Genomic DNA, 46,680 nt, shown 5'->3' on the forward strand with positions numbered 1-46,680 from the left:
ACCCCGTCGTCCTCGCCCTCCTGCCTGGCCTCGGCGAGCCGCCGCTCGACGTCCGCGATGTACTCGGCGCACTCGGCGCTGACCGGCTTCTCGTCCACCCCGGACCGCTGGTCCGGCGTCGAGGAGGCGTTCAGCGCGGCGGTGGCGGCGAGACCCGCGGCGCACAGCACCACCCACGCCGCGATCCACCTGCGGCGGCTCATCGGTATCCGTGTCGGCTCGGGCACCCGGGCATCCTACGATGTCGTTTTCTCCACAAGGGAGTTGGCGCCCGCGGCGACGGGGTGGGCGGACGCCACCCACGGTGACGGTCGGTCCATCGCGCTCCGGCGCGTGCCGGGAAGCGTGCGGCACCGGCCCCCAGTAGCCGAGCACCAGCCGAGCCCCCGACCGGAAGGCAACCCGCATGGACTCCCACCTCGATCCCGGCATGGACACCAGCCCTCGTCCGCACACGACGAAGTACCCGATGGTGGTCCAGCGCAAGCAGCGCGCCCTTGACCTCGTGAAACCCACCGCACTGGCCGACGGTGCAGGCGACGAAGAGCCGATCTTCTCAGAACGGTGGCTCGCCTGAAGAACTGGTCGGTACGGTGACCCGGTGTGCTTCTACGCCATGACCTACTACAAGCTGCACTACGTGTGTGTTTCGTGCCGTGTCAGCTTCAAGCGGCATACCAGTCCGCAGCGGGAGCACCTGTGCCCGAACTGTTCTCAGCCCCTCACTTGCGCTGGTCATGACTTCGCGCCGCCACCCAGGCGTGATGTCCACGCGTGGTCTGTGGTGGCTGCGGTGCTGGGCGAAGGATTGCGCTACGAGGGGCGATCGGTCTGCGGGTGCGGCAAGGAGCCCAAGTACCGCCCACGGACACGAGCCGAACTGCGGGTGCGTCGAATTGTTGCCGCAAGGGGCAGGCTGCCGCTGTCCGAGACGTTGTCCCGACGGGACCCTCTGACCCCGACGACGGACTGACCTCGCACCTCAGCATGCCAGGCGGCGAAGTCCGATGAAGGCTGCTGACTTCACCCAGAACAACAACGCCGGCGTTGATCCGAGCGCATTCATCCGGCTCGCTGGCTACCTCGGACAGGTGAGCGCGACACTCGGTCTGGACGATTCTGAGCGAATCGAGTTGGAGCAGACAGCACAGGAACTGCATGCCGCAGCCACGTCCACCTCCCCCGAGGCAGGCGACTGCAGGTGCTAACGAGCCGCATCGTCGACGGACTGACCAACGCTGCGGGCACGATCGCCGGACAGATCGCTCTCCAAATGGGGCAAGACGCTCTGGGCTCGTTGGGCTGATGGTCGATGCCCGGCGGGACTCGGCGTACTGAGTCAGTTCGTGCGGTAGCACACGGCCACCAGCAGCACCTGCTCGGCCAGCGGCAGCCGCCACGGACGGCCCCAGCCACAGCCCTCACCGGCGCGTTCCCGGACCGCTCTCAGCAACCGACCGAATTGATCGACCCGCAGTCGCGTGCACGTCTCCACCCACACCCGCCCGGCGCCCTCAACATCCCAGCCGTACAACGGAGATGCCCAGTTCACGGCCTTCTGCAACACCCTTCAGGTGTCGTCCCGGTGCTCGTCCAGGAGTCCCGCGTCGTACGCCAGCAGCGCGATCTGCACCCGGTTGCCGAGGTCGAGCTTGGCCAGGATGCGGGAGACGTGGGTCTTGACGGTGGCGACGCTCATGTAGAGCTCCGCCGCGACGGCGGCGTTGGCCAGGCCCCGCCCTACGGCGACGGCGACCTCCCGTTCGCGGTCGTTCAGCACGGCGATGCGGGCAAGGGCGCGGGTGCGCCTGGTGTCGGCGGCGGCGCCGGCCGCGTGCTCCATCAGGCGCCGGGTCACGGCGGGCGACAGGACCGGGTCGCCGGCAGCGACCTTGCGCACCGCGTCGAGGATCTGCGCGGGCGGGGTGTCCTTGAGGACGAACCCGGCGGCGCCCGCGCGCAGGGCCCGCAGCACCTGCTCGTCGGCGTGGAACGTGGTGAGCACCACGACCTGCGGGGCGTCCGCGCGGCCCCGCAGCCGTTCGGTGGCCGTCAGACCGTCCACCCCCGGCATCCGGATGTCCATGAGGACGACGTCCGGGCGGGTGCGGTCGACGAGCGCCTCCACCTCGTCGCCGTCGGCGGCCTCGCCGACGATCTCGACGTCGTCGGCGCCGCCCAGCATGAAGGACAGCCCGGCCCGCACCAGCGGGTCGTCGTCGACGAGGAGCAGTCTGATCGCAGTCATGGCCTCACGTAATCACGGTTGCCGGCGAGTTCACACACGGACGACGGCCCTGGCGCCGGTCCGGCGGTGACGCCGTGTCAGGTGGCGGTCGGGTGTCCCGCGCTCACCCCCAGGGCAGCCGCGCCCGTACCCGGAAGCCGCCGTCGGCCGTGGGGCCGTGCTCCAGCGTGCCGCCCGCCAGCGTCGCACGCTCGGCCAGCCCGATCAGGCCCTGCCCGGAGCCGGGGACGACGGGCACCTCGCCCTCGGGCGGGGCGTTGCGCACGGACACGGCGAGACCGTCGCCCGGCGCCCCGGTGACGGAGAGCTCGACCTCGGTGCCGGGGGCGTGTTTGCGGGCGTTGGTGAGGGCCTCCTGGACGACGCGGTAGGCGGTACGGCCCACCGAGGCGGGGACCGCGGCGGGGTCGGTGACGTCGCGGACGAAGGCCACCTCCATGCCGGCCTGCCGGGACTCGGCGACCAGGGCGTCCAGCGCCGCGAGCGTCGGCTGCGGCCGGCCCCCGTCGTCGGAGTCACCGGCCCGCAGTACGCCGATGATCTCCCGCAGGTCCTGCAGCGCCTCGTGCGCACTCTCCCGGACGACACCGGCCGCCCGTGCCACCTCCTCGCGGGACGCGTCGGGCCGGAACTCCAGGGCGCCCGCGTGCACGCTCAGCAGCGTCAGCCGGTGGGCGAGGACGTCGTGCATCTCCCGCGCGATCGCCTCCCGGGCCAGCCGCTGCGCCTGCTCGGCCCGCAGCCGCGCCTCCGTCTCCGCGCGTGCGGCCCGGTCGCGCAGGCTGAGCAGCAGCTGCCGCTTGGACCGGGCGAGCATGCCCCAGCCTGCCGCCGTCACCGCCAGCAGGACGCCGAGGAGGTTCGCGACGAGATAGGGCAGCTGGGGGTCGGGGCGCAGCCAGTAGAAGACCGGCTGCAGCAGCACGTTGGCGCCGGTCAGCCAAGCCGTGTACCGGAAGGGGCGGTGCACGGCCACGGTGAACAGGGCGACGAGGGCGGCGCCGCCCGAGGTGACCGAGAGGAGTCCGACGGGCACCATCGTCACCGCCAGCCCGACCGGCCACCGGCGTCTGAGCCACACGGCGGCGCATGCCAGGGCGCCGATCAGCTGGTCGGCGACTTCCCAGCCCTGCGCGAGGTGGGGCTCCTGGTCCAGCGAGTCCACGCTCAGCAGGCCGATCAGGACGGCCAGCCCGAAGCAGGCGAAGTCCACGAGCCAGTCGCGCGCGGTACGCCGGGAGCGCCACCCGGTCCCCTCGGCGTCCGGGTCGAGCTGGTCGATCAGCGCCGACGGCAGCAGCCAGCGCCGTCCGGGCAACGCCGGGGTGGTCCGCACCGTCCTCACCGTCTCGTCTTCGCTCACGTCCGACGAATCTACGCAGCGTCGGCCAGCGCCGTGGTGGTGCGGGGCGCGTCTCCGACCGAAGTCCCGGCGATATGGACTTTCGGTGTACCGGGCGGCGGACGGCGCAGACTTCGGTCGGAGATGTCTCGCCCCGCGGCCGATGTGGGTGGGGGGTCCGCGGGGCGAGGGTCGGGGGCATGAAGAAGGTGCTGGAGATCGTCGGATTCCTCGCCCTGGTGCAGGGCGTCGCGGGCCTGGTGCACGAATTCACCGACTGGGACTGGGGGTTCGTGCAGCGGCTCGGCTTTCTCGACGGCTACGAGATCTACGCGAGCGTCGCCCTGGTCGTGCTGGCGTTCGCCCTGTTCGCCGCCGCCGAGGGCCGCGGCGGGGGCTGAGCACGGCCCGGGGCGGGGCGCCTTCCGGGGGCGCCCGGTGCTCAGCAGCCGTGGTCGACGAGGTCGAACGTCGTGTAGTGGTCGGCCGTGTAGTAGTCCTCCTGATCCCCTTCGCCGGTGACGATGCGGCGCGCTCCACGGGTGTCGGAGCCCGGGGTGATCACCGTGTACTCGTGGTAGTAACCGGTGGACCGGCTGGGCAGGACACCCTCCCGGTTCTGGAAGACGGTCCCGTCCTGGTCGTACGGGTAGGGGCCGCCCTGCTCGATGAGGTCGAGCGTGTCGTGCGCCTGGGAGGGCAGGTCGCTGTAGCAGATGTCGCCGACCGCGGCGGTGGCGGCGCCGGCGGTGGTCGCGGAGACGGAGCCGCCCACGAGGAGGGCGGACAGGACTGCGGCTGCGGCGCCGATCCGGGCGGCGCGTGGGGGGAATCGCATGACCTCATGATGACGCGCGTAGACGATGGCATGTCAATGACAAGACCGTGGAGTTTCCCGGGACGTCGTATGTGTTTTCCGCGGGTTCGCGTCTCCGCCGGTGCCGCCGGCACGCGGGTCAGGTCGACGTCCGATCGCCGCCGGTGCGGACGCGCGGGGCCCGCTGGAATGGACCCATGAACACGAACACGAACGCACTCGCCCCCACCGCTCCGACCGGCCGGACGGCCCTCGTGACCGGCGGCAGCCGCGGCATCGGCGCCGCCACCGTGCTGCGCCTGGCGCGGGAGGGCGCGGACGTCGCCCTCACCTACGTGAACGGCAAGGACGCGGCGGAAGACGTCGTACGGGCCGTCCGGGCGCTGGGGCGCCGGGCGGTGGCCCTCAGGGCGGACTCCGCCGACGCGCAGGAGGCGGCGGGCGCGGTCGAGCGGGCGGAACAGGCGCTCGGGGGCGGCATCGACGTACTGGTCAACAACGTGGGCCTGGGGCTGCTGGGCCCGATGGAGAGCATGTCCCTCGCCGACGTGGACCGGCTGCTGGCCGTGAACGTCCGCGGTGTCTTCCTGACCTCGCAGGCCGCCGCGTCGCGCATGACCGAGGGCGGACGGATCATCACCATCGGCACCTGCATGACGCAGCGGGTGCCGGGTCCCGGCGGCACGCTGTACGCGATGAGCAAGTCGGCGCTCGTCGGGCTGACCAAGGCCCTGGCGAGGGAGCTGGGCCCGCGCGGGATCACGGCGAACATCGTCCACCCGGGTCCGATCGACACGGACATGAACCCGGCCGACGGGCCCTACGCCGAGGGGCAGGCGGCCATGACGGCACTGGGCCGTTTCGGTACGGCGGACGAGGTGGCGTCGACGGTGGCGTACCTGGTGGCCGCGTCCTACGTCACCGGCGCGGAGTTCGCGGTGGACGGCGGCCACGCGGCGTAGCGGTACGGCCCGCGGGCGATGCGCGGCCCTGGTGCCGGGCACACCCGGGCCGGGCCCGCCCGCCGCCGGACAGCCGCGCGGGGCGCACCGGTGCTGTCCTGCCGGTGCGCCCCGCGGGTACTCGGGGACCGGCCGTCGCCCGTCGCCGGGGCCGGCCGGTCCGTGCGTCAGGCGCCCAGTTCCTGGTGGCGGGCGGCCAGGTGGGCCGCGCCGTCCTCGGTCAGGGAGCCGAACAGGCGCAGGCGGGAGATGCCGCCGTCGGGGAAGATGTCCACGCGTGCGTGGGTGCCGACGGCCGGCTCGGGAAGGACGAAGCGGTGGTTGGTGTCGGGCTGCATCCGGGTCCGGGGCAGCACCTCGCGCCACTCGCCGTTCTCGCCGTCCTTCACCGACACCGACGCCCAGCCCGCCGAGTTGCCCTTCAGGTAGGCCGTGTCGATCTCGATCGCGCGGATCTGGGAGCGGTCCACGAGCCGGTAGCTGATCCAGTCGTTGCCCTGGTCGCGGCGGCGGCGGGTCTCCCAGCCGTCGTCCATCTTGCGCGAGCGGCCCGGCTGGATGGTGTTGGTGGCCGGCGAGTAGAAGAGGTTGGAGGCGTCCTCGACCTGACCGCCGTTCTCCAGCGCGACCACGTCGAAGGTGCCGAGCGCCGCGAGCCACGCCGGGTCCGGGAGGACCTCGCCGTGCACGCGCAGGCGGGCGATGCCGCCGTCGGGGTGCTGCTTCAGGCGCAGGTGGGTGAAGCACTGCTCGGCGGAGACGGCGAAGCCGTTGGCGGCGTGGCCGCCGACCGCCGTGCGCGGCACGAGGGTCGTCCACTTCACGTCGTCCGCGAGCAGTTCCTCGGGCGACGGGGAGCCCGGGACCGAGGCGCCCTCGACGGAGACCGCCTGCGGGTAGTTGCCGCGGAAGTGGGCCGTGTCGACGACGATGCCGCGGATGACGCCGGGGGCGCCGAGGCGGATCAGCGCCCAGTCGTGGTCGTCCTCGGTGGGCCAGGGGTGCTCGGCCGAGGCACCGCGGCGGCGGCGGGTCTCCCAGCCGTCCATGACCTTGCCCTTGTGCCCGAAGTGCTCGGGGTCGAACTCGGCGCGCTCGGGCACCAGCAGGTTCTCGCGCTGGGCGAAGAACTCGTCGTTGGCGGCGACGACACCCGCGCCGAGCTGCCGGTCGGCGAGGTTGGCGTACTGGGTGAAGGGGAGGTCGGCGCTGCGGTAGTCCGCGTACGGGTCACCGCCTCCGTAGGGGTTCGCATCGCCGGTGAAGCTGGCCAACGAGGTGTTCTGCTGGGCCGTCACGGTGATCAGGTGTTCCTTTCGGGTTCGTTCGGGGTGTGTGTCGGGGCAGGTCCGGACGGGTCAGGAAGTCCGGGAGAGGAGCTGTCCCTTCGGGTCGGTGAACGCGCCGTCCGTCACGATGCGCTCTCCGCGCAGCCAGGTGGACTTCACGACGCCGTACAGGGTCTTGCCCGCGTACGCGGTGACGCGGTTGCGGTGCTGGAGGCCGGCCGGGTCGACGGTGAAGGTCTCGTCGGGGGCGAGGACGGCGAAGTCGGCGTCGTGGCCCGGCGCGATGGCGCCCTTGCGGGCGTCCAGTCCGACCAGGCGGGACGTGTTCGCCGACATCCAGCGGACGATGTCCTCCAGGCCGTGGCCGCGCTCGCGGGCCGCGGTCCACATGGCCGCGAGGCTGAGCTGGAGACCGGCGATGCCGCCCCAGGCGGTGGCGAAGTCGTCGGTCTTCAGGTCGGCGGTGGACGGCGAGTGGTCGGTGACCACGCAGTCGATGGTGCCGTCCGCCAGTGCCTGCCACAGCAGGTCCTGGTTGGCGGCCTCCCGGATGGGCGGGCAGCACTTGAACTCGCTGGCTCCGTCCGGGACCTCCTCGGCCGTGAGCGTGAGGTAGTGCGGGCAGGTCTCCACGGTGAGGCGGACGCCTTCGGCGCGGGCCTCGGCGATCAGCGGCAGGGCGTCGCTGGAGGACAGGTGGAGCACGTGGACCCGCGCGTCGAACCGCTTCGCCTGCGCGATGAGCGTGGCGATGGCGGTGTCCTCGGCGTCGCGCGGACGGCTGGCGAGGAAGTCGGCGTACTTGGGGCCGCCCTGCTGCGGCGCCGCCTCGAGGTGGTGCGGGTCCTCGGCGTGCACGATCAGCAGGCCGTCGAAGGCGGCGATCTCGGCGAGGGACCGGGTGAGCTGCTCCTGGTCGAGGTGCGGGAACTCGTCCACGCCCGACGGCGACAGGAACGCCTTGAAGCCGAAGACGCCGGCCTCGTGCAGCGGGCGCAGGTCCTTGACGTTGTCGGGCAGGGCGCCGCCCCAGAAGCCGACGTCGATGTGCGCCTTGTCGGCGGCGACCTGCTGCTTGACACGCAGGTGGTCGACCGTGGTGGTCGGCGGGAGGGAGTTGAGCGGCATGTCGACGAGGGTGGTGATGCCACCGGCCGCGGCGGCGCGGGTGGCGGTCCAGAAGCCCTCCCACTCGGTGCGCCCGGGGTCGTTGACGTGCACGTGGGTGTCGACGAGACCGGGCAGGACGACGTGGTCGCCGACGTCCTCGAGGCGGGCACCCGCCGGTACGGGCGCGTCGTAGGGCAGTACGTCCGTGATCGTGCCGCCGCTCACCGCGACGGACGCGGCGCGTATGCCCTCGGGAGTGATGACACGCGTCGAGCGCAGCACCAGTTCAGCCTGGGACACCCGAACCCCTCTCTCTGCAGTCGTTCCGCCGCCGGTCCACCGCCGGCCCGCCGGTTCACATCCGGGAAACGGGATCTCTCACCACGTAACGGACTTCAACGTTCTGTTGAAGGAGTCTTCACTTCCCGTTCCACGCCGTCAAGAGGCACCCTTTGCCTGAGCACGCCCGACGACCCCGCTCTGGACGTTTCCACAAAGCGGAATTAGAATTCCGTCAGACAGAACGTATCTACGTACAAGCGGGGAGTCAACCGGCCGCCGGGTAGGCTTCTGCCCTCCCGCCAGCCCCGAAAGGAACGTGCCGTGCCGACGTCCAGCGCCAGCACCACCGACTCCGCCAGGTCCGCCACAGGTGGCGTCCAGTCCCTGGAACGCGCCTTCGACCTGCTCGAACGGATGGCGGACGCGGGCGGCGAGGTCGGCCTGAGCGAGCTGTCCGCGAGCAGCGGGCTGCCCCTGCCCACCATCCACCGCCTGATGCGCACCCTGGTCGCCTGCGGGTACGTGCGCCAGCAGCCCAACCGGCGCTACGCGCTCGGCCCGCGCCTGATCCGGCTCGGCGAGTCCGCGTCCCGCCTGCTGGGCACCTGGGCGCGCCCGCACCTGGCCCGGCTGGTGGAGGAGACCGGCGAGACGGCGAACATGGCGCTGCTCGACGGCGACGAGATCGTCTACGTCGCGCAGGTGCCGTCCAAGCACTCGATGCGCATGTTCACCGAGGTCGGCCGCCGCGTCCTGCCGCACTCGACGGGTGTCGGCAAGGCGCTGCTCGCCGACTTCCCGGCGGAGGAGGTGCGGGCGCTGCTGCACCGCACGGGCATGCCGGCCGCGACGGACAAGACGATCACCACGCCGGACGGGTTCATCGCGGCGCTGGAGGACGTGCGGCGCCAGGGGTACGCGATCGACGACAACGAGCAGGAGATCGGCGTCCGCTGCCTGGCCGTCTCCGTGCCGAACTCCCCCACCGCCGCGGCCATCTCCATCTCGGGACCGGCGGGCCGCGTCACGGAGACCGCGACCGACCGGATGGTGCCGCTGCTCCAGCAGGTGGCGGCCGAGCTCTCGGAGGCACTGCTGGCCTCGAACGGCAATCCGGCCGTCTGAGCCGCGTCACGGACCTTCAGCCCCCGGCGGGACCGCCGGGGGCCGCGCCCGTCGTGCGTCCGCGTCTCACCGCCGCGGCGGATCCCCGAACAGCTCGACGGCGTGCCGGACGTCCGCGAGCCCTCGCGACAGCGCGCTGACGGACCCGATCGCACCGGCTATCAGCAGCAGGGAACGGCGCAGCCTCGGCACCTCCGGGACGCCGTGGTGCGTCATCGCGGCCAGGTCGGCCAGCTCGTCCTCGGCGATCGCCCGGTCCGGGAAGTCCGCGGGCAGCAGGGCGAGCTGGCGGCGCAACCGGGACACCGCGGTCCGCAGTGCCGCCACTCTCACGTCCTCGTCACCGACGGTCACGTGCCTCTGCCCCAAGCTCCGCAACACAGCCCCTCCCCCTCGCACCCCGTCGTGCGCCCCTCCGCGGTGAACGTGCCGAGCACCCCCGGGCGGTGGCCGGGCGCCGGGGACGCGGGACAGTAAACGCCACCCGGCGCCGGGCGCGCCACCACGAGGGCCGAAATTCAGTCCCGTGAAACCGGTTGTGCGCCGGAGGGTTTGACGCGCGGTCAGGTATGCAGGACCCATGGCGGACAACGAAGACCAGGTGGCGGGGCTGCTCCTCGCCGCGGGAGGCGGACGGCGGCTCGGTGGCCGGCCCAAGGCGCTGCTCGAGCAGCACGGACACCTGCTCGTCGAACACGCGGTCGAGGTGCTGCGCGCGGCCGGCTGCGCCCGCGTGCACGTCGTCCTGGGGGCGCGGGCCGAGGAGGTGCGGGCGCGAGCGGCGCTCGACGGCTGCGTCCTCGTGGACAACCCCGAGTGGGAGCGGGGCATGGGCACCTCGCTGCGGGCCGGACTCGCCTCACTGTCCGGCACCGGGGCACGGGCGGCACTGGTCTCGCTGGTGGACCAGCCCGGCATCGGCGCGGAGGCGACGGCGCGGGTGCGCGCCGGGTACCGGGACGCGGCGTCGCTCGTGTCGGCGGCGTACGCGGGCGTGCGCGGGCACCCGGTCCTCCTCGGCGCGGACCACTGGGCCGGCGTCGGGGCGACTGCCACCGGCGACCGGGGGGCACGCGCCTATCTGAGGGAACACGAGGCGGAGATCACCCTCGTCGAGTGCGGGGACGTGGCCCGGCCGTACGACATCGACACCCCGGCCGACCTGCGCCACCTTGAGTGAAGGGCATGGCACTGGGAGCCACTGTCCCTCGACTCAGAGAATCTCGACATCAACAAACCATTGAAGTTCCACGATGAGGAAACTACTATCCACTGACCAGAAGCACCCGACCGCACAGCGGGTGCGCTATGCCCCATACGTGCCCGTTGGCACCCGGTGCCACCGCTGAAGGAAGTGACAGCTCATGTCCGCACCAGCGCCGTCCACGCTGGCCATCGTCGACGCCGAGCCCCTGCCCCGGCAGGAGGAGGTCCTCACCGATGCGGCGCTCGCCTTCGTGGCCGAGCTGCACCGGCGGTTCACGCCCCGGCGTGACGAGCTCCTCGCCCGCCGCGCGGAGCGCCGCGCCGAGATCGCCCGCACCTCCACGCTCGACTTCCTCCCGGAGACCGCCGCCGTCCGCGCGGACGACTCCTGGAAGGTGGCCCCCGCTCCGGCCGCGCTGAACGACCGCCGCGTCGAGATCACCGGCCCGACCGACCGCAAGATGACCATCAACGCCCTCAACTCGGGCGCCAAGGTCTGGCTCGCGGACTTCGAGGACGCCTCCGCCCCGACCTGGGAGAACGTCGTCCTCGGCCAGCTCAACCTGACGGCCGCCTACACGCGCACCATCGACTTCACCGACGAGCGCACCGGCAAGACGTACGCCCTGCGCCCGAACGAGGAGCTCGCGACGGTCGTCATGCGCCCCCGCGGCTGGCACCTCGACGAGCGCCACCTCCAGGTGGACGGCCGCCCGGTCCCCGGGGCCCTGGTCGACTTCGGCCTGTACTTCTTCCACAACGCCCAGCGCCTGCTGGACCTCGGCAAGGGCCCGTACTTCTACCTCCCGAAGACGGAGTCCCACCTGGAGGCCCGCCTCTGGAACGAGATCTTCGTCTTCGCCCAGGACTACGTCGGCATCCCGCAGGGCACCGTCCGCGCCACCGTCCTGATCGAGACGATCACGGCCGCGTACGAGATGGAGGAGATCCTCTACGAACTGCGCGACCACGCCGCCGGGCTGAACGCCGGCCGCTGGGACTACCTGTTCTCCATCGTCAAGAACTTCCGTGACGGCGGCGAGAAGTTCGTGCTCCCGGACCGCAACGCGGTCACGATGACCGCCCCGTTCATGCGGGCGTACACCGAACTGCTCGTGCGCACCTGCCACAAGCGCGGCGCGCACGCGATCGGGGGCATGGCGGCGTTCATCCCCTCGCGCCGGGACGCCGAGGTCAACAAGGTGGCCTTCGAGAAGGTCCGCGCCGACAAGGACCGCGAGGCCGGCGACGGCTTCGACGGCTCCTGGGTCGCCCACCCCGACCTGGTGCCGATCGCCATGGAGTCCTTCGACAAGGTCCTCGGCGACAAGCCCAACCAGAAGGACCGGCTGCGCGAGGACGTCGACGTCAAGGCGGCCGACCTGATCGCCATCGACTCCCTGGACGCCAAGCCGACGTACGCGGGCCTGGTCAACGCCGTTCAGGTCGGCATCCGCTACATCGAGGCGTGGCTGCGCGGCCTCGGCGCGGTGGCCATCTTCAACCTCATGGAGGACGCCGCCACCGCCGAGATCTCCCGCTCGCAGATCTGGCAGTGGATCAACGCGGAGGTCGTCCTCGACAACGGCGAGCAGGTCACCGCCGAGCTGGCCCGCAAGGTCGCCGCCGAGGAACTGGCGAACATCCGCGCCGAGATCGGAGACGAGGCCTTCGGCGCCGGCAACTGGCAGCAGGCGCACGACCTGCTGCTGACGGTCTCCCTCGACGAGGACTACGCCGACTTCCTGACGCTGCCGGCGTACGAGCAGCTCAAGGGCTGACGCCCGGCGCCCCGCGCCTGCCCGTCCCCCCGGTACCGCACAGCACCGGGGGCACGGGCATGCGCGGGCTTCACTCCAGGTGCACGGACCAGTCCTGTTCCGCGGGCGGCTTGCCGTGCAGGTCGGGGACCTGCTTGAGCCAGGCGGGGCGGCCCTGGCGGGTGCGCGCCGCCCGCCGCTCCTCCTCGGCGGCCAGCTCCTCCCGGCTCGGGAAGTCGGTCGGCAGCCACTGCGCGGACGCCTTCACGCGCGCGCGGAGATAGTCCGCGTACGCCGCCCGCAGCTCGTCCGGGCCCGCGAAGCCGGGCTCCCCCGCCAGCCAGGCGTCCGGCACCTCGGCGACGACCGCGCGCAGCAGCTCGTCGGTCACCTTCGGCGCGAGCTCGGCGTCGGCGGCCCGGACGTCCGGCGCGCTGTGGCCGAGGGCGTGGTGGCGGAAGTCGTACGCCTTCTCCGGCGCGGAGGTGTCCCAGCGGTGGTGGAAGACCAGGGCCGCGCCGTGATCGATGAGCCACAGGCGCGGGGGCACGGCACCGAAGGTCGGCCACACCATGAGGTTGGAGCTGTGCACCGTACGGTCGACGTTCACGGTCAGGGCGTCCAGCCACACGATGCGACCGGCCTCCACCGGGTCCACCGGGAACGTCCTGGCGACCTCGGGCGTGAAGTCGGCGGCGCCCGGCAGGTGGTCCATGCCGAGGTTGAGTCCCGCGCTGGCGTTCAGCAGGTCCCGCACCTCCTGGTGCGGCTCCTCCGCGCCGGTCGACGGATCGAAGTGGACGAGGACCAGCTCGGGCACGCGCAGTCCCAGCGCCCGTGCCAGTTGCCCGACGATCACCTCGGCGACCAGCGCCTTGTGCCCCTGCGCGGAGCCGGTGAACTTCACCACGTAGGTGCCCAGGTCATCGGCCTCGACGACACCGGGGACGGAGCCGCCGTGGTGCAGCGGCTCGACGTAGCGGGTGGCGGTGACCTGTCTCATCATGAAGCGAGCATAGTGACCGAGGGTGACGGCCGACGAGCCGTGCAATACACGGCGGTCCGCGCACCGGACCATGGCCTCCCGTCACACAGGGACTCCGGCAGGCCTGGCTGCCCCGCCCATGTCACCGCCCGCGGGCGTGCCCGCATGATGCACGTCACACCGCGTCCCGTCCGCCACCGGCAGCGGTGCGCGACGGGCTCACCCCCGGGAGGCAGTCGTCATGCGTCAGCCGCATCATCCGTCCCGCTCCGCGAAGGGCCGCCGCTTCCCCGGAGGCGTCCGCCGCCGGATCGCCGCCGCGGCAGCGGCCGCCCTGGTGGTCACGGCCGGTCTGCTCGCCGTCGGCCCGCAGGCGTCCGCCGCCGCGGGTCCGACCCAGGTCACCGGCTTCGGCACCAACCCCGGCAACCTGTCCATGTACACCTACGCACCAGACGCACTGCCGGCCGGCGCGCCCCTGGTGGTGGCCCTGCACGGCTGCACCCAGAGCGCGAACGACTACTACACGCACTCGGGGTGGCCGAAGTTCGCCGACCGCTACGGTTTCGCGCTGGTCCTTCCCCAGACGAGCAGCGGCAACAACGCCAACTCGTGCTTCAACTGGTTCGAGCCGGGCGACAGCACGCGCGGCCGGGGCGAGGCGTTGTCGATCAGGCAGATGGTCGACAAGGCCGTCTCGCTGTACGGCAGTGACAGCCGGCGCGTGTACATCACCGGTCTGTCCGCCGGTGGCGGCATGACCGCGAACATGCTGGCGGCCTACCCCGACGTGTTCGCGGGCGGCGCCGTCGACTCCGGGCTGCCCGCGTACTGCGCGAACAGCGTGTCCGCCGCCTACACCTGCATGTACAGCCCACCGGACAGGACACCTGCCCAATGGGGCGACCTGGTGCGCTCCGCCGCCCCGGCCGGCACGGCCTCCTGGCCCCGTGTCGCGATCTGGCAGGGCACCGCGGACACCACCGTCCGCCCCGCCAACGCCACCGAACTGCGCGACCAGTGGACCGACGTGTGGGGCATCGGCCAGACGCCCTCCCGCACCGAGAGCCTCGGCGGGGGCACCACACTGAGTGTCTACGACGACCCCTCGGGGCGTCCCGCCGTCGAGGTCTACTCCGTCTCCGGCATGGCGCACGGACTTGCCGTCGACCCGGGCAGCGGCCCCGAGCAGTGCGGCACCACCGGCACCTACTACCTCGACACCATCTGCTCCAGTCACCGCACCGCCCACTTCTGGGGCCTCGACGGCGACGCGCCGGACCCGGGCGGCAGCCTGCCCGCGCCCGCCGGGCTCACGGTCACCGCGGTCTCGGACACCACGGTCACCCTGGGCTGGGACGCGGTGGCCGACGCGACGGCCTATGCCGTCCACCGCGACGGGACGACGGTGGGCACCACGACGTCGACCGGCTACACCGACACGGGTCTGGCCACCGGCACGGCCTACAGGTACACCGTGACCGCGGTGGACGCCACGGGCGCGACGAGTGCGGCCTCCTCGCCGGTGACCGCGACCACCACCGGGTACACACCCTCCTGCCACACGGCGAGCAACTACGACCACACGGCCGCCGGGCGCGCGCACCACAGCGGTGGCTACACCTACGCCAACGGCTCGAACGAGCCCATGGGGCTGTGGAACACCTTCACCACGCACACCCTCGAGCAGACCGCGCCCGGCCACTACGTCCTCGCGGACTCCGGCTGCCCGGCCTGACGGAGGGTCCGGACCGGCGCGGGGCCGGCGTCACCTCGCCTCGTACAGCGGGTTCGGCACCGGGCGGTACCGTGCCGCGGCGCCGTCCGCGCCGGTCCAGCGGAGCAGGAGGTTTGTCTTGGCGGGCAGGGTGGGCGCGGTGAGCAGGGCCGGGATCTCGGGCAGGTCGTGACGGGCCAGGGCGGCACGGAGTGCGGGCCGCGGGTCGGCACCGGGATGGTGTTCGGCGAGGGCGCCGGCGATCTCCAGCAGGTGGTTGACGACCAGGCAGTACACCAGTCGTTCCCAGCCGGCCGCGCGGGGCGTGTCCGGGAGGAGTTTGACGCCCTCGGCGTCCCGGAAGAGGGCCTGCACCGGGATGCCGTCCGCGTCCACGGCGACCAGCGTGTTCTGGAGGTGGGCCTCCAGGACGACGCCGTCGTCGGCGAAGGCGGTCAGGACGGGCGGGACGACCGCGTCCAGGTACGCCTCCCACCAGGCCTCCGGGTCCGGCGTGCCGGCCAGGGGGCTGCCGGGGAAGCCCTCCACGAGGGCCGCGGCGAGCAGCGGGGTCGCGCCGGGCAGCAGGCCGGCGCGCAGTCCGTCGCGGACCACGACCGCGAGTTCCTCGAAGGCGAAGTCGGCCGTGCGGTAGCCGCGGTCGGCGAGCCAGACCGCCGGGGGGCCGACCGACGCGAAGGCCTCCGTGACCGCCGTGTCGGTGCGGCGCAGTTTCAGCAGGTCGTGGCGCCACAGGCGGCGGATGTCGTTGGTGATGCGCACGTCGAGGCTGAACTTCAGGAACAGGTCGTGTCCCGGGAGGTACTCGGGCGCGTACACCGTGCGGATCGCCGCCGTCGGCCACACCGGGAACCCGGTCGTACCCAGCCGGATCAGCCGTCCGTCGGCGAAGGCCGGGGCGAGGTCCGTCTCCGCCAGGGCGAGCTGCCAGGGGTGGGCGGGCAGCAGCCGGTAGCCGGGCGGGGCCTCGCCGAGGGCGTCCAGGGCGGCGGTGTCGCCCTCCTCGACCACGGTGTCGGCACGCACGGCGAGCAGCGTCAGCGGGAAACGGGCGTGTGCCTCCGGTGCGTAGGGCAGCCAGTCGGCGTGCGGGCCGCCGCCGCGGGCCTTGGGGGCGGGGTGGTGGGTGTGGCCGGTGAGAAGGGACTGCTCCGAGCGCAGGTACGGGTCGTCGGGCGGGACCGCCCCCGCGCGTGCCGTCAGCAGGGCGGCGACCGCGTCCCGGCTGTCGGTCATCTCGGTGGGCAGTTCGTGGTTGGGCAGGCCGGTGTGGCGACGCAGCGCCTCGGCGACGAGTTTCACCAGTTCGGCGTGGCCGACGCGGTGCCAGCCGTCCGCCGCGCGCACCTCCGGCTCGGCGGGGCGCCGGCCGCCGCGGACCCGGAGCAGCCGCCCGCCGGGCAGCCGGTACACCGGGCGGTCGCCGGCGGCCGGACACGGTTCGGCCACCTCCCGCAGCAGGCAGTTCAGCAGGGGCACCGCCGCGTGGGCGTCGGCGCGCACCGCGACGTCGTCCGGGGTGGCGGAGTCGGCGCCGGAGGACGGGGGCAGGAGATCCACGCGTTCCACTCGTTCCCTACGGTCTGTCAGAGGGCGGGGGCGATCAGTATGTCTGCCGTGGTCCCATCGTCGTGACGTCCCGGCGGTCCCCGCCCCGTTACCGACCCGTACCCGAGGAGTCCGCCCGTGCACCGTCCCGCCACCGCCGAGGCCGAGGCCGCCGGTGAACTGGCCGCCGTCCGGCCCGCTCTCGTCGCCCGGTACACGGCCGCGCTGCCCGGCGCCCGCGCGGCCGTGCTGACCCGGCTGTGGCGGGCGCTCGCGTACGAGCCGCTGCCGTGGATCACCGGCCGGCGGTCCGTGCGGGACGGGCTCGTCCTGCGCCTCGCGGACGGCCGGCGGCTGCACGGCCCGGCCGCGGACCCCTACCGCACCGACGCGTACGTCACCGCCGTACGGCTCGACGGGACGCCGTACGACGATCCGGCACTGCTGGTGACGGACCTGGCCGTGCCGCACTCGGCGGGTTTCGCCGCCGAACTGGGGCACAGTGTCGCGTCCATGGCCCTGTCGCGGGCGGGGCGGGAGAATCAGAATCACCCGGACGAGTGGCCGCGGAGCGACTGGGGCTGGGAGCAGCGCGTGGTCGACGGTCACCCGTTCCATCCCAACTGCCGTTCCCGGCCGGGGTTCTCGGTGGCCGAGCAGCTCGCCTACGGGCCCGAGCACGGGCCGGTCGTGGACCTGGGGCTGCTCCCGGTCCCGGCGGCCGGGTGCCTGGTCACCGGAGCGTGGCCGGCGGAGTTCCGCGACGGGGAGCGGTTGCTGCTGCCGGTGCACCCGTGGCAGGCGGCCCACGTGCTGAAGCGGAGCGGCGACGCCACGCTGCCCGCGCATCCGCTGATGTCCCTGCGCACGCTCGCCGTACCCGGCGGCCCGCACGTGAAGACGGCGCTGAGCGCGCGGCTGACGTCCTCCGTGCGGGACATCTCCGTCGCCTCGGTCGCCGCGTCGGACACTCTGTCGGCGTTCGGCCAGACCCTGGCGGCGCGCACGGGCGGCCTGCTGCACGTCACCCGCACCCTGGGCGCGGCCACCGCGCACTCCCCCGATCTGGCCGCCGTACTGCGCGAGTCGCCCCGCGCGTACGCGGCGCCCGGCGAGCACGTCGTCCCGGCGGCGGCACTGGCCACCACCGGACTGCCGCGCTCCCCCGCGTGGCTGGCCGCCCTGGCGCGCCTGTGTCTCACGGTCGGGTCGGGACTGCTCGAGCTGGGCGTGGCGCTGGAGGCGCACGGCCAGAACCTGCTCGTGGTGCTCTCGGCGGCGGGCGAGCCGCTGCGCCTGGTCTACCGCGACCTGGCCGACATCCGCGTCAGCCCGGCCCGCCTCGCCCGGCACGGCGTCCCGGCCCCGGACCTGCCCGCGCGCATGCTGACCGACGACCCGACGGCCCTGCGCCGCAAGCTGTTCGGCTCGCTGGTAGCCGGAGCCCTCGCCGGACTGGCGGGATCGGGGGCGGTGCTGGGCGCCGCCCTGGAGCCGGCCCTCGACCGACTGCCGCGCACCCCGGACCTGGTGGCGCTGCGCGAGGAGCCGCTGCCGGTGAAGGCGCTGACGCTGATGCGCATGTCGCCGGGGAACGGCGGGGATCAGTGGGCGGACCTGCCCAACCCCCTTTCCTTCAGGTGACGTTGCGGCGTCCGCGCGGTCTCGTTTTGGAACACGGCAGTCCCGCTCCATAGGATCCGCCGATGATCACAAGAAAACGGCTGGCGGCGGGCGTGTGCGCCCTGCTCGCCGCACTGACGGCCGGGATCGCCCTGCCGGCCGGTGCGGCCGCCGGTGAACCCACGGGCGAGGACGCGCCGAAGGTCGACCTCGTGCTCGACGTCAGCGGTTCGATGCGCACCCGGGACATCGACGGCGGCACGCGGATGGCCGCGGCGAAGCAGGCGTTCAACGAGGTGCTCGACGCGACGCCCGAGGAGGTGCAGCTGGGCATCCGGACGCTGGGCGCCGACTACCCGGGCGACGACCGCAGGACGGGCTGCAAGGACACCGCCCAGCTCTACCCGGTCGGCCCGCTGGACCGCACCGAGGCCAAGACGGCGGTGGCCACCCTGTCGCCCACCGGCTGGACGCCGATCGGGCCCGCGCTGCTCAAGGCCGCCGACGACCTCGACGGCGGCAACGGCTCCAAGCGCATCGTGCTGATCAGCGACGGTGAGGACACCTGCGCCCCGCTCGACCCGTGCGAGGTGGCCCGCGAGATAGCCGCCAAGGGCATCGGGCTGACCATCGACACGCTCGGCCTGGTCCCCAACACCAAGATGCGGCAGCAGCTCAGCTGCATCGCCGAGGCGACCGGCGGCACCTACACGTCCGTGGAGCACACCGACGAACTCACCGACAAGGTGAACCAGTTGGTGGACCGTGCGGCCGACCCGGTGGTGACACCGGTCGCCGTCGAGGGCGCGGACGCGTGCGCCAAGGCGCCGGCGCTGAAGTCGGGTCTGTACACCGACCGTGAGGAGTTCGGGAAGCAGCGCTGGTACCGGGTGGACGTGCTGCCCGGTGAGGAACTGCGCGCCTCCGTGAGCGTGTCGGCCGACCGGGCCGTGGACCCGTCCTACGGCGTGCTGCTGCGGGCCGTCACGGTGCACGGCCGGGAGATCGTGCGCGGCGAGGCCGCGGACAACGGCCGTACGGACGTGGTCTCGACCGGTCTGCGCTACCCGAAGCCGGAGACCGACGACGCGGACACGGACAAGCCGGCCGCGGAGACCGTGTGCCTCCAGGTCACCAACTCCTTCTCCGTCGCGCCCGGCGTCAAGACCACGCCCGGTCTGCCGCTGGAGCTGACGGTCGACGTCGTGGACGGCCCGGGCCAGGCCGACGACGTGGCCGCCTTCGGCCTCGGCCGCGGCTGGTGGCTGCTGGGCGTGCTGGTACTCGTCGGTTTCCTCGCCGGTCTGCTGTGGGGCTGGCTGTCGCGCTGGCGGTTCGCGGTCTGGAGGGCCAACTGATGCGTATCACTCGAGCGTTGAGCACCGCACTGCTGCTGCTCGGCCTCGCCGCGGCACCCGCGGCGGCCGACTCCTCGCCCTCCGCGAGCCCGTCGGACGACGGCGGCGCGCCGAGGACGGCGGGCACGTCCTTCCGCACGGCGATGGAGATCGAGCAGGGTCAGGAGGCGACCGCGAGCGGCTCGGCGGGCGACTACCTGTACTGGTCGTTCCCGGCGGACGCGGAGCAGCGGCCGACCGTCAAGGCCACGGTGAAGCTGCCCGGGACGCACGCCTCCCAGACCTGGCGCATCGACGTGTACGACGGTCTGCGCCGCCGCCAGGCCTGCCAGTGGGGCGCGCAGACGCGCACGGCGGCCGAGGGCACGTCCTCCGTGGAGCTGGCGTGCGTGCTGCGCACGGTCCGCGCCTGGTCCGAGCCGTGGGCGAACGACCCGCTGCCGGGCACGTACTACGTCCGGCTGACGGTGGTGAACCTGCCGACGTCCGATCTCGGCGTGCCGGTCGGTGCCGAGGTGCGGGTCGACTCCAAGGACATGGGCGGGGCGGCCGCCGTCGACGGCTCGCTGGCCGAACCGCTGGTGCCGGGCATCGCGGTGACGTCCGGGCAGGACGGCGACTCGGAACGCAACGCGGTGCTGTCCGCGATCGAGCCCGAGGACGGCTGGTCGTCGGGCTGGTGGTCCGACCGCTGGGTGTGGACCGGGATCGGCGCCGTGCTGGCCGCGCTCGCCGGCATCGGCGGGTACGCGCTGACGCGCGGTTCCGGACGCCCGTCGCGGGTGCCACCGGGCGCCTGAGTTCCGGTCAGGAGGCCCGCCGGCGGCGGGCCTCCTGCCGTTTCACCCCTCCCCGAGCGCCTTGGCCGCCGGGCCCTCGCCGGTCACCGTGACGCGCCCGTCCCGCACCGCGTCCCGCAGCTCCAGCTCTCCGCGGCTGAGGGCCGCGCACGTGCCGGCGTCCAGCACCAGCCGGGCGTCGGGCTCCCCCGGCGCGGGGCCGTCCGCGTACACCGGGCCCTCGTCGGCGCCGGCGTACAGGTGGAAGTCGCCTTCCTCCAACCGCACTTCGACGAGCCCCTCGGCCGCGCCCGCCGCGCGCAGGGCCCGCAGCAGCGGCAGCGCGAACCAGTGGGCCCGCACCGCGTCCGTGGGCCGCCGCTCCCCCAGCTCGGCGGCGCCCCACGCCCCGAGCGCCTCCAGCACCGGCAGCAACGTGCGTCCGCGCGGCGTGAGTTCGTACACGTACGCCGCTCCGGGCGGCGGCAGCCGGCGCCGGGTCGTCAGCCCGTCGCGCTCCATGTCCTTCAGCCGCGAGGCGAGCACGTCCGTGCTGACGCCGGGCAGGTCGGCGTGCAGGTCGGTGTAGCGCCGAGGGCCCGCGAGGAGCTCCCGGACGATCAGCAGGGTCCAGCGGTCGCCGACGGTGTCGAGCGCGCGGGCGGCGGAACAGTACTGGTCGTAGCTTCGGCGAGGTGACATGCGACGCAGTGTAGACACGTTGTTGGACTTTCCAAGCTCCCACTTGGTAAAACCAAGCAACACCAGATACCGGAGGGGAAGCGGCGCATGGAGTTCCGGCAGTCGAACAAACTCAGCGAGGTCTGCTACGAGATCCGCGGCCCGGTGATCGAGCACGCCGACGCGCTGGAGAAGGCGGGGCACAGCGTGCTGCGCCTGAACACCGGCAACCCGGCCTCCTTCGGCTTCGAGGCGCCGGAGGAGATCCTCCAGGACATGATCCGGATGCTGCCGCAGGCGCACGGCTACACGGACTCGCGCGGCATCCTCTCCGCCCGCCGGGCCGTCGCCCAGCGCTACCAGGCCCTCGGTCTGGAGGTCGGCGTGGACGACCTGTTCCTCGGCAACGGCGTCTCCGAGCTGGTCTCCATGGCCGTACAGGCCCTGCTGGAGGACGGCGACGAAATCCTGATCCCCGCCCCCGACTTCCCCCTCTGGACGGCGGTGACGACCCTCGCCGGCGGCAAGGCGGTCCACTACCTGTGCGACGAGCAGGCCGAGTGGTACCCGGACCTGGCCGACATGGAGTCGAAGATCACCGACCGCACCAAGGCGGTCGTCGTCATCAACCCCAACAACCCGACCGGCGCCGTCTACCCGAAGGAGATCGTCGAGGGCATCCTCGACCTCGCCCGCCGCCACGGCCTGATGGTCTTCGCCGACGAGATCTACGACCAGATCCTGTACGACGACGCCGTCCACCACTCGGCCGCCGCCCTCGCCCCCGACCTGGTGGTCCTCACCTTCTGCGGCCTGTCCAAGACGTACCGGGTGGCGGGCTTCCGCTCCGGCTGGCTGGTGGTGACGGGTCCCAGGCAGCACGCCAAGGACTACCTGGAGGGCCTGACCATGCTGGCCTCCATGCGCCTGTGCGCCAACGCGCCGGCCCAGTACGCGATCCAGGCCGCGCTCGGCGGCCGCCAGTCCATCCGCGAGCTGACCGCCCCGGGCGGCCGGCTGCGCGAACAGCGCGACGTGGCCTGGGAGAGGCTGAACGAGATCCCCGGCGTCTCGTGCGTGAAGCCCAAGGGCGCGCTGTACGCCTTCCCGCGCATCGACCCGAAGGTGCACAGGATCCACGACGACGAGAAGTTCGTCCTGGACCTGCTGCTGCGGGAGAAGATCCAGGTGGTCCAGGGCACGGGCTTCAACTGGCCCTCCCCCGACCACTTCCGCATCCTGACCCTGCCGTACGCGGACGACCTCGAGGCGGCGATCGGCCGGATCGGACGGTTCCTGAGCGGGTACCGGCAGTAGCGGCCGGGCGCCGGCGTCCTCCGGGCTTCAGTCCTTCCGGGTGAAGCGGACGCCCAGGTCGCAGGGTGTTTCCGGGTCGGACGTGGCGCACAGGGTGTCGCCGTCGTCGACGACCGTCAGCGTGATCCGGCAGGGCTCGTCGGACTCCTCGGTGAAGGACAGGCCGATCTCCGAACCCGACCGGGCCTCGGGCGAGGTCATGTACAGGCCGTCGCCGTCGTCGGCGAAGAAGGCCCAGTCGCCGTCGCTGTGCCCGCCGGGGCAGCCGGTGCCGGCGAGCTTGCCCGAGTCCAGCCCGGACGCGGTGAAGGTGCGGCCGGCGGTGAGAGCGAGGGACGCGTCGCCGGCCTGCCAGCTGCCGGTGACCCGGTCGGCGGAGACCGTCGCGGTCTCGGCGCCCGCGCCGTCGCACGCCGTGGCCGCCAGCAGGGTGATCAGCACGGCGGCCGTCCAGCGGACGGCGGGTGCGGAGGGTGTCTTGAGCACAGGGGAATCCTAGAAGGGTGCCGGATGTGCCGGTGGTCCGGGGCGGCGAGGCGCCCCGGACCACCGGGTGTCTGTCACGGGCGCGGTGGTGCTACTCCAGCCACTCCGAGTAGTTCACGCACTCGTTGATGGGCCACTTCTCCTCCCACGAGAAGTCCTCGCGGACCGCCGCCCCGAAGGTGTCCTCGAACGCGGGGTTCCACGAGCGCGGGATCGCGTGGGTCGCGGACCGCCAGTCAGAGGTGTTGTAGGCGGTGAACTTGAGGGTGACCGAACCCTTCTTCTTGTTGATCGAGCTGATCTTGGCCGTGGCGGTGTAGGTGCCCAGGAAGGCGTCGGCCTGGTTGCTGGTGCCTATGGCACCGTTGGTCAGCACGCCGGCGACGTCGTTCGCGATGCCGCGCACGGTGTTGAACTTGAACGCGTACCAGGGGTGACCGGGCTCGGGACCCTTGTCCTCGTACATGAACTCGACCTCCTTGGCGAAGGCCCCCTTCGTGCCCTTGCGGGCCTGGCCGACCATCTTTGCCCGCATGCCGGAGATGGTCCCGTCCTGGGCCAGGATGGACGTGAAGGCGTCACCGCCGCGGAAGTCCTGGTGCTCGCGCAGCGGGTAGCCGCCGCCCCACAGCCAGCCCATGAACAGGGAACGCGAGGTCTCCCAGCGGTTGGCGGCCTTGGGGTCGCTGACGATGCCCCAGTCCGGCATGGAGGCGAGCATCTCCTCCAGGCTCTGGGTGGGCGGGTTGAAGGGCAGGTCCCAAGACTTGGTGATGTAGTTGTAGGTCGCGCCCGGCGTCCACTGATTGACCGGCGGCTGGGTCCAGCCACCGGACGAGGTCGGGGCCGTACCGCCCCAGCCACCGCCGCCGCCACCGCCGGCAGCGGTGATCGCGGCGCCGACCACGCCGAGCACCGCACCCACGACACCGCCGACGATCGCCCCGATGAGGCCGAGGAGACCGCCGAGACCGTCGCTGGTACCGCTCGGGTCGGAGTTGGTCACGGGGCTGTTGCTGGCGTACGCGTAGCCGTTGAGGGTGTTGGGCTTGTCCGGCTCGAGCAGCGGGTCGACGCTGAGGAACCTGCCCGTACCCGGGTCGTACTGGCGGGCGCCGAGCTGGGTGAGGCCGGTCGTGGTGTCCGCCGGCTTGCCCAGGAAGCCCTTGTCGTCGGGCCAGGCGCCGGAGGCCGTGCCGCGCGGGGCGCCGAACGGCGTCGACCAGCGCTTGACGAACGCCAGCGTGCCGGCGTCGACCGCCAGCCCCGAGGTGCCGTGGTGGTCACCGGCGAGGAAGGTGAGCTTCGTGCCGGAGACACCCGCGGTGGAGGTGCGGACGCCGATGACGGCCGAGCCCGCCTTGTAGGTGCGGGCGCCGGAGAGCGCCTTGGTCGCACCGTTGCCGCTCACCTTGAGGTGGACCTCGGTGGTGCCCAGGTACAGGACGGTCTCGCCGTCCTTGGTGGTGGGGCGGCGGATGAGCAGCTCGCCGCCGGCGTCGTAGACGTAGGCGGTGCCGGTGGCCGGCTTCCCGGCCGCGGCCGGCTCGCTCGCGGTGGCGAGGCCGCCCTCGGCGTTCCAGTCCAGGGTCTGGGTGGCCTGCACCCCGGGCCGGGTCTCGGTGTTGCCGGTCTCGTCGTAGGTGTACGACGCGGTCTTGGTGCCGGTCACCGTGGAGGACAGGGCGCGCGGCCGGCCCTCGGCCGTGCCGTACTTGTACTCGGTGGTGACGTCGCCCGACGCGCTGTGCTCGGTCTGCTTGGAGCGCAGCCCCGAGTCGTTGTACTGGTAGCTCGTCCAGTACGGCGCCGCCCCGCCGAGGTTGGCCACGGTGCGGCCGGACGTGGCGCAGTCGGCGGTCTTGGGAGTCCAGGCCTCGCTCAGCCGGCGGTAGCCGTCGTAGGTGAAGCACTGGTGGTCCGCCTTGCCGGTGCCGCCGAGGGTGGTGGCGTCGGAGACGGAGGTGATGTTGCCGGCGTCGTCCTGCTGGTACTTCAGCTCCTGGAGCATGAAGCCGTGGACGTCGTCGGTGACGTACGACCGGGTGAGGCGGCGGGTGCCGGCCTCGTAGTCGTTGTTGAGGTACACCTTCTTGGCGCCGGCCGGGTCGGTGGCCAGCGTCATCTGGCGCAGGTCGCCGAGGGGCGAGTAGGCCGCCTGCTGGAGGTAGCCGGTGGTGCCCTTGGCGGTCAGCACCTGGCCGAGCTCGTCGTAGGTGTAGGACACGGTCTCGGAGGACAGGCCGGCCACCGCGGGCGCGGCGGCCTGCTTGACGGTGCCGTCGAGGTTGTAGCCCGTGGAGAAGGCCAGCTTGGCGGGCACGCCGGCCGCGACCAGAGGGTCGTCCGCGGGGAGGGTGAGCTCGTTGTTGGTGACCTTGTACAGGGCGTCGTAGCGGGTGACCTCCTGGGTGTAGGCCTTGCCGGTCAGGCCGCCCTCGTAGCGCACGGCCGTGTCCTGCTGGCCCTTGGCGAGGGTGTCGAAGGTCCAGGCCGCCAGCTTGTTCGCGTCGGTCTTCGACGTCTGCCACATGCCGGTCTTGCGGCCGAGCACGTCGTACTCGAACAGCAGCACCTCGCCCCGGCCGTCGGTGGACTTCACCGCCTGGTCGATCTCGTTGTGCTGGGTGACCGTCGTGCCCTTGTCGGGGTCGGTGACGGAGACCTGGCGGCCGAAGAGGTCGTACGTGTACGTCCACGCCGACTGATCGTGCGCGGTGATCGACTTCTGCCGGTCGGCGGCGTCGAAGGCGTACCGGGTGGTCATGTAGTCCGTGCCGGCCGGGCGGGTGCCCGCGTAGTCACGGCGCTCGACGGTCCGTCCGAACGCGTCGGTGACGACCGCGTTGGCCGAGCCGCCCTCCGGGGCGCTGGTGAGAACCAGATCGCCCTGGTAGGTGGTGTCGACAGCCCACTCGGTGACGCCGTAGCTCTTGGTGACCGCCTTGGTGACGCGGCCCATGCCGTCGTAGACGCTGTCGGTCTGCCGGGGCGCCTGGCCGCCGTCGATCTGCACGATCTTGCCGGACGGGGCCGCGGTGTCGTCCCAGATGTCCGACTGCGCGGTGACCGGCAGGCCACGGCCGTCGTACAGGGTCTGCGCGATGATCCGGCCGCCCTGCGCCGAGGGCGCCTGCACCTGCCGGGTGCGCAGCAGCGAGTCGTAGATCTCGTACGTGGTGTTGTAGCCGGAGCCGTCACCGTTCAGGGTGGCGCTGGAGACCCACGGCAGGGACGTGGACTTCACGCTGTAGCCGTAGACGTAGTTGGCGGTCTTGCCGAGCGCGCGGGAGCGGTTCGGCAGCCACACGGAGGTGACGCGGCCGAGGCTGTCGTAGGCGGTCTCCGTCACCTTGCCGTTGGCGTCGGTGACCTTCAGGTCCACGCCCAGCCCGAAGTCCTTGACCGTGGTGGTCCGGTGCCCCTTGGCGTTGACGACCGCCGTCGAGGTCAGGGGACCGGCCGCGGGCGGCTGGTACTCGGTCTTGGAGGTGACGACGTTGCTGGTGTTCTTCACCTGGACCGGGCGGCCCAGCGTGTCGTAGTCGGTGACGGCCGTCATCTGCCACAGCGGCTGGTCGTCGCTGCCGTAGCCCTTGGCGCGGCCGGCCCAGCGAGCGTCGCCCTTAATGGGTTTCTGGCTGGCGGACCAGGTGGTCGTGTCGTAGGCGGTGGCCTTGTCAGAGACGACGTCGCCGGGGCGCGTGGCGTCCGCCGGCAGGTCCAGGGCGGAGTCGGTGACCGAGCAGGCCCGGCCGACGATCCGGGTGCGGGAGACCAGCGCGGTCAGCCCCGCGGCGTCGTTGCGCGCGTACCAGGTGCGGGTGCACTTCTCGTCGCCGGTGACGGAGTCGTCGCCGAGGTCCTCCGCCGACACCGGCATGCCGTAGTCGTCGTAGCTCGTCCGGGTGGTGCGCACCCGGTCGTAGGGGGTGAGGCGGCTGGTGACGCGGGTGCGGGCGTGCGAGGCGCCCACCCGCACGTAGTACGCCTCGGTGTCGGCGTACGACTTGTGCTGGGTCGCCGTCCGCTTGGACCAGGGGTCGTTGACGGTGCCGGAGACCTCCTTGTCGCCGTCGTAGGCGACGCTCTCGCGCTGGAAGCCGGCGAGTTGGTCGGAGTCGGTGACGGCCGGGGCGGTGACGCCGGCGACCTCCACCTTCCTGCGCCGGTCCGGGTCGGGGGTCTTGCCGTCGCTGCCGAGGAGCCGGTCGCCGTCCATGCCGCGCAGGTACACGGTGACCGTCTTGGCCCGGGTGCCGTCGGACGGCCCGGTGTAGTGGGTGACCTTGCCGTAGCCGCGCCACTGGGACCAGGTGCGCTCCTTGGCGGGGGTCAGCGGGTCGTCGTTGTAGTGCCAGGCACCGCCGCCGGAGTACTCGTAGGTGTGCTGCACGGCCTCGGAGCCGCCCAGCGGGTCGGTGGTGCGCACGGAGCTGACGGGGTACTTCTGGAACCAGTCGAGGATCGGCTCCTCCTGGCCGTAGGGCGACCAGTACACCGGGAAGCAGCGCTTGGTGTTCTCGTCCGCCTTGGGCATGGTCTGCCCGGCCACGCAGTCCGCGGGCAGGTAGTCGACGATCGTCTGCGCGCCGGTCTCGGAGACGACGGTCTTCAGACGGGGCCGCTCGAAGGAGAGGATGTCGTCGCTGGGGCTGTCCACCCGGTTGGGCATGAAGACGTGGGAGAACTTCACCGCGTCCAGGGAGAGGTCGGTCCCCCGCTTGCCGGTGTGCTTGATCTCGTCCAGCCACAGCGACTGGTCGGTGGAGTCACCGGTGTCGCCCGGGTCGAGGTAGAGGTGCTTGAGGGTCCAGGTGTCGACCGGCGAGAAGGCGGGGGTGGCCGCCGCGGCGTCCCACGCGTAGGTGCTGACCGAGGTCAGCATCTTGCGGGTGAAGAACGACGGGCTGTCCAGGTACGGGCACTTGTCGCCGTCCTTGCAGATCCGGTCGAACGGCACGTCGGGCCAGTTGTCCCGGGTGTCCTCGGTCAGCGCGTCGCAGCCGGTGCCGGAGGCCAGGCAGCGCTCGTCGTGACCGAACACGATCCTGTGCGAGGCCTGGGGGGTGCCGGAGAAGAGGGCACCGGCCCGCTGCCCGTAGCGGATCTCCTTCAGATAGCCGCCGCGGATGTAGGACGTGCCGGTGTTGTCGTCACCGAGCTTGTCGTAGTTGTTGGTCTCGTCCTCGTACCAGTAGGTCGTGGCGTTGCCGTGGGTGTCCTCGGCGTAGTCGAGGTTCCACCGCCACGCCTGCTTCTTGTCGCGCGAGGTGAAGCCCGTTCCGTCGGCGTAGCCGGGCTCGCCCTCGTCGTCGCCGAAGACCGGCACGGTCCACACCGACTTGGTGCGGACGTCGGCGGCGGCGCCGTCGAGCTTGTTCAGGCCGAACACGAAACGGGTGCCGTCGCCGGTGGTGACGGTCCAGTACTCGCCGTTGTCGTCGCCGTTGTCCGCGCCGGTGGAGTGGGTGACCTTGGAGGCGTCGTCGTTCTTCAGCCGCCACTGGCCGGTGGTGTCGTCCTTGACCAGCTCGGTGGCCTTGCCGTTGAGGACGAGGGAGGCGTTGTCGTACTTCCAGCACAGGTCGTGCCGGTCCTTCTGCCCGTCGTCGGTGCACGAGCCGTACTTGCGCTCGATGAAGGACGAGGTGATGTCGAAGCCCTCGCCGACCTCGGTGCCCTGGTTGTTGCTGGTGGAGGTGCGGCCGTCGACGCTGCCGGAGTCGTAGGAGATCTCCAGCTTGGGGGCCTCGCCGGCGGCGGGCTCGGGCGCCTTCAGCGGGTAGGACCAGGTGAACGAGCCGGAGCTGCCGCCGGCCTCCCAGGTCGAGGAGGCCGCGAGCGGCGTCGCCTTGTAGTCGCCGTCTGCGGAGGCCGTGCCGGCCGCCAGGGCGAGGGTCATGGTCTGCCCGGAGGCCGCCTCGGGGGCGAAGGCGAGGTCGGCGGTGAGCCGTTCGTCGCCGCGCTCGTTCGTGAACTTCACCGGCGTCGCGGGCGGACAGGCGGCGGCACCGGCGGTGCAGTCGGGCAGGCGCAGCAGCTGGAGGCGGCCGGCCCAGTCGCCGCCGTAGGCGGAGGCGAACGCCGAGTAGTCGATGCCGAGGCGGGCCGCTCCGCCGCCGGCGGGGCCGGTGACCTTCAGGACGACGCCCTTGACGCCGAGGGCGCCGGCGGCCTTCTGGTCGAGGACGTCGACCTTGACGCTGTCGGCGCGCCTGGCCTTCTTCGCCGCCGGCGGGGCGAGGGTGACGGGCAGCCGGCCGGGGGCTGCCTCGGCGGTCCTGGTGCCGGAGGCGGTCAGGCGGGCCGAGCCGCCGGTGGGCCACGTGGTGCCGCGGGACTGGTCCTTGACGGCACGGCCGGCGGCCGTCTGGTCGGCGCGGGCGGCGTCGCGCACGACGGCCGCGGTCCGGGCGTCCAGCTTCGCCTCGAAGGGCGCCACCTGCTGCGCGCTCGGCGTGGACAGCTCGGGCCTGCCGAGGGGGTCCACGTCGTCGGCGGTGGCGGCGGGGGCGAGCAGGCCGGGCAGCAGGGTGATGCCGACGACCGCGCTGACGCGGCGCAGCCAGGGACGTACCGCCCGGCGCCGATCGGGGCCGGGTCCGGTCCCCGCGCGGGGGACCCCCAGGGGTTGGTGTCTCATGGGATTCCTTGTCCGAGAAGGAAACGTCGAAGGGACGCGGCGCCGAAGGCGGGCGCCGCTCCGCGAAGGACGGAGCGAGCCGGTCCGGGGGCGCGGGTGACCGCACCCCCGGACCGGCTCAGGAAGGGAAGGGCGCCGTTCAGACGCCGCCGAGGATCTGCGACCGGACCTGGTCGGCGCTCATCGCGCCGGTCCACACGCGCAGTTCCTCCAGGGCGCCGGGCAGGTGGTGCCCGGTGGTGCCGCCCTGGCTGCCGCGGCCCACGGTCAGGGCCCCGGTGCCGTACTGGGGGGTGGTGAACCCGGACGCGGTCTCCGACGGCTGGTCGAACTCGCCGACGAAGAGGTGGAGTCTGCCGTAGCGGGTCTCCGTCTTCGCCGGGTCGGCCGGGTCCGTCCACTCCCAGGACTCCTGGGCGTCGAACACGCCGGTGACCTGCACCCAGGTGTCGGTCTCGGCGATGTCGCCGCCCGGCACCTCGGCGGACTGGGTGACCTTGCCGTCGGCGCCGACGGCGGTGCGGGTGAACTTCCACTGGTAGACGCCGTCGGCGGGCTTCACCGCCCACAGCGCCCATGAGGACTCACCGGCGCTCGCCTGCTGCCCGGCGACCAGGGCCTTGTAGCCGACCGGCTTCGAGGCGAGCCCGGCCGAGTCCAGCTGGACGCGGGCGGACACCGTGAAGGAGCCGGTCTCGTCGACGACCGGGCCGGTCGCGGAGGCATAACCCGCAGTGCCGTCCAGGACGAGGGCGTTGTTCTCCTCGTCCAGCACCGCCCCGGACGCCGACAGCGTCAGGCTCGGCGCGGGGTAGGAGGACAGCTCCTTGACCGTGGTGCCGGTGGACGACGCGGCGTCCCACTGCGCGACGAGTTCGTTGGCCGGCACGCCCTCCTCCAGGAGCTGCGCCTGCTGGGTGATCTCGTCCGGGGTCAGCACGCGCTGCCAGGCGTTCACCTCGTCGACACGGCCGCGGAAGTGTTCGCCGTAGACGCCTCCGACCAGGGAGCGGCCGATCTGCAGACCGCCGGAGGAGACCCAGGGCTGGTACGCGGTCGACACGGTGTTGAGCACGACGGGCTTGCCCTGCGGGCGGCCGTTGACGAAGAGCTGGATGGTGTCGTTCGCCTTGTCGGCGTCGTTCTTCGTGTCGAACACGGCGGCCAGGTGCGTCCACACCTTCAGCGGCGGGTTGGTGGCGTCACCGAGCGACCGGAGGTAGACCGGCTTGTCCTTGACGTCCCCGGCGGTCCGGTTGAAGACCCACTTCTTGTACGAGGCCGAGTAGTACAGCGTGAACGCCGAACCGTAGGTGCCGGGGGCCGCCATCACCACCCGGGTCTGGGAGGTGTCGGTCAGGTAGGCCCACGCCGAGACGGTGAAGGAGTCCCTGGTGTTCACGGCCGGGGCCGCGGTCGCGGCGTAGCCCGCCTGCGGTGTCGTGTCCGACGTGTCGTTGAGGTACAGCGAGGAGTCGGCGTCGCCGCGCCGGGCCAGCGTGGACCAGCCCGCGCCCCCGGTGTAGAGGGTGGCGTCGTGCCGGGTGCCCTCGACGGCGGTGTCCTTGGCGGTCGTCACACCCGATCCGGGCAGGGCGTCGTCGAAGTGCCACGTGCCGGTGGCACCGGCCGCGGGGGCGACCTTGAAGCTGAACTCCGACGGGGCGCCCCAGCGGTTGCGGACGTCCTTGGCCTCGACGGACAGCACCTGGGTGCCTGCCAGTGACGGTGTCACGTCGGACACGGTGACCGACTTGCCGGTGACCGCCTTGGCCTCCTTGGCCGAGGTGGTCAGCAGCCGCCAGCGGTAGCCGGTGATGTCGGTGTCGGCGGCGTTGGGCTTGAAGGTGAAGGAACCGGCCACACCCGGGCCGCCCTTGCCTTCGCACAGGTTGGCGGTGCACTGGGTGTACGGCGAGACCGAGGTGACGACCGGGGCCTTGGGCGCCGTCGAGTCGATCTTGAAGTAGCACCACGAGGAGTACGAGGAGAACAGGTCGCCGGACTTGCCGCTGTACGACCAGTGCGACTGGGTGCGCGAGCGCAGCCGGTACAGGCCGCCGTCCGCCCGGTTGGAGGTGCGCATCTTCTCAAGCGTCTCGTCGGGGTCCCAGCCGGAGTCGGGCCGATAGCCGGACCACACCTGGTGCCAGGCCGCGTCGTCACCGCGCTCGACGACGAACTCGGCCTGGAGGGAGCCCTCTTCGTCGCCCATGTGGTGCTCGACCTGGGTCTGCACCCGGGACTGCACCATGGGGTCGATGCGGGTGACGATCAGCGGGTCGGAGGAGGACGTCCGGCAGTAGGCGGTGGTGCCGTCGCCGGGGATCACGCCGACGCTGGTGGGCACGCCGGGCTTGAAGGCGTAGGTCACCTTCAGTTCGGCGTTGTCGTCGAACCGCTTCCACGCCTCGGGGTCGGACTCGTCCTTGGCCCGCAGCATCAGCGTGAGCCGGCTGATCTTGCCGTCGGCGAAGCTGCGCACCGTGGAGGCGAGGTTCTCGTCGGTCTCGTCCGGGTTGTCGTTGAACTCGATCCACTGGTCGGGCTGGTCGGGGCTGCACTGGCTGCCGCGGCCGGCCGAGACGTACCGGTCGCCCATCTGGTCCAGCTGCGTCGGGCCGGGCCACCGGGTGCCCTCCGAGATGTTGTTGGTGCGCTCCAGGTCCACCCACTTGGCGGAGCAGCTGAACGACCAGGTCTCGTAGGCGCGGAAGGTGGCGTCGAGGACGTACTTGCCGGCGAGCTTGGACGGCGAGAACTCGAAGTACATGCGGTTCGTGTAGTTGCTGCCGCAGTAGTACGGGCCCGAGACGCTGCACCGGCCGACGCCGTAGTCGCCGTTGAACTGCCAGAACTTGTCGCCGTCGGACGACAGTACGGTGCGCTCGGACACGCCGAGGCCGACCGAGGGGTCGATGTAGACGGGGTAGACGGTGTCCTCGCCGCGCAGCAGCCCGAGGTCCGGCTCGACGGTGACGCTGTCGGCGTCGACCTGGACGGGCATGACGGCGCTGTTGTCGCCCGCGCCGGGCTGGGTGCCCTCCTCGACCGGGTCGGGAATCTCGCCGCCGGTGGCGGCGGCGGCGGTGGTAAGCTGGGTGCGCACGCCGTCGGTGCCGGGACGCTCGTCCTGGCCCGCGGAGTCCCACATCTGGCCGGCCGGGCCCTTGAAGACGGTGTTGCCGTCGGTGTCGACGGCGCGCACGCCGCCGCCGGCGCCGGGCATCAGCCGCAGGTCGGTGGTGGAGGCGGTCAGCTCGATCTGCTCCAGGGCCGGGTCGGCGGCGGCCTGGGCGGTCTTGACGACGAGGACCTCGCGGTAACCCTCGGCGGTGGCGGTCAGCTCCAGGTCCACGCCGTCGAGCACCTCGGGGTAGACGGCCTTGGCGCCTTCCAGCCGGGGCTCGGGCAGAGTGCCGGGCCAGTCGAGGTGCAGGCTGCCCTCGTCGTTGGCCAGGCGGATCAGGCCCGAGCCGTCGCCGCCGCCGGAGAAGGCCAGGTCGACCACGGCGGCCCTGGGCCCGACGGTGCCGTCCGGCCTGCGCTCCAGCGTGGCGTCCACGGCACGCCAGGAGCCGTCGTCGCCCTTGGCCCGCTGCGGGACCGCGGACTGCACGAGGGTGAAGGTGCCGTCCGGATTGGCCGTGGTGGTGGAGTACTCGGTGCGCTCACCGGTGACCTCCACCTGCTCGCCACTGGCCGCGGCGCGCCGGGCGGCCGTGGCGTGGTCGATCCCGGCGTCCGAGGCGGCCGAGGTCGCCGCAGTCGGGGCCGTCGGGGCCGCGGGAGCCGCGGCGGCGGGCACGGTGAACGCCGACAAGGAGGCCACGAGGGCCACCGAGGTGAGTCCGGCTGTCAGCCCGGTCCGACTGACGATCCGTCTGTGCCGGTCTCTTCCGGCGGAGTTGTCCCAGCGCACTCGTGCGCCCCCCATTAAATTCTCATGCAATCTTCACAATGGCCGCGTCAGTAAATAGCGTTCCACCTCCCACGGCAAGCGTGTTCGTGATCACAGGCCGCGGCCAACTCGTGCGTCATGCACAGAAAATGACGCATGCCGCCCCTCGCGGCAGGCCCCCCGCGTGACCGCGCGGCCGAGTCGGTTCCGCGGGTCGCGGTCCACGTGTGACACCGTGCTGACGAGCACGGCGGGAAGGGTGTGGGTGTCGATGGGTGATCTTTTTCTGGTCCGGCACGGCGAGACCGAGTGGTCGCGGTCCGGGCGGCACACCGGGCTGACGGACGTCCCGCTGACCGAGCACGGGCGGGAACAGGCACGCGGTCTCGTGCCGTTGATCCGGTCGCACCGGATCGGGGCCGCGTTCGTCAGCCCGTCCCAGCGGGCGCGGGAGACGGCCGAGCTGATCGGGCTGCACGGGGTGCGCGTCGATCCCGACCTGCACGAGTGGGACTACGGCGGGTACGAGGGGATCACGACGGTCGAGATCCAGCGGAGCAGGCCGGACTGGTTCCTGTTCACGGACGGCGTCGCGCCCGGGCCGCCGGACCACCCCGGGGAGTCCCCGGAGCAGGTGGGTGAGCGGGCCGACCGGGTGCTGGCCCGGGTGGAGGCCGCGTTCGCCAACACCGAGGGGTGCGTGGTGCTCGTGGCCCACGGGCACTTCCTGCGGGTGCTCACCGCCCGGCACCTGGGGCTTCCGCCGTCGCACGGAGCGTTGTTCCAGCTGGGCACGGGGACCCTGTGCCGACTGGGCACGGAGCACGGCCGGCCGGTGATCGCCGCGTGGAATGTCAGACCCCCGTCGTAGTGTTCGAGGGTGCCGCCGGTGAGGAGAGGGGACGCCGTGACACGACCGCCGACCGTCGCGCAGCGGCGTGTCATCGACGCCGCCGACCCCGTCACCGGACGGTTGCGGGGGACCGAGACGCAGCTCGCCGCGCTGGTGAAGCGCGGCCTCGCCTTCCGGCATCCGCGGCCCCCGCACGACCACTTCCTGACGCCGGCCGGGCACCGGATGCGCGAGGATCCCGCCGGGCCCGGGACGGCGCCGGAGCCCGCCGCGCCCACCGCGCCCGCCACCGCCGACGGCGTGTTCGCCGCGCGGGTGGGCGGTGAGGAGGACACACCGGGCGGTGCCGGGCCGGCACGGCTGCGCGAGGTGCGCGGGGCCTGGCAGGGGCTGCTGGAGCTGCGCCGGATGACCCGTTCCGACGGGTCCGCGGACCTGCCGTGCGGGTGGGAGTGGGCGCATCTCGTGCGGGCCGCCGCGCTCGCCCTGGAGGCCGCCGGACACCGCCCCGCGGGTCCGGCCGGCGACGCCGGGTACCGGGTGCGCGCGACGCCGCAGCCGGAGGCCGTCGCCGTGCACGAGGCCGACGGCACGGCGCTGAGGGCCTGCGCGGCGACGCTGGAGGCGGCGGGCTGGCAGGTCGGGGAGCACACCGAGCCGCGTACCCGGGCCCGTTATCTGCTGGCCTCCCCGCGGAAGGTGTGACGCCCCGTGTCAGGATCGTGCGATCAGTACGTCCACGAGGAGAGGCAGTTGTGGTGAGCGAGCCGTTTTCCGTTCCGGTGACCGTCCGCGGGTACGAGACCGATACGCAGGGACATCTGAACCAGGCCGTGTACCTCAACTACGCCGAGCACGCCCGCTGGTCGCTGCTCCAGGCGGCCGGCGTGAAGCAGGCCGACCTGGTGGGCCGGGGGGTCGGGCCCGTGGCGCTGGAGACGACGATCCGCTTCCGGCGGGAGCTGCTCGCCGGTGACGAGGTCGAGGTGACGTGCGCCTTCGAGTGGGGCGAGGGGAAGACGTTCCGGATCCGGCAGACCGTCCGCAAGGCCGACGGCACCGTGGCGGCCGAGATCGAGGCGGTCGGCGGGCTCATGGACCTGCGCGAACGCAGGCTGGTGGCCGATCCGCGGCAGCGGTTCGAGGAGCTGGCCTCCGAGCCCGCCCTGCTGGGAGCGTAGCGCGCCCCCCGGGCGCCGTGTCGATCGTCGAGACCTGCGCGAGAGGGACGCGATCCGGCGGGCGGTGCGGCGGCGTACGCCCTTCCGGGCGCCGCGAAGCAGTGAGGCCGGCGTTCCCTAGGGGGAACGCCGGCCTTCTTAACACCCCCGGTGCCCCGGGACCCGTCGTCACGGTGCGACGGCGGTGCGGGAGGTTTCGCTGATCTCCTCCCCCGCCTCCATCGGGTGGGTCACGTCCTCCGCGTCCCGGCCCTTGCCGCCGATGTGGTTGAAGACCAGGTTGAGCAGGACGGCGGCCACGCAGCCGGTCGAGATGCCGGAGTCCAGGATGATCTTCGCGTTCTCCGGGAAGGCGTGGTAGAACTCCGGCGCCGCGATCGGGATGATGCCGACGGCCAGCGAGACCGCCACGATCAGGACGTTGTTGTCCTTGTCCAGGCTCGCCCGGACCAGGGTCTGGATGCCGCTCGCCGCGACCGAGCCGAACAGGACGACGCCGGCGCCGCCCAGCACCGGGCGGGGAACGACGGCGATCAGCGAGGCGGCCATCGGGCACAGGCCCATCAGGACCAGGAAGCCGCCGCCCGCGGCCACCACGAAGCGGCTGCGGATCTTCGTCATCGCGACCAGGCCGATGTTCTGCGCGAAGGCGCTGCACATGAAGCCGTTGAAGATGGGGCTGAGCGCCGAGCCGAGGGTGTCGGCACGCAGGCCGGCCGCGATGGTCTTCTCGTCCGCCGGCCGCTCCACGATCTCACCGAGGGCGAGCATGTCGGCGGTGGACTCGGTCATCGAGACCACCATCACCACGATCATCGACAGGATCGCGGCGACCTGGAACTGCGGGGCGCCGAAGTGGAACGGCGTCGGGAAGCCGACGACGTCCGCGTCCGCGACCGGGCCGAAGTCCGTGACACCGAACGGGATGGCGATGAGCGTGCCCGCGACCAGGCCGAGCAGCACCGCGATCTGCTTCACGAAGCCGCGGGTGAAGCGACGCAGGAGCAGGACGATGACGAGTGTGATCCCCGCCAGACCCAGGTTGGTCGACGAGCCGTAGTCGTCGGCCGTGGGACTGGGGCCCTGTGCCCAGCCGAAGGCGACCGGGAGCAGGGATATGCCGATGAGGGTGATCACGGTGCCGGTGACGACCGGCGGGAAGAAGCGGATCGCCTTGCAGAAGACGGGTGCGGCCAGGAAGCCGAGCAGGCCGGCGACGATGACCGCGCCGAAGATGATCGGCAGCGCGTCGGACTTGTCGTCGGTCGAGGCGACGACCGCGGTCATGGGGGCGACACCGGCGAAGGTGACGCCGTTGACGAAGGGGAGACGGGCTCCGATCTTCCAGATGCCGAGGGTCTGTAGGAAGGTGGCGAGGCCCGCGGTGAACAGGCAGGCGCCGGTCAGGAAGGTGAGCTCGGTGGCGCTGAGGCCGATGGCCGCGCCGACGATCAGGGGCGGGGCTACGACTCCGGCGTACATCGCGGCCACATGCTGCAGGCCGGTCGTCGCCATCTTGAGTGGCGGGAGTTTCTCGTCAACAGGGTGGTCGGCCACGGCGGCGTTCCTCCGGTCGGTTACACGTCGGCATTGACGTATCTGTCAGGGAGGTGGTGCATATGGTCGTGCGGGACCGGGACGGACCGTTCCGGTTGCGGGAAACGGTGACCGCTCCGGGGGCGTGCGCATGGGCACACGCCCCGGAGACGGCCGCCATGGACCCCGCTCGGGTCCACGGCTACCGGCCGGGAGCCGTCCCTCCCAGCCGGAGAACTTGGGTGTTCGGTCGTGCGGCGCTCAGCCCTGCGCGGCGATCCGCGCCAGCCGCTGCGCCTCGCTCCTCGTGGAGCGGGCGATGGCGTCCTCGTCGACGGTGAGCAGCCGGCCGTCCTCGACGATCCGGCGGCCGTCCACGAACGAGGCCGTGACCGGGGCGGCGGCGCCGAAGACCAGGGCGGTCACCGGGTCGGCGATCGAGGAGTGGGCGAGCGTGTCCATCCGCCACAGCACCAGGTCGGCGAGCTTGCCCGCCTCCAGGGAGCCGGTCTCGGCGGCGCGGCCGAGGACCTGCGCGCCGCCGTAGGTGCCCAGCCGCAGTGCCTTGCGGGCGTTCAGCGCGGCCTCGCGGTGGGCGCCGAGGCGGTTGACGAGCAGGGCGTTGCGCAGTTCGGTGTGGAGTTCGCCCGACTCGTTGGAGGCGGTGCCGTCGACGCCGAGGCCGACCGGGACGCCGGCGGCGAGCATGTCGGGGACGCGGGCGATGCCGGCGGCGAGGCGCGCGTTGGAGGAGGGGCAGTGCGCGACACCGGTCCCCGTGCGGGCGAAGGCGGCGATGTCCGAGTCGTTCATGTGGACGCAGTGCGCCATCCACACGTCCTCGCCGAGCCAGCCCGTGGACTCGAAGTAGTCGGTCGGGCCCATGCCGAACAGCTCGTGGCAGAACTTCTCCTCCTCCACGGTCTCCGAGCCGTGGGTGTGCAGCCGCACCCCGAGCCGCCTGGCCAGCTCGGCGCCTCGGCGCATCAGTTCGGTGGAGACGGAGAAGGGCGAGCAGGGCGCGACGGCGACCTGGGTCATCGCGTCGAAGGAGGCGTCGTGGTGCTCGTGCACGGTGGCCTCGGTGGCGGCGAGCGCGTCGTCCAGGCTCTCCACCGCGAAGTCCGGCGGCAGCCCGCCGTCCGACTCGCCGCGGTCCATGGAGCCGCGGGCGAGGGTGAAGCGGACGCCCGTTTCGCGGGCGGCACGGATGATTGCGCCGGACAGGTCGCCGGAGCCCCGCGGGAAGACGTAGTGGTGGTCCATGGCGGTGGTGACACCGCCGCGGGCCATCATCGCGAGCGAGCCCTGGGCCGCCGCGTACGCCATCGGCTCGTCGATGCGCGCCCAGGTCGGGTACAGCGCGACCAGCCAGTCGAACAGGTTGTGGTCGGTGGCCAGGCCCCGGGTGATCCACTGGTAGAAGTGGTGGTGGGTGTTGACCAGGCCGGGGGTGGCCAGGTGGCCGGTCGCGTCGATCCGGCGGACCACGTCCTCCAGGCCCTGGGGTGCCCGTCCCGCGCCGACGGACTCGATCCGGTTGCCCGCGATCACCACATGGCCGGAGGCGTACTCGGTGTCGTCCGCGTCCACGGTGGCGATCGCACAGTTCTCGATGACCGTGCGCTCGGCTGCCGATGCTGCTGCCATGCTGCTTCCTTGTCTTCGGTGCGGCCCGTGGGCGGTATGGGTACCCACGAGGGGGGCACGGCAGGACCCTAGGAGGATTTGAGTGCCGGAACCGAAGTGCGGCTCCGGGTGCCGAGATGGTGGAAGAACAGGTTGAGGGTGACCGCGACGATCGCGCCGGCGCTGATGCCGGAGCCGAGCACGGTCTGCGCCCAGGCCGGGAAGTCGGCGTAGAAGGTCGGTGCGGCCAGCGGGATGATGCCCGCGCCGAGCGCCACGGCGACCAGGATGATGTTGGAGCTGTCGTCCAGACCGGCCTCGGACAGCGTGCGGATGCCGCTGACGGCGATGGAGCCGAAGAGGACGATGCCCGCGCCGCCGAGGACCGGCATGGGGACCAGGGAGACGACCGCGCCGAGGACCGGGAAGACACCGAGGACCAGCAGGGTGGCGCCGGCGACGGCGACGACGTAGCGGCTGCGGACCCGGGTCAGGGAGACGACGCCGACGTTCTGTGCGAAGGCGGAGGTGGGGAAGCCGCCGAAGACCGGGCCGAAGAGGGTGGCGAGGCCGTCGGTGCGCAGGCCTCGGGTGATGACCTTGGCGTCGGCGCGGCGGTCGCAGATCTCGCCGAGGGCGAGCATGCCGGCGCTGGACTCGGTCATCAGGACCAGCATCACGATGCACAGCGACAGGATGGCCGCGGGCTGGAAGTCGGGGGCGCCGAAGGCGAAGGGCGTCGGCAGCGCGGCGACCGGGGCGGTCTTGAGCGCGCTGAAGTCGGCCATGCCGAAGGGGATGGCGGCGAGGGTGCCGATCAACAGGCCGAAGAGCAGGGCGACCTGCTTGAAGAAGCCCTGGCCGAAGCGCTGCATCACGAGGATGACGCCGAGGGTGAAGGCGGCGAGCGCGAGGTTGCTCATGGAGCCGAAGTCGGCGGCGGTCTCGTCGCCGCCCTGGGCCCAGCCCACCGGGACGGGCATCAGCGTGACGCCGATCAGGGTGATGACCACGCCGGTGACCAGCGGCGGGAAGAATCTGAGCAGCCGCCCGAAGAAGGGGCCGACGGCCAGGCAGAAGACGCCCGCGACCATCACCGCGCCGTAGATGGCGGGGAGTTGGTCGCCCTTGGAGTTGGTCTCGGCGATGGCCAGGATCGGTGCGATGCCGGCCGAGGAGGCGGCGTTGACGAAGGGCAGCCGGTTGCCGACGAAGCCCTTGACGCCGAGGGTCTGCAGCAGGGTCGCGACGCCCGCGATGAGCAGCGAGGCGGCGATGAGCCGGGTACGGGCCTCGAGGTCGAGCCCGACGGCCTGGCCGATGATGAGCGGAGGAGTGACAACGCCCGCGTACATGGCGGCGATGTGCTGGAGCGCGGCGGGGACGAGCCGCGAGAGGTGGAGCTTCTCGTCCACCGGGTGCACGGACGTGACGGCGTCCTCGATGTGCTCCGGCGGGGTGGAACAGGAGCCTTTCGCCGGCTCCGTTGCAGGCTGTGCCATGGTGTTCCCTCCGGTGTGGCGCGCCACCGGCCCCGGGTGGCCGGGCCGGTGGCGCGCGTCCCGCGTCAGAGGTTGGTCATGTCGACCGGGATGAGTTGCTCGGCGCCGTCGCGCAGGATGGTGGCCTCGATGAGGCCGTAGGGGCGGTCGGCGGCGTAGTACACGGCCCCGTCCTTGGCCTCGTTGTCGATCCCGAAGGGCGACAGGTCCGAGCGGAAGTGGTGCTTGTTGGGCATGGAGAAGCGGATCTCGTCGACCTCGTCGCGCGAGTTCAGCACCCGCACACCCATCTCGAAGAGGGTCTGCTGGAGCGAGTACGAGTAGGTCTCGGCGAACGCCTGGAGCGCGTGCTTGCGCACCCCGTTGTACGAGCGGTCCCAGTCCGGGGCGTGCGAGTCGATGCCGTCCCAGTTGTGCCGCCACCAGGTGGAGACGGTGGTGGCGAGGATCCGGTCGTAGTCCTCCTTGAGGGTGGTGTACTTGTCCTTCAGGTAGCCCCAGAACTCGGAGTTGGTCGTGTTCAGGACGGTCAGGTCCTTGAACCCGGAGAGCACCTGGATGCCGTGGCCGTCGTAGGTGATCTGCGCGACGCGGGTCTCCTGGCCCTTGCGGACGAAGGAGTGGGCGATCTCCTCGGAGCCGACGAAGCGGGCGCCGCCCTTGGAGGTCTCGATCCGCTCCCAGCCGTACTCCTCGACGCGGATGCGGGCCCGGGAGATGGAGTCGGTGTTGTCCACGAAGTGGCGGGCGAGCTTGACGCCGAAGTCCTCGGCGCTCTCGATGCCGTGCTCCTTGGCGAAGGCGTACACCGTGTTCTTGGTGGTGTCGGTGGGCAGGACGTTCGCGTTCGAACCGCTGCGGTGGACCTCCTCCATGTCGCCGGAGAGGGCGACGGAGACGTTCAGGTCCTTGATGTGGTGCGTGTCGCCGTCACGCACGATCTTTACGACGCGGTTCTCTGCCTTGCCGTACTGGTTCTGTCCCAGGACGAAACGGGTCATGTGTCGGTCAGCTCCCTCGGTAAACGGAGTAGCCGAACGGGTTGAGCAGCAGCGGAACGTGGTAGTGCTCACCGGGCACCACCGCGAAGGTGATGGTGACCTCGGGGAAGAACACGGGCCGGCCGTTCTCGCTGTCCCGGAGCGCGGGGGCGTCCTGCTGGGCCGCGGCTTGTTTCTTGGCGAAGTACGTCTCGGTCTCGAAGTCCAGGCGTACGTGTGTGGTGCCCTCCGGCAGTGCCGGCAGGTCCTTGCACCGCCCGTCCGCGTCGGTCGCGGAGCCGCCGAGCGCCTGCCAGTCCGCCTCGGGTCCGCCGCGGGCGGAGAGGTGGACGGCGACGCCCTCGGCGGGGCGGCCGACGCTGGTGTCCAGGATGTGCGTGGACACGGAAGCGGTGGTATCGGTGCTCATGCGATGTCCTCTTGCGGTGTGCAGCGACGTCGGTCGGCTTGCGGCGGGTCAGGCGGCGTCGAGCAGCCGGGCCAGCCGGATACGGTTGATCTTCCCCAGTTCGGTGCGGACGATCTCCCGTTCCTGCTCGGGCGAGTTGCCGATCCGCTCCTTGACCGCGTCCCGCATCTGCTCGCCGGTCCGGCCGGTGGCGCAGATGAGGAACACGTGGCCGAACTTCTCCTGGTAGGCCAGGTTCAGTTCGAGCATCTCCGCCTTGAGGTCCGCGGAGGCCCCGGCCATCCCCGCCTGCTCGCGGGAGGAGGTGGGGTCACCGGGCTTGGGGCGGCCGATCGGCGGGTGCCCGGCCATCGCCTCCTCGAGGTCCGCCGTGGTCAGCTCGGCCATGGCGGCGTCGGACGCGGCATAGAGGTCCTCGGGGGTGGTGAAGGGGCGGGCGGTGATCAGTTGCCGGGCCCACGCCGTGGAGGCACACGCCTCGTGGAGTTCCGCGAGCGCCGCGGTCTCCTCGAGGGCGTTGAAACGGGCCAGGCCCGACGCGGAAGTGGACGTCACGGGAGCCTCCGTGGCCTTGTGCTGAACGGGCGTGCCGATAGCTAACGCCCTCGGAAACAACGCGTCAACACTTTGTTGAAAATTCGGGGTAACAAAAGCCGCCGCCCGGTTACCGGACGGCGGCTTGTCGCGCGGGGGTCCCGCGCAGGTCAGGAGTCCTTCTCGCGGTTGAGGTAGTTGTACACGGTGAAGCGGCTGACGCCCAGCGCGCCCGCGACGGTCTCCACGCCGTGCCGCACGGAGAAGGCGCCGCGCGCTTCCAGGGTACGCACGACCTCCTGCTTGGCCCTGCGGTCGAGTTCGGCCAGCGGCCTGCCCTGCCGGCGTTCCATGGCGGCGAGGATGTGGTCCAGGGAGTCGGCGAGCTGGGGCAGGCGCACGGCGACGACGTCGGCGCCCTCCCAGGCGAGCACGACGTCGTCCTGGCCCGCCTCGTCCGGCGGGAGCATCTCGCCGCCGATGGCGTCGACCAGCGGCTTCACGGCCGCGATGAAGGGCTCCTCGCCGGGGCCGGTCACCGCTCGCCCTCCTCGACCACGTTGACCTGGAGCGAGATCCGGGTGGCGCCGGCCTCCAGGGAGCGGCGCAGCAGCGCGTTCACGGCGTCGAGCACCGCGTCGGCACGCCCCTCGGCGGTGTTGCCGAACGGGCCGACGTCGACCTCGTCCAGCTCCGCGGCCTCGACGACCTCCCGGGCGACGACCGCGTGGGCGGGCGCCTCGTCGAGGTCGAAGGGTTCGGTCGTGAACTCCACTTTCAATCGCACCCGGTCAACCTAACGCGCCATGCCCGTTTTCCGGCGCCCCCTCTTGACAAGCTCCGCCCGACTTCGGCAATCTTCCGTTAAGCAGAAACGAACTTCCGTCATACGGAAACACCCTCGCAACGGAAGGGAGCGCGGCACCCGATGGGATTCGCAGACCAGCGCTTCAACGTCAACCTGTCGATCCTCTTCACGGAACTCCCGCTCCTGGAGCGCCCCGCGGCCGCCGCCGCGGCCGGCTTCACCGCGGTCGAGCTGTGGTGGCCCTGGATCGACTCCCCCACCCCCGAGCAGTCCGAGCTCGACGCTCTGAAGAAGGCGATCGAGGACGCGGGCGTCCAGCTCACCGGGCTGAACTTCTACGCCGGACAGCTGCCCGGCCCCGACCGCGGCGCCCTGTCGGTCCCCGGCGAGGAGTCGGACCGCTTCCGCGCCAACATCGACGTGGCCGCCGGCTTCGCGAAGTCGCTGGGCTGCACGGCACTCAACGCCCTGTACGGCAACCGCGTCGAGGGCGTGGACCCGGCCGAGCAGGACCGGCTCGCGCTGGAGAACCTGGTCCTCGCCGCCCGGGCCGCCGACCGGATCGGCGCGGTCCTGCTGATCGAGGCGCTCAACAAGCCCGAGTCGCCGCTGTACCCGCTGGTGTCGGCGCCGGCCGCGATCGAGGTCGTCGACAAGGTCAACGAGGCCACCGGACTCGGCAACGCCAAGTTCCTCATGGACCTCTACCACCTGTCCATGAACGGCGAGGACCTCCCGCAGGTGATCGAGGCGTACGCCGCGAAGACCGGCCACGTCCAGATCGCCGACAACCCCGGCCGCGGCGCCCCGGGCACGGGCTCCCTCCCGCTGGAGGAGCTGCTCGACCAGCTGAGGAAGGCCGGCTACGACGGCTGGGTCGGCCTGGAGTACAAGCCGGGCGACGCCCCCAGCGCCGATTCCTTCGCCTGGCTGCCGGCCGAGGCCCGCGCGGCCCGCTGAGCGCCACCCCGCACGAACTTTTCAGAGAGGCACCCATCATGAGCACGCTCCCCAAGATCGCCTGGATCGGCCTCGGCATCATGGGCTCCCCCATGTCCGAGAACCTGATCAAGGCGGGTTACCAGGTCACGGGCTTCACGCTGGAGCAGGAGAAGCTGGACCGTCTGTCCGCCGCCGGCGGCACCTCGGCCGGCTCGATCGCCGAGGCCGTGCGCGACGCCGACGTCGTCATCACCATGGTGCCCGCGTCGCCGCAGGTCGAGGCCATCGCCTACGGCCCCGACGGCATCCTGGAGAACGCGAAGTCCGGCGCGCTGCTGGTCGACATGTCCTCGATCACCCCGCAGACCTCCGTGGACCTCGCCAAGGCCGCGAAGGACAAGGGCATCCGCGTCCTGGACGCCCCCGTCTCCGGCGGCGAGGCCGGCGCGATCGAGGCCGTCCTGTCCATCATGGTCGGCGGTGAGCAGGCCGACTTCGAGGAGGCCAAGCCGATCCTCGAGGCCCTCGGCAAGACCATCGTGCTGTGCGGTCCGCACGGCTCGGGCCAGACCGTGAAGGCCGCCAACCAGCTCATCGTCGCCGTGAACATCCAGGCGTGCGCCGAGGCCGTGGTCTTCCTGGAGAAGTCGGGCGTGGACCTGAAGGCCGCCCTCGACGTCCTCAACGGCGGCCTGGCCGGCTCGACCGTGCTGACGCGGAAGAAGGACAACTTCCTCGCCCGTGACTTCAAGCCGGGCTTCCGCATCGACCTGCACCACAAGGACATGGGCATCGTCACCGACGCCGCCCGCAACGTCGGTGCCGCCCTGCCGGTCGGCGCCGTGGTCGCCCAGCTGGTCGCGTCCCTGCGCGCCCAGGGCGACGGCGGCCTGGACCATTCGGCCCTCCTGCGGGCCGTGGAGCGCCTCTCCGGCGCCCAGGTCTGACGCACCGCACCGAGACCTCCGGGCGGCGCCGCCGCTGACACCTGTCCTGTCGCGCCCGAGCGGCGGCGCCGCCCGGAACCCACTTCAACAAACTGTTGACGTTCTCGCACCCCAAACTTAGGCTCCACGAAGCGGAAACAGCTTTCCGCTGACCCCTCGCACGGAAGGTCCCCGATGTCGCAGCGCGTGCTCACGACAGAGTCCGGCGCCCCGGTCGCCGACAACCAGAACTCCGCCTCCGCCGGCATCGGCGGGCCGCTCCTGATCCAGGACCAGCACCTGCTGGAGAAGCTCGCCCGCTTCAACCGCGAGCGCATCCCGGAGCGCGTGGTGCACGCCCGCGGCTCCGGCGCCTACGGCCACTTCGAGGTGACCGACGACGTCACCGACTACACGCACGCCGACTTCCTGAGCACCGTCGGCAAGCGCACCGAGGTCTTCCTGCGCTTCTCCACCGTGGCCGACTCGCTCGGCGGCGCGGACGCGGTCCGCGACCCGCGCGGCTTCGCGGTGAAGTTCTACACCGAAGAGGGCAACTACGACCTCGTCGGCAACAACACCCCGGTGTTCTTCATCAAGGACCCGATCAAGTTCCCGGATTTCATCCACTCGCAGAAGCGCGACCCCTTCACGGGCCGCCAGGAGCCGGACAACGTCTTCGACTTCTGGGCGCACGCCCCGGAGGCCACCCACCAGATCACCTGGCTGATGGGCGACCGCGGCATCCCGGCGTCCTACCGCCACATGGACGGCTTCGGCTCGCACACCTACCAGTGGACGAACGCCAAGGGCCAGTCGTACTTCGTCAAGTACCACTTCAAGACCGACCAGGGCATCCGCTGCCTGACCGCCGAGCAGGCGGCGAAGCTCGCGGGCGAGGACCCGACCTCGCACCAGACGGACCTGGTGCAGGCCATCGAGCGGGGCGTGTTCCCGTCCTGGACCCTGCACGTGCAGCTCATGCCGGTGGCCGAGGCGGCGAACTACCGCTTCAACCCGTTCGACGTGACCAAGGTGTGGCCGCACGGCGACTACCCGCTGCGCCGCGTGGGCCGGCTGGTACTGGACCGCAACCCGGACAACGTCTTCGCCGAGGTCGAGCAGGCCGCGTTCTCCCCGAACAACTTCGTGCCGGGCATCGGCCCCTCCCCCGACAAGATGCTCCAGGGCCGCCTGTTCGCCTACGCGGACGCGCACCGCTACCGCCTGGGCGTCAACCACACCCAGCTCGCGGTGAACGCCCCGAAGGCCGTGCCCGGCGGCGCGGCCAACTACGGCCGCGACGGCCTCATGGCGTCCAACTCCCAGGGCCGCGGCGCCAAGAACTACGAGCCGAACTCGTACGACGGCCCGGTCGAGACCGGCCGCCCGCTGGCCGCTCCGCTGGCGGTCTCCGGCCACACCGGCACCCACGAGGCACCGCTGCACACCAAGGACGACCACTTCTTCCAGGCCGGTGAGCTGTACCGCCTGATGTCCGAGGACGAGAAGAAGCGCCTGATCGCCAACCTCGCCGGCGGCCTGTCCCAGGTCTCCCGCGAGGACGTGATCCAGAAGAACCTCGCGCACTTCCACGCCGCCGACACGGAGTACGGCAAGCGCGTGGAGGAGGCGGTCCGCGCCCTGCGCGAGGACTGATCCACCAGCTCGCCCACGGGACTTGACGGGGAGGTCAAGACCGTGTGCGCGGCCCGCGCAGGCATCGGAACGGCCCGGATGAGGGGTGGCCGCCCGGTGCCGGCGCGGGCAGGGCCAGGACCGCGGCGGCCCGCGAGCCAGTGCGGTGGTGAAGGGCCCGGGGCTCCTCCTACGACCTGAGGGGAGGAGACGCCCGGTCCCGTCGTGAACCGCCGCGGTCCCAGCCACTCGCCTGCACGGCGTTCCGAGCCGTCAGGCCCCACAGACTCCGTCCGGCGGCGCGAACGACCTGTCGCGCCCAGCCTCGCGCCGTCGGACGGGAACCACCCGGAAAAACCCTCCCCACCCACAAAACCCTCACCGGGCCGAGAAGCGGGGGGGGGGGGGGGGGGCCCCCCCCCCCCCGGCCCGGGGGCCCGCCCCCCCCCCCGCCCCGCCCGGGGGGGGGGGGGGCCGCGGCCCGGGGGGCGGGGGCGGGGGGGGGGCCCCCCCCGCCC

The 46,680-nt window shown here is 72.0% G+C and carries 38 protein-coding genes and 1 pseudogene (1 of these 39 only partly in view); 17 read left to right on the forward strand and 22 right to left on the reverse strand.

Annotated features, from left to right (window positions below):
* Positions 1-227 carry the 5' portion of a hypothetical protein gene (locus tag ACGF3H_RS28635; protein WP_362500455.1) on the reverse strand. It extends 79 nt beyond the left edge of the window, so 227 of the gene's 306 nt are visible here — the first part of the coding sequence; its start codon is at positions 225-227; its stop codon lies off the left edge, out of view.
* 179 nt (positions 228-406) lie between these two features.
* Here ACGF3H_RS28635 and ACGF3H_RS28640 point away from each other — a divergent pair, with 179 nt between their 5' ends.
* Positions 407-577, forward strand: coding sequence for a hypothetical protein (locus ACGF3H_RS28640; RefSeq protein WP_362500456.1), 171 nt, complete (start codon positions 407-409; stop codon positions 575-577).
* 765 nt (positions 578-1,342) lie between these two features.
* On the opposite strand, the pseudogene ACGF3H_RS28645 reads toward ACGF3H_RS28640, so the two are convergent.
* The 3 genes and pseudogenes from ACGF3H_RS28645 to ACGF3H_RS28655 form a co-directional block, all read right to left on the reverse strand.
* Positions 1,343-1,534: pseudogene (locus tag ACGF3H_RS28645) on the reverse strand (hypothetical protein); the annotation flags it as partial.
* Positions 1,535-1,570: 36 nt separating this feature from the next.
* Positions 1,571-2,248 (reverse strand): response regulator transcription factor, encoded by a 678-nt coding sequence (locus tag ACGF3H_RS28650; protein WP_362500457.1) that lies wholly within the window; start codon positions 2,246-2,248, stop codon positions 1,571-1,573.
* Positions 2,249-2,351: 103 nt separating this feature from the next.
* Entirely contained in the window at positions 2,352-3,611 is a 1,260-nt protein-coding gene (locus tag ACGF3H_RS28655) for a histidine kinase (RefSeq protein ID WP_362500458.1), read from the reverse strand.
* Positions 3,612-3,790: 179 nt separating this feature from the next.
* Between ACGF3H_RS28655 and ACGF3H_RS28660 the strand changes: the two genes are divergently transcribed.
* Positions 3,791-3,991, forward strand: coding sequence for a hypothetical protein (locus ACGF3H_RS28660; protein WP_362500459.1), 201 nt, complete (start codon positions 3,791-3,793; stop codon positions 3,989-3,991).
* Positions 3,992-4,032: 41 nt separating this feature from the next.
* Here the strand turns inward: ACGF3H_RS28660 and ACGF3H_RS28665 are convergent, their stop codons facing one another.
* On the reverse strand, positions 4,033-4,428 hold the full coding sequence (locus tag ACGF3H_RS28665) for a ribonuclease domain-containing protein (RefSeq protein ID WP_362500460.1): 396 nt from the start codon (positions 4,426-4,428) through the stop codon (positions 4,033-4,035).
* Between the two features lie 176 nt (positions 4,429-4,604).
* Here ACGF3H_RS28665 and ACGF3H_RS28670 point away from each other — a divergent pair, with 176 nt between their 5' ends.
* Positions 4,605-5,369: an SDR family oxidoreductase gene (locus ACGF3H_RS28670; RefSeq protein WP_362500461.1), complete on the forward strand. Its 765-nt coding sequence runs from the start codon at positions 4,605-4,607 to the stop codon at positions 5,367-5,369.
* Positions 5,370-5,536: 167 nt separating this feature from the next.
* Here the strand turns inward: ACGF3H_RS28670 and alc are convergent, their stop codons facing one another.
* Complete coding sequence (alc, locus tag ACGF3H_RS28675) at positions 5,537-6,667, reverse strand: allantoicase (protein ID WP_362500234.1); 1,131 nt, start codon at positions 6,665-6,667, stop codon at positions 5,537-5,539.
* A 60-nt stretch (positions 6,668-6,727) separates the two neighbouring features.
* Entirely contained in the window at positions 6,728-8,068 is a 1,341-nt protein-coding gene (allB, locus tag ACGF3H_RS28680; RefSeq protein ID WP_362500235.1) for an allantoinase AllB, read from the reverse strand.
* A 303-nt stretch (positions 8,069-8,371) separates the two neighbouring features.
* Here allB and allR point away from each other — a divergent pair, with 303 nt between their 5' ends.
* A complete protein-coding gene (gene allR, locus ACGF3H_RS28685) occupies positions 8,372-9,175 on the forward strand; it encodes an allantoin degradation transcriptional regulator AllR (RefSeq protein WP_362500236.1) in 804 nt (267 codons plus the stop codon).
* A gap of 66 nt (positions 9,176-9,241) precedes the next feature.
* On the opposite strand, the gene ACGF3H_RS28690 is transcribed toward allR, so the two are convergent.
* Positions 9,242-9,529 carry a DUF5955 family protein gene (locus ACGF3H_RS28690; RefSeq protein WP_362500264.1) on the reverse strand — a complete coding sequence of 96 codons (288 nt, stop codon included), beginning with the start codon at positions 9,527-9,529 and terminating at the stop codon, positions 9,242-9,244.
* A gap of 226 nt (positions 9,530-9,755) precedes the next feature.
* On the opposite strand from ACGF3H_RS28690, the gene ACGF3H_RS28695 reads away from it, so the two are divergent.
* Both ACGF3H_RS28695 and aceB read left to right on the forward strand, forming a co-directional pair.
* Positions 9,756-10,355 carry a nucleotidyltransferase family protein gene (locus tag ACGF3H_RS28695; RefSeq protein ID WP_362500237.1) on the forward strand — a complete coding sequence of 200 codons (600 nt, stop codon included), beginning with the start codon at positions 9,756-9,758 and terminating at the stop codon, positions 10,353-10,355.
* 184 nt (positions 10,356-10,539) lie between these two features.
* A complete protein-coding gene (gene aceB / locus ACGF3H_RS28700) occupies positions 10,540-12,162 on the forward strand; it encodes a malate synthase A (protein ID WP_362500238.1) in 1,623 nt (540 codons plus the stop codon).
* 70 nt (positions 12,163-12,232) lie between these two features.
* Here the strand turns inward: aceB and ACGF3H_RS28705 are convergent, their stop codons facing one another.
* Positions 12,233-13,147, reverse strand: a complete 915-nt coding sequence (locus tag ACGF3H_RS28705) for a HipA family kinase (protein ID WP_362500239.1) — start codon at positions 13,145-13,147, stop codon at positions 12,233-12,235.
* A gap of 220 nt (positions 13,148-13,367) precedes the next feature.
* Between ACGF3H_RS28705 and ACGF3H_RS28710 the strand changes: the two genes are divergently transcribed.
* Positions 13,368-14,864 (forward strand): PHB depolymerase family esterase, encoded by a 1,497-nt coding sequence (locus tag ACGF3H_RS28710; protein ID WP_362500240.1) that lies wholly within the window; start codon positions 13,368-13,370, stop codon positions 14,862-14,864.
* 30 nt (positions 14,865-14,894) lie between these two features.
* Here ACGF3H_RS28710 and ACGF3H_RS28715 read toward each other — a convergent pair whose 3' ends face one another.
* The gene (locus ACGF3H_RS28715) at positions 14,895-16,433 is read right to left on the reverse strand and encodes an IucA/IucC family protein (RefSeq protein WP_362500241.1); all 1,539 of its coding nucleotides are present in this window, start codon (positions 16,431-16,433) and stop codon (positions 14,895-14,897) included.
* 117 nt (positions 16,434-16,550) lie between these two features.
* Between ACGF3H_RS28715 and ACGF3H_RS28720 the strand changes: the two genes are divergently transcribed.
* From ACGF3H_RS28720 to ACGF3H_RS28730, 3 genes are all read left to right on the forward strand, one after another.
* A complete protein-coding gene (locus tag ACGF3H_RS28720; protein WP_362500242.1) occupies positions 16,551-18,056 on the forward strand; it encodes an IucA/IucC family protein in 1,506 nt (501 codons plus the stop codon).
* A 62-nt stretch (positions 18,057-18,118) separates the two neighbouring features.
* Complete coding sequence (locus tag ACGF3H_RS28725; protein ID WP_362500243.1) at positions 18,119-19,393, forward strand: VWA domain-containing protein; 1,275 nt, start codon at positions 18,119-18,121, stop codon at positions 19,391-19,393.
* Complete coding sequence (locus ACGF3H_RS28730) at positions 19,393-20,193, forward strand: hypothetical protein (protein WP_362500244.1); 801 nt, start codon at positions 19,393-19,395, stop codon at positions 20,191-20,193. Before ACGF3H_RS28725 ends, ACGF3H_RS28730 begins: the two co-directional genes overlap by 1 nt.
* 42 nt (positions 20,194-20,235) lie before the next feature.
* Here the strand turns inward: ACGF3H_RS28730 and ACGF3H_RS28735 are convergent, their stop codons facing one another.
* On the reverse strand, positions 20,236-20,874 hold the full coding sequence (locus ACGF3H_RS28735; protein WP_362500245.1) for a winged helix-turn-helix transcriptional regulator: 639 nt from the start codon (positions 20,872-20,874) through the stop codon (positions 20,236-20,238).
* A gap of 87 nt (positions 20,875-20,961) precedes the next feature.
* Between ACGF3H_RS28735 and ACGF3H_RS28740 the strand changes: the two genes are divergently transcribed.
* Positions 20,962-22,170: a pyridoxal phosphate-dependent aminotransferase gene (locus tag ACGF3H_RS28740; protein ID WP_362500246.1), complete on the forward strand. Its 1,209-nt coding sequence runs from the start codon at positions 20,962-20,964 to the stop codon at positions 22,168-22,170.
* 27 nt (positions 22,171-22,197) lie between these two features.
* Here ACGF3H_RS28740 and ACGF3H_RS28745 read toward each other — a convergent pair whose 3' ends face one another.
* The 3 genes from ACGF3H_RS28745 to ACGF3H_RS28755 form a co-directional block, all read right to left on the reverse strand.
* On the reverse strand, positions 22,198-22,656 hold the full coding sequence (locus tag ACGF3H_RS28745; protein WP_362500247.1) for a hypothetical protein: 459 nt from the start codon (positions 22,654-22,656) through the stop codon (positions 22,198-22,200).
* A 91-nt stretch (positions 22,657-22,747) separates the two neighbouring features.
* Positions 22,748-29,302 carry an RHS repeat-associated core domain-containing protein gene (locus ACGF3H_RS28750; RefSeq protein WP_362500248.1) on the reverse strand — a complete coding sequence of 2,185 codons (6,555 nt, stop codon included), beginning with the start codon at positions 29,300-29,302 and terminating at the stop codon, positions 22,748-22,750.
* Between the two features lie 139 nt (positions 29,303-29,441).
* On the reverse strand, positions 29,442-33,239 hold the full coding sequence (locus ACGF3H_RS28755) for a LamG domain-containing protein (protein ID WP_362500249.1): 3,798 nt from the start codon (positions 33,237-33,239) through the stop codon (positions 29,442-29,444).
* Between the two features lie 235 nt (positions 33,240-33,474).
* Here ACGF3H_RS28755 and ACGF3H_RS28760 point away from each other — a divergent pair, with 235 nt between their 5' ends.
* The 3 genes from ACGF3H_RS28760 to ACGF3H_RS28770 are packed head-to-tail and all read left to right on the forward strand — an operon-like array spanning position 33,475 to position 35,237.
* Complete coding sequence (locus ACGF3H_RS28760; RefSeq protein WP_362500250.1) at positions 33,475-34,074, forward strand: histidine phosphatase family protein; 600 nt, start codon at positions 33,475-33,477, stop codon at positions 34,072-34,074.
* A gap of 36 nt (positions 34,075-34,110) precedes the next feature.
* On the forward strand, positions 34,111-34,761 hold the full coding sequence (locus tag ACGF3H_RS28765; RefSeq protein ID WP_362500251.1) for a hypothetical protein: 651 nt from the start codon (positions 34,111-34,113) through the stop codon (positions 34,759-34,761).
* A gap of 53 nt (positions 34,762-34,814) precedes the next feature.
* On the forward strand, positions 34,815-35,237 hold the full coding sequence (locus tag ACGF3H_RS28770; RefSeq protein ID WP_362500252.1) for an acyl-CoA thioesterase: 423 nt from the start codon (positions 34,815-34,817) through the stop codon (positions 35,235-35,237).
* A 168-nt stretch (positions 35,238-35,405) separates the two neighbouring features.
* Here ACGF3H_RS28770 and ACGF3H_RS28775 read toward each other — a convergent pair whose 3' ends face one another.
* The 8 genes from ACGF3H_RS28775 to ACGF3H_RS28810 all read right to left on the reverse strand — a co-directional run bounded on the left by ACGF3H_RS28775 (position 35,406) and on the right by ACGF3H_RS28810 (position 42,635).
* On the reverse strand, positions 35,406-36,794 hold the full coding sequence (locus ACGF3H_RS28775) for a nucleobase:cation symporter-2 family protein (RefSeq protein ID WP_362500253.1): 1,389 nt from the start codon (positions 36,792-36,794) through the stop codon (positions 35,406-35,408).
* A 240-nt stretch (positions 36,795-37,034) separates the two neighbouring features.
* The gene (locus tag ACGF3H_RS28780; RefSeq protein ID WP_362500254.1) at positions 37,035-38,423 is read right to left on the reverse strand and encodes an 8-oxoguanine deaminase; all 1,389 of its coding nucleotides are present in this window, start codon (positions 38,421-38,423) and stop codon (positions 37,035-37,037) included.
* A gap of 68 nt (positions 38,424-38,491) precedes the next feature.
* Complete coding sequence (locus ACGF3H_RS28785) at positions 38,492-39,904, reverse strand: nucleobase:cation symporter-2 family protein (protein ID WP_362500255.1); 1,413 nt, start codon at positions 39,902-39,904, stop codon at positions 38,492-38,494.
* A 65-nt stretch (positions 39,905-39,969) separates the two neighbouring features.
* Positions 39,970-40,905 carry a factor-independent urate hydroxylase gene (gene pucL / locus ACGF3H_RS28790; RefSeq protein ID WP_362500256.1) on the reverse strand — a complete coding sequence of 312 codons (936 nt, stop codon included), beginning with the start codon at positions 40,903-40,905 and terminating at the stop codon, positions 39,970-39,972.
* A gap of 7 nt (positions 40,906-40,912) precedes the next feature.
* A complete protein-coding gene (gene uraH / locus ACGF3H_RS28795; RefSeq protein WP_362500257.1) occupies positions 40,913-41,314 on the reverse strand; it encodes a hydroxyisourate hydrolase in 402 nt (133 codons plus the stop codon).
* Positions 41,315-41,362: 48 nt separating this feature from the next.
* Positions 41,363-41,869, reverse strand: coding sequence for a 2-oxo-4-hydroxy-4-carboxy-5-ureidoimidazoline decarboxylase (uraD, locus tag ACGF3H_RS28800; protein WP_362500258.1), 507 nt, complete (start codon positions 41,867-41,869; stop codon positions 41,363-41,365).
* Positions 41,870-42,018: 149 nt separating this feature from the next.
* Complete coding sequence (locus ACGF3H_RS28805; protein WP_362500259.1) at positions 42,019-42,387, reverse strand: helix-turn-helix domain-containing protein; 369 nt, start codon at positions 42,385-42,387, stop codon at positions 42,019-42,021.
* Complete coding sequence (locus ACGF3H_RS28810) at positions 42,384-42,635, reverse strand: thiamine-binding protein (protein WP_362500260.1); 252 nt, start codon at positions 42,633-42,635, stop codon at positions 42,384-42,386. Before ACGF3H_RS28810 ends, ACGF3H_RS28805 begins: the two co-directional genes overlap by 4 nt.
* Before the next feature lie 141 nt (positions 42,636-42,776).
* Between ACGF3H_RS28810 and ACGF3H_RS28815 the strand changes: the two genes are divergently transcribed.
* The 3 genes from ACGF3H_RS28815 to ACGF3H_RS28825 all read left to right on the forward strand — a co-directional run bounded on the left by ACGF3H_RS28815 (position 42,777) and on the right by ACGF3H_RS28825 (position 46,183).
* The gene (locus ACGF3H_RS28815) at positions 42,777-43,616 is read left to right on the forward strand and encodes a TIM barrel protein (protein ID WP_362500261.1); all 840 of its coding nucleotides are present in this window, start codon (positions 42,777-42,779) and stop codon (positions 43,614-43,616) included.
* Between the two features lie 38 nt (positions 43,617-43,654).
* Entirely contained in the window at positions 43,655-44,545 is an 891-nt protein-coding gene (locus tag ACGF3H_RS28820; RefSeq protein WP_362500262.1) for a 2-hydroxy-3-oxopropionate reductase, read from the forward strand.
* Positions 44,546-44,719: 174 nt separating this feature from the next.
* Positions 44,720-46,183: a catalase gene (locus ACGF3H_RS28825; protein WP_362500263.1), complete on the forward strand. Its 1,464-nt coding sequence runs from the start codon at positions 44,720-44,722 to the stop codon at positions 46,181-46,183.
* The last annotated feature ends 497 nt before the right edge of the window (positions 46,184-46,680 follow it).

The organism is Streptomyces sp. NPDC048185, assembly GCF_043202495.1.
Lineage (GTDB): Bacteria > Actinomycetota > Actinomycetes > Streptomycetales > Streptomycetaceae > Streptomyces.

Coding starts and splice junctions, on each gene's coding strand:
- ACGF3H_RS28640 (WP_362500456.1), top strand. CDS start 407: ATGGACTCCCACCTCGATCCCGGCATGGACACCAGCCCTCGTCCGCAC.
- ACGF3H_RS28650 (WP_362500457.1), bottom strand. CDS start 2,248: ATGACTGCGATCAGACTGCTCCTCGTCGACGACGACCCGCTGGTGCGG.
- ACGF3H_RS28660 (WP_362500459.1), top strand. CDS start 3,791: ATGAAGAAGGTGCTGGAGATCGTCGGATTCCTCGCCCTGGTGCAGGGC.
- ACGF3H_RS28665 (WP_362500460.1), bottom strand. CDS start 4,428: ATGCGATTCCCCCCACGCGCCGCCCGGATCGGCGCCGCAGCCGCAGTC.
- ACGF3H_RS28670 (WP_362500461.1), top strand. CDS start 4,605: ATGAACACGAACACGAACGCACTCGCCCCCACCGCTCCGACCGGCCGG.
- ACGF3H_RS28695 (WP_362500237.1), top strand. CDS start 9,756: ATGGCGGACAACGAAGACCAGGTGGCGGGGCTGCTCCTCGCCGCGGGA.
- aceB (WP_362500238.1), top strand. CDS start 10,540: ATGTCCGCACCAGCGCCGTCCACGCTGGCCATCGTCGACGCCGAGCCC.
- ACGF3H_RS28705 (WP_362500239.1), bottom strand. CDS start 13,147: ATGATGAGACAGGTCACCGCCACCCGCTACGTCGAGCCGCTGCACCAC.
- ACGF3H_RS28710 (WP_362500240.1), top strand. CDS start 13,368: ATGCGTCAGCCGCATCATCCGTCCCGCTCCGCGAAGGGCCGCCGCTTC.
- ACGF3H_RS28725 (WP_362500243.1), top strand. CDS start 18,119: ATGATCACAAGAAAACGGCTGGCGGCGGGCGTGTGCGCCCTGCTCGCC.
- ACGF3H_RS28730 (WP_362500244.1), top strand. CDS start 19,393: ATGCGTATCACTCGAGCGTTGAGCACCGCACTGCTGCTGCTCGGCCTC.
- ACGF3H_RS28735 (WP_362500245.1), bottom strand. CDS start 20,874: ATGTCACCTCGCCGAAGCTACGACCAGTACTGTTCCGCCGCCCGCGCG.
- ACGF3H_RS28740 (WP_362500246.1), top strand. CDS start 20,962: ATGGAGTTCCGGCAGTCGAACAAACTCAGCGAGGTCTGCTACGAGATC.
- ACGF3H_RS28750 (WP_362500248.1), bottom strand. CDS start 29,302: ATGAGACACCAACCCCTGGGGGTCCCCCGCGCGGGGACCGGACCCGGC.
- ACGF3H_RS28755 (WP_362500249.1), bottom strand. CDS start 33,239: ATGGGGGGCGCACGAGTGCGCTGGGACAACTCCGCCGGAAGAGACCGG.
- ACGF3H_RS28760 (WP_362500250.1), top strand. CDS start 33,475: ATGGGTGATCTTTTTCTGGTCCGGCACGGCGAGACCGAGTGGTCGCGG.
- ACGF3H_RS28780 (WP_362500254.1), bottom strand. CDS start 38,423: ATGGCAGCAGCATCGGCAGCCGAGCGCACGGTCATCGAGAACTGTGCG.
- ACGF3H_RS28785 (WP_362500255.1), bottom strand. CDS start 39,904: ATGGCACAGCCTGCAACGGAGCCGGCGAAAGGCTCCTGTTCCACCCCG.
- pucL (WP_362500256.1), bottom strand. CDS start 40,905: ATGACCCGTTTCGTCCTGGGACAGAACCAGTACGGCAAGGCAGAGAAC.
- uraH (WP_362500257.1), bottom strand. CDS start 41,314: ATGAGCACCGATACCACCGCTTCCGTGTCCACGCACATCCTGGACACC.
- ACGF3H_RS28815 (WP_362500261.1), top strand. CDS start 42,777: ATGGGATTCGCAGACCAGCGCTTCAACGTCAACCTGTCGATCCTCTTC.
- ACGF3H_RS28820 (WP_362500262.1), top strand. CDS start 43,655: ATGAGCACGCTCCCCAAGATCGCCTGGATCGGCCTCGGCATCATGGGC.
- ACGF3H_RS28825 (WP_362500263.1), top strand. CDS start 44,720: ATGTCGCAGCGCGTGCTCACGACAGAGTCCGGCGCCCCGGTCGCCGAC.